The sequence below is a fragment of the Shimia sp. genome (assembly GCF_049116215.1).
GTDB lineage: Bacteria > Pseudomonadota > Alphaproteobacteria > Rhodobacterales > Rhodobacteraceae > Shimia.
In genome coordinates, this window is record NZ_JAGDZB010000005.1 from 221815 (window position 1) to 278184 (window position 56370).

Below are 56370 nucleotides of genomic sequence, written 5' to 3' on the forward strand. Positions count from 1 at the left end.
CGCCATTGGGCATCCAGGACAGCCGCTCCGCGTTGAGCAGGTTTTCCGTGGCGGTGGTTTTGGGCAGGAGCAGCACAAGGATATCGGCGCGGGACAAGGCGGTTTTGAGACCGTCATCGCCATGATGGCAGGTGACGCCGGAAATGTCTTTGGCGCGGCGGCTCCAGCCTGCGACGTCAAAGCCAAGGTCGCTCAGGGCTTCGGCGCAGGCGCTGCCCAATTCGCCAAGGCCCATGATGGTCACGCGGCGGTCCTGCGCCAGCGGTGGAACATGGGGAGTCCAGTCTCCGTTTTGACCAAGAATATTGCGGTCCATGCCAAGGTGGTAGCGCATCACATGGCCCACAACCCATTCTTTCATGCCCTGGGTCATGCCGGGATCGACCATCCGGCAGAGTGGCATTTTCAGGGTTTTGTTGCCTACAATGCTTTCCACGCCGGCCCAGAGGTTTAGCACCGCTTTGCAGCGGGTGTATGGCGTGAAATCCTGCACTGTACTGTTGGGGGCGTAGACGATGTAGTCGACGTCTTCGGGGACGAAGTCTGTCTGCAGGTTGGCGTTCAGACCGGCGTTTTTGAGTGCATCTTTCAGCGGGGTTTCATATTCCACCCAGCGCTCTGGCTTGGCGGCAAAGAGGACGTTGATCATGTGGCAAACACTCCGGACATGTCGGCAAAGCCTTTGATTTCGATGGGGTTCCCAAAGGGGTCGTTGAAGAACATGGTGCTTTGCTCTCCCGGTTCACCGGAAAAACGGGTGAAAGGTTTGAGCACAAATTCCAGACCCGCTTCGGTGAGGCGTTGTGCAAGCGCGTCCCAGTCTGCTTTGGGCAGGATCACACCAAGGTGCGGCATCGGCACCATATGCTCGCCGACCTTGCCGGTGGCAGCGGTGGCGAAGGGCTCGCCGATGTGCAGCGAGAGCTGGTGACCAAAGAAATTGTAGTCCACCCAGGTGTCGGTGCTGCGGCCTTCGGTGCAGCCCAGAAGATCGCCGTAAAAGGCGCGGGCCTGGTCGAGATCGCGGACGTTGTAGGCGAGGTGAAAGATGGTCATGCGCGGCTCCTTTGCGGGGCAGAATAGGGTCTGTGTGCATAGGTAGAAGCGCAAAGTGAAGAAGGGTAGCTTGTTTTTTCATCTTCAGACATAAGAAAAGCTATGGATGTGAGATTTGTGGAAACTCTGCTGGCGGCGGTGGACGAGGGTACTTTGGCGGCGGCTGCGCGGCGTCAGGGTATTACGGCTGCGGCGGCGGCACAGCGGATTGCGGCGTTGGAGGCGGGCTTGAAGGTGCCGCTTCTGGTGCGCGATGGGCGGCATATGGCGGCGACGCCGGATTGTGAGGCGTTGCTGCCGGATTTGCGGCAGATGGTGGCTTTGAAGGCAGGGCTGGCTGGACGGTTGGCGCAGGAGCAGCTGGGAGGGCGTTTGCGGCTTGGTGCAGTGTCCACGGCGTTGAGTGATTATGGCCCGACAGTTGTGCAACAGCTGGAGGCAGAGGCGCCTGCGGTGGAGCTGGCTTTGATCCCAGGGGCCAGTGAAGCGGTGTTTCGTCAGTTTGAAGCGGGCGGATTGGATGCGGCGCTGATTGTAGCGCCGCCGTTTGCGTTGCCCAAGACAATGCAGTTTGACGTCTTGGCCAAGCAGCCGATTGGCTTTGTTCGGTCCGTGGGAGACGGGCAAGGCAATGACGTGCCGTTTTTGGTGTATAGTCGGATGTCTTGGGGCGGCGCGGCTTGTTGGCGGGCGTTGACGTCACAGGTTTCAGCGCCTCAAGTGCGGTGTGAGATGGATGCGGTGGAGATCATTGCGCAGATGGTTGAGGACGGTCTGGGGCAGGCGGTCCTGCCGCGGTGGCAAGGTCTGGTGAAGCACCATCGGGACATGCAGTTTGTGGAAATCACAGGTGCCTTCCGAGAGGTTGGACTGCTCACCTGGCGTCGGGATGCGCGGCGGCCATTGGTGCGGCTGTTGCGTAAGACTGTGGGTGTGGAGAACTCCTAGACCACGTTTTAGACCTGCCGGGGGCGATGCACATGGGCGGATTGCACAAGCCCAAAACCGGCCATCAAAACCAACATGGCAGAGCCGCCGTAGCTGACCAGTGGAAGCGGCACGCCAACAACGGGCGCGAGGCCCATGACCATCGACATGTTCACGGCGAAGAACAGGAAGAATGCGCCTGAGATGCCGAGGATGACCAGAGAGGAGTAGCGGTCTTTGTTGGAGATGGCGGAGGCGATGCAGAACACCACGACGAGTGCATAGAGCGACAGTAGGGAGACCGCGCCAACATAGCCAAACTCTTCGGCCAAGGTGGTGAAGATGAAGTCGGTGTGTTTTTCCGGCAGGAAGTTCAGGCGACTCTGGGTGCCTTGCATAAAGCCGCGCCCGGTCCAGCCACCGGAGCCAAGGGCAATTTTGGACTGGGTGATGTGGTAGCCTGCGCCGAGTGGGTCGGACGATGGGTCGAGAAAGGTGTCGATGCGGCGATATTGGTAGTTTTTTAAGAGCTGCCAGTCGGTGCCGCGCGATTGGAAGACGGCCACGACCAGACCCACAAACATGCTGCCCACAGCGGCGAAGTAGCCCCAATGCACACCTGCAAGGAACATCACGATGGCACCGCCGGTGAGCAGCAAAATTGAGGTGCCGAGGTCTGGCTGGCGCAAGACCAGCATGGTGGGGATGATGATCAGAAAGACAGGGATAAGCACCCAGAGCGGCTTGCTGGTTTTTTCTGTCGGCAGCCAGTCGTAATAGGCCGCCAAGCACATCACCAGGGTGATTTTCATCAGCTCAGAAGGTTGCAGGCGCATAAATCCAAGGTCGATCCAGCGTTGGGCGCCCATGCCGACGCTGCCCATGACCTCTACCAGCACCAGCAGAACCAGCGTGACAAGATAGGCAAAGCCCGAGATCGACCGCCAGAACCAGATCGGGACCATGGCGACAAAGAACATGACAAACACCCCAAGGGCGTAGCGTTTCATTTGCGGTTCCGCCCAGGGTGAGAAGGATCCACCAGCCACAGAATAGAGCATCAAGAAGCCCACGCCGGCCACGGCGGTGATCAATAGCAGCAGCGCCCAGTTGAGGTGCAGCACTTTGCGCAGCCCTGACGGCACATGTTTGACGTTGTACTCGAGATAACTCATCTGCGCCTCATGCCCGGTTGCGGCGCGTGATTTCGCGGCCTGGCACCAGTTTTTCCAGCTCTTCCTGCTGTTTTTCGATGCTGTTGCGGTCTTTGGTGGGGTAGGCCGACAGCGGCGGGGTGCCGCCGTAGAGCGCCTGAAGCGTGATGTCACGGCCAATGGGGGTGGCGGCCTTGGAGCCGCTGCCGTGTTCCACCACAACCGCCACAGCGATCTTTGGATTTTCAAAGGGCGCGTAGTTCACAAATAGGCCGTGGTCGCGGCGGTTCCACGGTAGGTCTTCGTTGCGGGTCACGCCGCGGGCGCGCTCGGCGGCAGTGATGTTGCGGACCTGAGAGGTGCCGGTTTTGCCCGCCATGCGGTACTCATCTTCGATGATGCGTTTGCTGTAGGCGGTGCCTCGACGGTGGTTGGAGACCGCATACATGCCGCGTTGCACCTCCGCGAGATGGGTAGGGCTGATGTCCAGGCGGGGGGCTTCAGCGATCGGCTGTTCCACGCCGTTGATGGATTTCACCAAGCGAGGCGGCACGGCTTTGCCAGTGGCCAGCCGCGCGGTCATAACCGCCAATTGCAGAGGCGAGGCGAGCACAAAGCCTTGGCCAATGGAAGCGTTGGCGGTGTCGCCGACCACCCAGTCTTCGCCGCGCACCGAAGACTTCCAGTCGCGTGATGGATTTAAGCCGCGCGCCACGCCGGAGAGTGGCAGGTTGAACTTCTCGCCAATGCCAAATTTGGCCGCGACTTCGGACATTTTGTCGATGCCAACCCGCAGCGCGATGTCGTAGAAATAGACGTCACAGCTTTCGCGGATGGCTTGTGCCAGGTTCATTTGGCCGTGGCCGCCGCGTTTCCAGCAGTGGAAGCGGCGATTGGAGATTTCCATGTGGCCGGGGCAATAGACCGTGTCGTCGTAGCCGACGATGCCCTCTTCGAGCGCCGCCAATGCGGTGATCATTTTGAAGGTGGACCCCGGGGGGTAGGTGCCCTGCACCGATTTGGCCGCGAGGGGGCGGTGGTCGTTGCTGGTCAAATCGCCATAGTCCGCAACCGAGATGCCTTCGACAAAAAGGTTGGGGTCGAACGTTGGGGCGGAGGCGACCGCCAGTAGGTCGCCGGTTTCGCAATCCATTACGACGGCGGCGGCGCTTTCTTCGCCCAAACGGGCTTGAGCATAAGATTGCAGCCCTTGGTCGATGGTCAGCTGAATGTCGTCGCCCTGTTCACCTTCGCGGCGGTCCAACTCGCGCATGATGCGGCCCACGGCGTTGACCTCGACACGTTTGGTGCCGGCCACGCCGCGCAGGTCATCTTCCATGCGGCCTTCAAGGCCCACTTTGCCAATCTGGAAGCGGGGAATGCGCAGCAGTTGGTCGGGGTTGTCGATTTTCGAGAGGTCGTAGTCGGAGACGGGACCGACATAACCCAGCACATGCGCCATGTCGCCACGCAGAGGATAATAGCGCGACAGGCCCACCTCAGGTGTGATGCCGGGCAGGGCGGGGGTGTTCACCGCCACGCGCGAAAGCTCGTCCCAGCTGACACGGTCGGCGATGGTGACGGGCAGGAAGGGGGGGGAGCGGCGCATCTCGGTGACGGCGCGGTCGAGCTCGTTGGGGTCCAGTTCCACCAAGGTTGCCAGTTTGTCGATCACGGCGTCGACGTCACCTGCGTCTTCGGGCACCAAAGTGACACGGTAAGACGGTTCGTTGCGGGCCAGCACAATGCCGTTGCGGTCAAAGATTTCGCCACGTGCAGGGGGGATCAGCCGGATGTTGATGCGGTTTTCTTCGGCCAGCAGGCGATATTGGTCCGCTTGGTCCAATTGCAGATGGCGCATGCGGAAGCCAAGGCCGGTCATAAAGGTCAGCATGGTGCCGCCGAGCAAGAGCGCACGGCGGGAGAGGCGACCGTGGACCTCGGTGACTTCGGTGGGGGTTTTGGCGCGCATCAGTTGGCCCCCAAGGCGTCGTGGGCCGTGGCGCGACGCACGCCAAACAGCAGGTGAGACAGAAAGACCACGCCGGGGTAGATGGCGATATTCATGATGGTTTGCATGAGCATCAAACCTAGCGACGGCAAGGGAAGCAGGAAAATGGTGCCAATCAGACGGTATCCCACGGTGATGGCCAGCATGATTACGGCGGCGGTGAGCCATTCGGTGGCAAACGTTGCGTCGCGCAGGCGGGTCGCGCGGCCGCGTTGGATTTCGCAGGCAAACACCATGATCGCGGCGGCTAGTCCCGGGGGACGCAACAGCAGGAAGTCGGCCAGCAGAAAGACGCCAGCAACCAGAAGCGGCGGGGTGTAGTCCGGTTGGCGCACAGCCCATGCCAGTGCCAGAACCACCATGAACTCCGGTCCAGCCCAACGGCGTGGTGTGGTTTCCAAAGGCAGAAGCTGTGCAAAGATCAAGAGCAGGCACAAAAGTGCAAAGACAAACCGCATCAACCACTTGTTGGATAGTGCTGCGTCAGCCATCGGTGGTCTCCGAGAAGGCTTCGGGGCTGTCCGGAGCGATCACAGTGCCTGGGCTGTCGAGGCGTTCTTGGCCATGATGGCGCAACACGCGCAGGAATTCGAGGCGCTCATAATCTGCAGCCAAACGGACACGCAGGCGGCCTGAGGGGTCCACGGCGACTTGGCCTATCAGCAGACCACCGGGAAAGACGCCGCCATCACCGGAGGTTACAACCCGGTCGCCGGGGCGCACGAGGTCTGGCGTCTCAAGGAAGTCCACGTGGGGCGCTACAGAGTTGTCGCCGACGATCAGAGCGGATTGGCCCGACGGCTGGATGCGGGCGGGAATGCGACTGGAGCTGTCGGTGAGCAGCATCACACGTGCGCTGGATTGGCCAACACCGGAAATACGGCCCACTAGCCCGATGCCGTCCATCGCAGCCCAGCCGTCAATGATGCCATCGCGCGCACCGATGTTGAGCAGCACGGATTGACGGAAAGGCGAGCCGCTGTCGGCCAAAACAACGCCGGTGACATAGGTCAGGCGTGGGTCCAGGCGCACATTGTTGAGGTCCAGCAGGCGGGCGTTTTCCTGTTCCAGCTGCAGCGCAGCTTCTTTCCAGGCTTTCATGTCCTGCAATTCACGACGTAGGTCGCGGTTCTGTTCCACAATGCGGGTGTAGCTTTGGAAGTTGCGCAGCATATTGACCGCGCCGGTGACGGGCGCCATCGCCCAGTCGAAGTTTGGCACCACAGTATCAGTGATTTGAGCGCGGAAGCGTTCGACGCGCGGGCTGTCGATACGCCAGATCAGAAAGACGCCCAGAAGCAGCAGGATCAGCACACCCAGAAGCAGCCGCCGCAGCGGTGCCGAGAAATCTTCGCTCTGGGTGCGATCTTTGGCCAAGGTGCCTCCGGATCAGAGATGGTGGGCGTTATGCTACACCGCCGAAAGGCTGACGCCAAACCGGCGCTGAGAGGCCGGGTTAGCTGTCGTAGTCAATCGCGTGGCGCAGTTGCTTTTCATACTCCAGCGCTTTGCCGGTTCCCATGGCCACACAGTTCAAGCTTTCGTCAGCAATCGAGACGGCGAGGCCGGTTTGCTCGCGCAGGGCCAAATCCAGTTCACCCAGCAGCGCGCCGCCGCCGGTGAGCATGACGCCGCGATCCACAATATCTGCCGCCAGATCCGGTGGAGTGGCTTCAAGTGCAGTCATTACTGCCTCGCAGATTTGCTGCACCGGTTCCGCCAGAGCTTCGGCAACTTGCGCCTGGGAGATTTCGGTTTCTTTTGGCACGCCGTTGAGAAGGTCACGGCCACGGATCATCATGGATGTACCTCGGCCGTCATCCGGCATACGGGCGGTGCCGATGGAGGTTTTGATGCGTTCTGCGGTCGCTTCCCCAACCAGCAGGTTTTGCTGGCGGCGCAGGTAGTTGATGACCGCTTCGTCCATGCGGTCACCGCCGACACGCACGGACCGTGCATAAACGATGTCGCCCAGCGACAGAACGGCCACCTCAGTGGTGCCGCCGCCAATGTCGACAACCATGTTGCCGGTTGGGTCGGTGATTGGCATGCCTGCGCCAATGGCGGCCGCAATCGGCTCGGCCACGAGGCCAGCGCGACGGGCGCCAGCAGAAAGCACAGATTGGCGAATCGCGCGTTTTTCAACCGGGGTGGCGCCATGAGGCACGCAGACAATGATCTTGGGCTTGGAAAAGGTGGAGCGTTTGTGCACCTTGCGGATGAAGTGTTTGATCATCTCTTCGGCGGTGTCAAAATCGGCAATCACACCGTCGCGCATGGGGCGGATGGCCTCGATGCTGCCAGGGGTACGGCCCAGCATCAGCTTGGCGTCTTCGCCCACGGCGAGCACTTTTTTCACGCCGTCTTTGACGTGATAGGCCACCACAGAAGGTTCGCTGAGAATAACACCTTTACCTTTTACGTAGACCAGCGTGTTCGCGGTCCCTAGGTCGATAGCCATGTCGGATGTAAACAGGCTGCCCAAATTTCCCAGCATAAGATTTCGTTCCCCCAAAAATTCTCAAAGTCCGCGACTCTCTCGAGTCCAAGCGGCCTTCTTATAGGAACTCGAAGGCTGTTGTGAAAGACCCGCAATAAAACAAAGGCGACATTCCGCCGCGTGGGGTGGCCAAAGCTTGGCCACCCGCAAAAATGTGCACTTTTAGAAGGCAAATTTTAACATACCGACAACCCCTTCGTCGTTGCCATCACGCCCATGGTAACGCATGTCAAAAGAGATGGTGTCGTTGAAGGCGTATTCTGCACCAACGTCCCAGTAATATTCGCTGGTTGCACCATCATCGGCACCGTAGCGTGCAGATGTTTTCCAGCGGTCGCCGATGTCATAGCCAACCTGCGCGTAGCGATTGTAGTTTTTGTTGGACCAATCGTAGGCAGCGTAGCCTTTGACATACATGGCATTGTCAAAGGTATAGGTCAGACCCACGGCGGCTTCGCTGCTGTCATAGCCGGAGTCGTCATAAGATTTGCGTACCAGACCAAGGTCATAGGCAAAGTTGGTGCCGACATTGGAGCGGTACCCTGTGTAGAGATCGTATTGCCATTTGTCGGCGGTGCCGAGGTCGACGTTGGAGCCCCATGCCCCAAAGTAGAACCCATTGTTTTCTACTTCGACCCAAGGCTGGATCGCAAAGCCGTCTGATTTGGAGACACCGGAGTCGATGTAGTCTGAGGTCATGTCCGCACCATATGACCAGCTCCAGCCCTGGGCGGCGGCGCCACTGGCAAAGGCAAAAGGAGCACAAAGCGCTGCGGCGCAAATAGGTGTGCGATAGTTCATGGGTCTTTCCTCTCATGCGTGAGTGGTGTTTTTATTTTTGCGAGACTTGTCTGTCTCGGGACGCATGTGGCAGCGGCTCACAGGGGTTTGAAGAGGGGCGCAAAAAGCCGCTCAGACTTGGGCAGGAAGTCGCAAAATCTTGTGGTTGTGATGCGCCGAAATCTGCCGTCTGGGCTTTGGCGCGCAGGCAGGCTATTGAAAGCGCATGCTGAGTTACCAACACATCTACCACGCCGGCAATCTGGCCGATGTTCAGAAACACGCGCTTTTGGCGGTGATGCTGGAATACATGGGACAGAAGTCCAAACCAATGAGCTATTTGGAGACCCATGCGGCGCGTGGCGTCTATCAGCTGGATGATGCCGCGGCGGTGAAAACCGGTGAGGCGGAAGCTGGTATCGCCAAGGTGGCGCAGTGGTTCGCGTCAGATCACCCCTACAAACGCGCGCTAACTGCTGTGCAGGCGCGGCATGGTGAGGTTGCGTATCCGGGCTCGCCCGCCATTGCGCAGGCGTTGTTGCGAACCGAAGACAGCATGCAGCTTTGTGAGTTGCATCCGCAAGAAGCAACCGCGCTGCGGCAAGCCATGCGGGGCAGCGGCGCCAAGGTGCATCAAAAAGACGGGTTTGAGACCGTTATGGGGATTTGTCCCCCCACACCACGGCGGGGCGTGCTGTTGATTGATCCAAGTTATGAGATCAAGAGCGACTACAGCACTTTGCCGGGGTGGATCGCCAATGTGCACCGCAAATGGAATGTCGGTGTGATTGCGCTTTGGTATCCGATCCTGCGCGACGGCACGCATAAAACAATGGTGCAAGCCTTGGAGGCAAAAGGTTTCCCCAAGGTCCTGCGGCATGAGGTGGAATTCCCCCCTGCAAAAGAAGGCCATCGTATGATAGGGTCCGGCATGTTCATCATAAACGCGCCTTATGGACTGCAAGCGGAGGCGCAGGACCTGACGACGAGGTTTGCCAGCCTCTGACCTCCGTTGACCCTGTGTCCCACGGCCAAATTTCGCATTCTCTAGGGTTGTGTTTCACATTGTGAAATCCACAAATTGTGGAGTGATTTCAATTGACAGTAGAGTGAAGGTTGCGCACATTTTTGGCGTGGCACCTGACGGTTTTTGTTTGCCAAGATTATTAGCCAAGATTTCTTTCAGGTGTGCTTATTTAAGGGAGTTTTGTTATGGGTCTGAACCCAAAGAAGGCTGTCGTGCGCCTTTCAGCGGTGGCCGCTGTAATGACGACAGTTGCGACCGCACTGACGGCGCAGGAAAAACCCAACATTCTTGTGATCTGGGGCGATGATATCGGGCAATCCAATATCTCAGCCTACACCATGGGAATGATGGGTTATCAAACGCCAAACATCGACCGTGTGGCCGAAGAGGGCATGATTTTCACCGACTATTACGGTGAGCAATCCTGTACCGCGGGCCGCTCGTCATTCATCACCGGCCAATCGGTGTTCCGCACAGGTCTGTCCAAAGTGGGCATGCCGGGCGCGCCTGAGGGCATGCAGGTGGAAGATCCAACCATTGCAGGTCTTTTGAAAGCGGAAGGCTATGTCACCGGCCAGTTCGGGAAAAACCACCTGGGTGACCGCGATGAGATGCTGCCAACCAACCATGGTTTTGATGAGTTCTTTGGCAACCTCTACCACTTGAACGCGGAAGAAGAGCCAGAGAACGAGGACTATCCTCAGGATCCGGAATTCCGCGAGCGGTTTGGTCCACGTGGTGTGATCAAGTCGTCGGCAGATGGCACAATCGAAGATACCGGCCCACTGACCAAAAAGCGCATGGAGACCGTGGATGAGGAAACCGTTGCGGCGGCAATTGACTTCATCAAGCGCTCCAACGAGCAGGGTCAGCCGTTCTTTGTTTGGTGGAGCGGCACGCGGATGCACTTCCGCACCCACGTCAAAGACGAGATGCGCCTGAAAGCGGATGAGATCGCTGGCAAACATATGGATGAGTACCAGGCAGGCATGATCGAGCATGACATGCATGTTGGGCAGCTTCTGGATGTTCTGGACGAGCTAGGTATCTCAGACAACACCATCGTGCACTACTCCACCGACAACGGCCCGCATATGAACAGCTGGCCGGATGCGGCGATGACACCCTTCCGCGGTGAGAAAAACACCAACTGGGAAGGCGGCTGGCGTGTGCCGTCCATGGTGCGTTGGCCGGGCAACATTGAAGCCGGGTCGATCTCCAATGAGATCATGCACCACATGGATTGGCTGCCAACCTATCTGGCGGTTGCCGGGAATGCGGACATCAAGGAAAATCTGAAAGCCGGTGGTGTCCAGGCGATTGGTCGTGAATACAAAGTGCATCTGGATGGCTACAACTTCCTGCCTTACTTGAAGGGTGAGTCTGAAGAGGCGCCGCGTCGGGAGATTTTCTACTTCTCCGATGACGGTGATCTGACCGCGTTGCGTTACAACGACTGGAAGGTGATCTTCCTGGAGCACCGCTATCCGCAGACCCTGCGGGCCTGGGCGGAGCCTTGGACAGAACTGCGTATCCCGCTGTTGTTCAACCTGCGTCGTGACCCTTATGAGCGCTCCAACATCACCTCCAACACCTATTGGGATTGGTATCTGGACCGCGTCTACCTGCTGTTGCCAGCGGCTGGCTATGTGGGTGAGTTCCTTGCAACATTTGAGGAATTCCCGCCACGTCAGAAGCCGGGCAGCTTCACCATTGGCGATGCCAAGGACAAGATCTTCAGCCAGATCGGCTCCAAGTAAGATCCTGTCAGAGAAAACCCCTTCCGGCCTACAGTGGTCGGGAGGGATATATTTGATCTGGGGTGTTCCCCGATGCATTTTGGATGGTCCTATGACTTTGTTGACTTCGTTTAAAACAACTTGTTTGTCTTTGGCTCTGGTAGGCGTTGCCGGGGTTGGTTTGGCCGATCCGTTGCCGTCTTGGCAGGGGGCATCCAAAGACCGGATCATTGCGTTTGTTGAGGCGGTATCTGAGGTTGGTGGGGCGGACTATGTGACGCCTGCAGACCGGATTGCGGTGTTTGACAACGATGGCACGCTTTGGGCCGAGCAGCCGATGTACTTCCAACTGTTTTTTGCGCTTGATCGCGTGGCTAAGATTGGCGCGGATGACCCATCGAAGCTGACCAGCGATGTATTGAAAGCGGCGGCTGCGGGCGACATGGATGGTGTTTTGGCTGGTGGCAAAGAGGGGCTGATCGAGATTTTGGCGCTGTCCCATGCCAACCAGAGCCTAGATGATTTTTCTGCAGATGTGGCGGCGTGGGTGTCGGAGGCAAAGCATCCGACCACGGGGCTGGGCTATGATGAGATGACCTACCAGCCGATGGTCGAGCTGTTGCGCTATCTGCGGGATGAAGAGTTTAAAACCTATATCGTGTCCGGTGGGGGGATCGATTTCATGCGGGTGTTTGCGGAGGATGTTTATGGCATCCCGCCGGAGCAGACTATTGGATCGTCACTGACGTCTACCTATGAGGTGGTCGACGATGTGCCGACGATCATCAAGAATGACACGTTATTCTTCAATGATGACAAGGCGGGAAAGCCTGTGGCCATCAATCACCACATCGGCAAACGGCCGATTATGGCTGTGGGCAACTCGGACGGCGACTTTGAGATGCTGGAATACACTACGGCGGGCGAGGGCGCGCGTTTGGGGGTGTATATCCATCACACCGATGGCGAGCGAGAATGGGCTTATGATCGGGAAGGGCACATTGGGGTGCTCAATCGTGGATTGGATGAGGCCGAGGATCGCGGCTGGGTTCTGGTGGACATGAAGAACGAGTGGACGCGGATTTTCACTGGCGAGGCGGAGTGATGGCGGCACTGGACGAGATCAATGCGCTGCGCGACCGTATGGGCGAGAGCATCATTGGCCAACGCGATGTGATTGACCGCTTGCTGATTGGGCTTTTGGCCAATGGCAACCTGCTGCTTGAAGGGCTGCCGGGCTTGGCGAAAACACGTGCAGTTAAGGCTTTGGCGAAGAACCTTGAGTGTGACTATTCACGTATTCAGTTCACGCCAGACTTATTGCCTGCGGATGTGACTGGCACAGAGATGTATGTGCAAGGCGCGGCGGATGGGGAACAATTCCGGTTCCAGCCGGGGCCGATTTTTGCCAACGTCGTGCTGGCGGATGAGATCAACCGGGCCCCAGCCAAAGTGCAGGCGGCCTTGTTGGAGGCGATGGAAGAGCGGCAGGTGACGGTGGCCGGGACCACGCACCAGATGGAGCCGCTGTTCATGGTGCTGGCGACACAGAACCCGGTGGAGCAGGAGGGGACTTATCCGCTGCCAGAGGCGCAGATGGACCGGTTTCTGATGCATGTGAACATCCTTTATCCGCCGCTTGAGGACGAGATCGAAGTGATCCGGTTGGTGCGCGGCGAAGAACAGGCGCAATTGCAGGAGCAGGCAGCGGAGAAGGCGGCAAAAGCGCCGCGTGAGCCGATTTCGCAAGACGTGGTGTTCCAAGCGCGGCGCGAGATCGCCGGTCTGCATTGTGCCGAAGCGATGGAGGTCTATATGGCCACGATTGTGCAAGCCACGCGCACGCCTGAGGATTTTGGCGAGAACCTGGCCAAGTGGATTGAACTGGGGGGCAGCCCGCGGGCGTCATTGGCGCTGGATCGGTGCGCGCGGGCGCATGCCTGGATGAAGGGGCGCGACTATGTCGATCCGGAGGACATTCAGGCGATTGCGCCGGATGTGCTGCGCCATCGGTTGGCGCTGAGCTATGAGGCGCAGGGCAGCGGCGTGTCTGCGGATGACGTTGTGGCCGAGCTGCTGACCTTAGTGGCGGTGCCGTAAGCGGAGGACGCCATGCGAAACCGTGCAGCTTTGTCTCGTGCCGGGGTGGCCCCGGATCGGTCTCCGTCTGAGGTCGTTGATGACCCGCGCATTCGCGTGAGCTTGCAAGGGCTGCGGTCTTTGGAGGCGGCGGCGCTGGCAATTTCCTTTTTGCCAAAACAGCCTGCGCGGTCGGCGTTGCAGGGGCGGCATCGGTCGCGCATTCGCGGGCGCGGTCTGGATTTTGAAGAGTTGCGGGATTACTTGCCGGGGGATGATGTGCGCGCGATTGACTGGAAGGTCACGGCGCGGGCGGGATCACCCTATGTGCGGGTTTACACCGAGGAGCGGGATCGTCCGACATTGATTGTGGTCGATCAGCGCATGTCAATGTTTTACGGCACGGTGCACAATACCAAAGCGGTGACGGCGGCGGAATGCGCGGCGATTGTGGCGCATCGGGTGGCCAAACAGGGTGACCGCGTGGGCGGTGTGGTGTTTGGGGATAGTGACATAGACGAGCTGCGTCCGGGACGAGGACGGGCGGCGGTGACGCGGTTTTTGACCTCTTTGGAGGCGGCCAATCATCGGCTCACAGCGGATGCGCCGAAAGTGACCCCGATGCCGTTTAACGATGTGCTGGCAGCGGTGGCACGGCTCGCGACGCGGGATCATCTGGTGAACCTGATCAGTGATTTTGATGCCTGTGACGACGAGACCGAGCGACGGCTTGGCGCAATTGCGCTGCACAACGATGTGGTGCTTGGATTGGTGGGTGACCCCAGCGCAGACGTGGTGCCAGAAACTGGCGAGGTGACGGCCTCGGATGGGCAGAAACAGACCCTTTTGGATTTTAGGGCGGAAGAAGTCCGTGCGGGCTTGGCGCGAGTGACCGGATCACGGCGGGATCAGGTGGCCGAGTGGCAAAAGCGGATGCGCTTGTCGGTGCTTCCGTTGACCACGGCTGAGGATACGCTCACGCAGGTGGTGCGGTTGTTGGGGGGGCGGGTGCGATGAGCGAAGAAGCCACCGCAGCCGTGGACAACGACAGCCTTGTCGGGCTGATCAATCAGCTTGCCGAAGTGCCGGACCCGGCACCGGTGTCGATGGTGCCGCAAACGGCCGGTTGGTTGGTGGTGGCAGGGATTGTCGTGGCTGTTGCTGCGTGGCGCGGCTGGCGGATGTGGCAGCGCTATCGAGCCAATGCCTATCGGCGCGCTGCGTCGAAGGCTTTGGAGCGGGCCGCAGACGATCCGGCGGCTGTTTCGGGCATTTTGAAGCGCGCGGCAATGGTGGCCTACGGGCGGCGGCGTGTGGCTGGGTTGAGCGGTCAGGCCTGGGTGGCGTTTTTGGCAGAGACTGGCGAGGGGCAGTTTCAGGATACGGCCTTGGTGAGTGCCGCCTATCAGAGCGGTCCGGCAGAGGCTGATCCGCAGTTGCTGGCGGCGGCACGCGCGTGGGTTACATCGCATAAGCCACCGGAGGTCGCGGATGTTTGAGCTGAGCCATCCTTGGCTGCTGTTGCTGCTGCCTTTGCCGCTGATTTGGCGGCGGGTGGTGCCACCGTTTCGCCAACGCCAAGATGCGCTGCGGGTGCCGTTTTTTGACCAGATCGCTGAGGCCGCTGGGCTGACCGTGCAGGACGGCGCGGCGATTGTTGCGCACAAGCTGCGGGCGCTGATTGGCGGCGGGATCATGTGGGTGCTGCTGGTGTTGGCCTTGGCAGGACCTGTGCGGCTGGGACCACCGCAGGAGATCACCAAGGCGACACGGGATGTGATCCTGGCAATTGATATTTCCGGCAGCATGGATACGCGCGATTTTCCTGGTGAGGACGGCAAGCCGGTGCAGCGTCTGGCGGCGGTGCAAGAGGTGGTTGAGGCTTTTCTGGCGGATCGGTCTGGCGACCGTGTGGCGCTGATTGTGTTTGGCACACGGGCCTATGTGCAAGCGCCGTTGACCGAAGATCTGGATACGGTGCGGGCGTTGTTGGCGCAAACCGAGGTGGGCATGGCGGGGCCACACACGGCGCTGGGTGACTCGATTGGCTTGGCGATCAACACGTTTGAGGCCAGCGAGATTGAGGAACGGCTGTTGATCTTGCTGTCTGATGGCAATGACACGGCGAGCCGGATGAGCCCGGTGAATGCCGCCGAGATTGCGCGGGACAAAGGCGTGCGCATGTTTGCGATCGGCGTCGGGGACCCGGAGGCCAGCGGTGAGGACCGGCTGGACATGGACTTGCTGAGCAACTTGGCGCAACGCACTGGGGGGGATGCGTTTTTTGCCGCCGATGAAGCAGCGTTGGACAGCATCTACGATGAGATTGATGCGCTGAACCCGCAGGAGGTCGACACATTGATTTGGCGACCGCAACAGGACTTGGCGCATTGGCCGTTGATGGCAGCGCTGGCGATTGGGTTGATCTTGTTGATGTCGCTTTGGTTGCGGGATCACGGGAGGGCGCGGGCATGACAGTGGACCTGTCGCTGTTCCTTGAGGCGTTTCATTTTTTGCGGCCTTGGTTACTTTTGTTGGCCTTGCCGGTGGCGGTGACCTGGTGGCGGTTGCGCCAGCGGCGGGGCGCAACGGGTGGCAACGATGGCTGGCTTGCACCGCATCTGGCAGAGGCGTTGACCGTTTCTGGGAGTCCTGCAGGGCGGGTTCAGCCGATTGATGTAATCTCATTGGTGCTTTTAATGTTGGTGGCGGCTGTGGCTGGTCCAAGCTGGACCCGTGCACCGACGCCCTTTGCGGCCCAGACCGCACCGCTGGTGGTGGTGATGCAGGTCACGTCATCGATGGAACAAACCGACGTGGCGCCGGAACGGCTGGCGCGGGCGCGGCAGAAGACTATGGATTTGCTTGCCTTGCGCAGCGGCGCGCGCACGGCGTTGGTGGCCTTCGCGGGGACCGCACATGTTGTGGTGCCGATGAGCGAGGACCCCGGGGTGATGCAGCCTTATCTGGAAGGGCTGACAACGGCGGTGATGCCGATTGAAGGACAGGACATTCAGGCTGGATTTACCAAGGCGCAGGCGTTGTTGGCGCGGGAAGGCGCGCCGGGCGGTGTTGTTTTTGTGGTTGATGAGCTATCCACCAGTGCAGCGGCGGAATTGAAGGAGGCTTGGGGTAAGGCTGGGGCTGATGAGGAGGGGACTGCGGCTTCTACCACCGTTGCCTCGATGAGTTTTTTGTTCATGCTGCCAGAGGGCACGGACCTGCCACAGGTGCCGGACGGCGCGTCGGCAACGCGGGTGACTCCGGACAATGGGGATGTGGCGGAGGTCGAGCGCACGCTGGCCTCGGCCTATCGGCGGGCGCAGTTGGAAGATGAGGCGCAGCCGTGGGAGGATCGCGGCGCGTGGTTGGCCTGGCCGGCGTTGGTGCTGTTGCTGCTGTGGTTTCGCCGTGGGATGGCGGTGCGTTGGGCGGGGCAGGCAGCTTTGGTGTTTTTGCTTTTGCAGCCGGGGCAGGCGCAAGCAGAGGGGTGGCGCGATTGGTTTTTGACGCCGGATCAGCAGGGATGGCGGGCCTTTGAACAAAAGGACTACGCGGAGGCTGCGGAGGCGTTTGAAGACCCGCATTTGCGCGGCGTGGCGCTCTATCGCAGTGGTCAGTATGAGACGGCAGCGCAGGAGATGGCGCGGCTGGACACGGCGGAGGCGGCGTTTTTGCAGGCCATGGCACATCTGAAGTCGCGCGGCTATCGCGATGGTGTCCGGGCGTTTGAGCGGGCTTTGGAGATTGATCCCGAACACAAGGCTGCGCAGCAGAACCTGCCGATTTCCAAAGCCATTGTGGCGTATGTCGAGACCACGCGGGAGCAATCGGACACAGGTGAGGACACCGGTATTGGCGCCGATGATGTGGTGTTTGACAATGAAAGCGGGCGCGGGGAAGACACGCAAATCGAGGTGCCGCAGGACGATGCACCGGCGCATTTGTCTACCGAGCAGTGGATGCGCACGGTGGACACACGCACGGAGGATTTTCTGAAACAGCGGTTCAGGCTGGAAGCGGCACGGGGGGAGCAGCCATGAGGTGGTGTGTTGTCTTTTTCCTGTGGCTGGCGAGTGTTACGGCGGTGTGGGCGCAGGATGTGGAGCCCAAGCTTGAGGTGACGTTTGAGGAAAGCGAGACCGTGCCCGGGCAGCCGCTGACGCTGCGGCTGACGGTGTTGGTGCCAACTTTCATGCCGGATCCGCCGGTGTGGCCGGATTTTGAGACGCCGAACCTGATGGTGCGGCTGCCGTCCAAGGCGAGCTCGCCGACCAGCAAGAGCATTGGCGGGGAGACATGGTCCGGGATTTCGCGACGCTATCAAATCACTCCGGTGGTGCCGGGCACGTTTGAGATACCGGCAGGGGATGTGAAAGTGCGGTATCGCGCGCTTGAGGGCAGTGATGTGCTGGAAGCAACATTGCCGGTGCCTGCGCAGACGGTAACAGGAGTTGTGCCGGAGGGCGCGGAAGGGATGGACCCGTTTATTGCGGCGGAGACGCTGACCCTGACACAGACCGTTGAGGGAGACACTACGGGGCTGGGCGCCGGTGCGAGCTTTACGCGCGTGCTTGAGGTGAAGATCGAAGGTGTGTCGCCGATGTTCTTGTCGCCAGTGATGCCGGAGGAGGGATTTGCGGGGCTGCGCGCGTATCCAGAAAGTCCGGTGGCCGAAGAGACCGAAAACCGTGGTGTGGTGAGTGGCTCGCGTGTGGAGAAGACGGTTTATGTTGTGGAAGGCGGCGTGGAAGGCGCGCTGCCTGAGGTGCGTTTGCAGTGGTTCAATCTGAAGACTGGCAAAGTGGAAGAGGCCACGGCGGCGGCGATTGACGTGCAGGCGGATGCACCGGTTTTGGCGCCCAATGCTCAGCCGCTGAATGTTGACAAGATCGTGCGGTGGGGCGCGGCTTTGGTGGCTTTATTACTGGTTGTATGGGCTTTTGTGCGCTGGGGCTTGCCGCTTCTGCACCAGTCTTGGGACGGAGCGCAGGCGCGGCGGCTGCAGAGTGCAGAATATGCCTACAGCCTGCTGAAACAGGCGACGCAGAAACGGGATTTGAGTGCGGCCAAACCGGCCTATTTACGCTGGTCGCAGAAGGTGCCGCTTGCCCGACACGAGACCGAGATAGATATTGAAGACGCGTTTTTGCAGATTGGCGCGGCGCGGTTTGGCAACGGCAGTGCAACCGAGGAAGCGCAGGCTTGGAGGCATCTCAAAACACTCTGCCATAGAAAACACCGCGAAACCCGCTATCGTCGCGACACGAAGACTCCGGATTTGCCACCGCTTAATCCGGTCTCCACGCATCAGAACTGAAAGACAGCTGTATGACATTCAAGATTTTTTTCGGCATGGCCCTAGCGTGCTTGATGCTGGGTTCCGCCGGAGATGCGCAGACGCCGCATGGTGCAGGTGTGCCGGATTATGTGGGGTCAGATGCCTGTCGGGACTGTCATACAGAGGCCTATGACGCGTGGAAAACCTCGCACCATGGCGAAGCTTGGCGGATGCCGGGGGAAGACAGTTTTGTCGGGGCTTTTGAGGGGGAAAGCTTTGAGCATGACGGCATGCGCGCGACGTTTGACAGAGATGGCGATGCCTATGTGGTGACAGTGCGCGAAAAGGATGGCGTGGCAGCGACTTATGAGATGCATTCTGTGGGTGGGGTGCATCCGCTTGAACATCCGATCCTGTCGACTGGCAAGGGGCGGCTGCAGAGTTTCGACGTTGTCTGGGATGTGGAGCAGCAGCGGTGGTACCACCTTTATCCAGATCAGGATTTGCCGCCTGAAGATGCGTTTCACTGGACCGGTGTTTACAAGAACTGGAACAGTCGCTGTGCCGAGTGTCATGCGACCGGGTTTGAGAAGAATTACGATTTTCAGACCAAACGTTACGCCAGCCAGCAGGTTGAGATCGGCGTTGGCTGTGAGGCCTGCCATGGGCCGGGGGCGGCGCATTTGACCATTGTCGAGGGGGCAAAGCCGGAGAGCTTTTCTGTGGCGCTGGACGATTGGGGCTTTACGTCGACGATGTCAGAGCCTGCGACGGCGATGGAACAATGCGCGGGCTGTCACGCCAGACGCGAGGGCTTTGGAAACGGCAATCCGCTGCCCGGAGAGGCCTTTGCCGACAACTACAACCTCGCGATGCTGCGGCCCGGTTTGTATCACGCGGATGGGCAGATCTTGGATGAGGTTTATGTTTACGGGTCGTTCCTGCAGTCCAAGATGTCCCAGAAAGGGGTGACCTGCGCCAATTGCCATGAGCCGCATTCGGCGGAGGTCGTGGCGGAAGGCAACGCGGTGTGCACGCAATGCCACTCGCCAGCAGGCAATCCTGAGTTTGAGAGCTTGCGGCAAGCGGACTACGAGGATGTGGCGCATACCAACCACCCTGACGGCACCGAGGCGGCGCAATGTGTGAGCTGCCATATGGTGGACAAAGTCTACATGGGCACTGATCCGCGCCGCGATCACAGCTTTCGCGTGCCGCGTCCCGATTTGAGCGACGCGCTGGACAGTCCCAATGCCTGTACCACCTGTCATGACGACCAAAGCAATGAGTGGGCCGCAGACAAAGTGCGCGCGTGGTTCCCTGATGGGCGATGGCAGGAACCGCATTACGGCGAGGTCCTGGCGAAGGGGCGCGCCAATCCCCGCGGTGCCGCGGGGGAGTTGATTGGGCTGGCGCAGGATGAGGCGCAGCCAAACTTAGTGCGGGCGACGGCGTTGTGGCTGTTGGGGCCGGGGGCGACGTCTTTGAATTTGGAAGAGCTGGCCGCGTTTTTGCAAAATGAGGACCCGCAAATTCGTGTTGGCGCTTTGAATGCCTTGCGCGCGCGGGCGGTGGTGGCCACGGCGCCGTATTTGCTGAAAGGGCTGAACGACGACGTGCGGGCAGTGCGTCTGGCGGCGGCGCGCGCGATCATGAGCCAGCGGCCAGATCGCTTGCCGGACAGCCTGCGGGCGGCGTTGGGGCAAGCTTACCGCGAGTTTGGCAACGTGATGCAGAACCAGATGGATTTTGCCGAGGCGCATCTGCAAGTTGCGGGCTACTCGATGGTGTCGGGCAATCTACCGTCGGCCATTGCAGCTTTGTCTGAGGCGGTGCGGCTCAACCCGCAGAACCCGCAAGCGTGGAGCAGTCTGATCCGCATGACGGCGCAGGTCGAAGGGCGGCGGGCTGCGCAAAAGCGCATGCGGCAGGCGCTGGCCTACAATCCGGATGATCCGGATTTGCGGCAGTTGGCGGAGCAATTCTGAGCCCGTCTGCGGCATCTGCGCACAAACCGCGAAAAACACGGAGTTTTTCTAAGGTATTTTGGGTAGACGCCGGTTGTTTTAGGATAGGCGGATGCTTATCAGTCTGGGGCAACGAACAGGAGGGCGCCGATGAACGACGGCAGTATTCTGGCTTTTATCGCCATTTTACCATTTCTTGGCGCTTTGGTGCCGGGGATTATGATCCGTGCCGGGCGCAACGCCTGCGCATCCTTCACCGCCGTCCCAACACTCTTGGCGTTGGTGTTGCTGGGCACGCAGGTGCCAGCGGTGATGCGCGGCGAAGTTGTCAGCACCACAATTGATTGGCTGCCGCAGCTGGGACTATCGGCGAGCTTTTTTCTGGACGGATTGGGGCTCTTGTTTGCAGGCATGATCCTTGGGGTTGGTCTGCTGATCATCCTGTACGCACGGTTTTACCTTTCTGGCGATGACCCGATGGGGCAGTTCTACACCTACCTGCTGCTGTTTCAGGGCGCGATGCTGGGCATTGTTTTGTCCGACAACATCCTGCTTTTGCTGATTTTCTGGGAGCTGACCAGCCTGTCGTCTTTCCTGTTGATTGGCTATTGGAAGCATCTGCCGGAAGGTCGTCAAGGCGCGCGGATGGCGCTGACCGTGACCGGCGCGGGTGGATTGGCGATGATTGGCGGGATGCTGATCCTTGGCAACATCGTCGGCAGCTACAACCTGACCGACATTCTGGCGCAAGGTGAACTGATCAAGGCCAGCGAGTGGTATATGCCCGCTCTGATCCTGATCCTGGTTGGCGCATTCACGAAATCGGCGCAGTTCCCGTTCCACTTCTGGCTGCCACATGCGATGGCCGCGCCGACCCCTGTTTCTGCCTATCTGCACTCCGCCACCATGGTGAAAGCGGGCGTGTTCCTGATGGCGCGGATGTGGCCTGTTCTGGCTGGCACCGACCCTTGGTTTTATATCGTGGCGACCACCGGCTTGATCACGATGGTGCTCGGCGCGGTGATTGCGCTGTTCAAAGATGATCTCAAAGGCTTGTTGGCGTTTTCGACCGTGAGCCATTTGGGCCTGCTGACCATGTTGTTGGGCTTTGGCACCAAAGCGGCGGCGATTGCGGCGGTGTTCCACATCATCAACCACCTGACCTTTAAAGCGGCGTTGTTTATGACCGCCGGGATTGTAGACCACGAGGCGCACACGCGCGACGTCAAACGGCTGGGTGGCTTGGCGAAACTGATGCCGATCACGGCGATCATCGGGACGATCACAGCGCTGTCGATGGCGGGCACCATTCCGCTGAATGGCTTTATCTCCAAAGAGATGATGCTTGAAGAAGCGGCCCATACGGTTTGGTACAACAACCCATGGATTGTGCCGGTTCTAGCAACTTTGGGCGCCTGTTTCTCCGTGGCCTATTCCTTCCGGTTTATCTTCCACGTGTTTGGTGGACCGGTGCGCGACGATTATCCGTCCACGCCACATGATCCGCCGTTTGGGCTCTATGCCGCGCCTGCGTTGTTGACTGTTCTGGTGGTGGTCATTGGCGCTATGCCGTTTTTGGCGGAACCGCTGGTGACAGTTGCTGCGAACGCGGTGACCGGCTTGGACACACATCCGCATTTGAAGCTGTGGCACGGGGTGACACCGGCGCTGTGGATGTCTGTGATTGCCTTTGTGGTGGGTGGCGTTCTCTTGGCTGTGCACGGCAAGCTGGACGCGATTTGGCTGCGGGCACGTCGGCCTGAAGCGAAAGCGATCTTTGATGCGATCATGGACAGCTGCGTGGCCTTGGCCAAAGCCTTTGCCCGTGGCACCCATAATGGCGTGATGAGCCGCTATCTGGCGCTTTTGGTTGTCGCCGCTGTTGGGGTGGGCGCGCATGCCTATTTCACCGGTGGTATCAGCGCACCAACGCGGGAGATCTTGCCGGTGCCGCCATTGGTCTGGGTAGGCTGGTTGTCGTTGCTGGTGGCCACATGGCTGGTGGTGAGCCAGCACCGCAATCGCTTCCGTTCCTTGGTATTTATCTCGATCATCGGACTCGTGATTTCGGGTGGGTTCGTCTATCTCTCCGCGCCGGACCTCGCGCTGACGCAGATTTCGGTTGAGACTGTGACCATCATGCTGTTGCTTTTGGCGCTCTACTTCCTGCCAAAGGACACGCCAGCGGAAAGCAGCAACGGCAAGCGACTGCGCGATGCGGTGGTGGCGATTGCGGGCGGTGGCGCTGTGGCGGCTTTGGCGATGGCCTTCCTGACGCGTGATGTGGACAGCATTTCGGCCTATCACCTCGCCAATTCCTACAAAGGCGGCGGCGGCACCAATGTGGTGAACGTGATCCTCGTGGATTTCCGGGGCTATGATACCTATGGCGAGATCATCGTGCTTGGCATTGCAGGTCTGACGATCTTTGCGCTGATGGACGCGCTGTTGCGGGGGCCCGCGGCGAAACGTTTGCGGGATCGGGCGTTTTCGCCGGATCGCTCACGCGACCGTCACCCGCTGATGATGGTAGTGGCGACCCGGGCCATGCTGCCAATGGCGGTGATGGTCGGCCTCTACATCTTCCTGCGCGGTCACAACCAACCGGGCGGCGGTTTTGTCGCTGGGCTGGTGATCTCCATTGCCTTGCTGATGCAGTACATGGCCTCGGGCTTTGCCTGGGCGCAGTTGCGGCAGCGGATCGAGTACCACTCGATGATTGGCTGGGGCGTCATCATCGCCGGGTTGACCGGTGTGGGTGCGTGGTTGGCGGGCAAACCGTTCCTGACCAGCGCCTACGGCTATCTGCATTTCCCACCCATCGAAGAGTTTGAGTGGGCCACGGCGATGGCGTTTGACTTGGGCGTGTTCCTGGCGGTGTTGGGCGCGGTGATGCTGATGCTTTACAGCCTGTCGCGGATTGCACGGTTTGCCGGGGAAACCATCAACGTGACCCCTATGGATCACGACCCGTCCGAGGCGCCAGAGGATGGCGCGGACGAGCAAGAACAGAAGGAGGGCCAATGACATGGAGATGATTGTTGCCAGTGCCATTGGCGTGCTGACGGCGGGGGGGATTTACCTGATCCTGCGCCTGCGGGCCTTTCCTGTGATCCTCGGGATGGCGTTGCTGTCTTATGCGGTGAACGTGTTCCTGTTTGCCACCGGACGTCTGGCGGTGAACGCGCCACCGATCCTGAACAAATATGCCGATGTCAGCTATTCTGACCCGCTGCCGCAAGCACTGGTGCTGACCGCGATTGTGATCAGCTTTGGCATGACCGCGGTCTTGGTGATGATCGCGCTGGGCGCCTATCTTGAGGCGGACAGTGATGAGATCAACATGACTGACGAAGATGATGCGCAAGACACAGAGGGGCAGGGCGTATGAACCACTGGATAATTGCTCCTGTTGTGCTGCCAGCGCTGCTGGCGCCGGTCATTGCCTATGTGATGCGGCACGACATCAAGTTGGCGCGCTATGCGTCGGTGGCGGGCACGGTGATGCTCGCGGCTATTTCGCTTGGTCTTCTGGCGATTGTCGCGGATGGCGAAACACACGTTTACTACCTTGGCGACTGGCCTGCGCCGTTTGGCATTGTGTTGGTGCTGGACCGCTTGTCGGCGATGATGGTGCTGTTGACGTCGATCCTGGCGCTGATTGTGCTGTGGCATGCGATTGCCACTGAGTGGGACAATCGTGGGCGGCATTTCCATGCACTGTTCCAGTTCCAGCTGATGGGCGTCTGTGGTGCCTTTCTGACCGGTGACGCGTTCAACTTGTTTGTGTTCTTCGAAGTTCTGCTGATCGCGTCTTATGGCCTTATGATCCACGGCGGCGGCAAGGTGCGGTTGAAGGCCGGTTTGCAGTACGTGGTGATGAACCTCGCAGGCTCCACGCTGTTCCTGTTTGCGCTGGGCGCGCTTTATGCGTCGACCGGCACGCTCAACCTTGCGGACCTGGCCGTGAAAGTGCGTGAGCTTCCGGTGGAAGAAGCGGCCATTCTGCGGGTGTCTGCAGTGTTGTTGTTGATGGTGTTTGCCATCAAGGCGGCGTTGTTTCCGGTGCAGTTCTGGCTGCCCGCGACCTATGCCAATGCGCCCGCACCTGTGGCGGCCTTGTTTGCGATCATGACCAAAGTGGGCGCCTACGCGATCATCCGCTTTTACACGCTGGTGTTTGGGCCGGATGTGGCCGCAGTGGACGGGCTGATTGGCAGCTGGGTGATGCCCGCTGCGGTGATCACCTTGGCGGTCGGCGCCATTGGCGTGTTGGGCGCGCGGCGGTTGATGCCGATGCTGTCCTTTGCGGTGGTTGGCTCTATGGGCACGTTGCTGCTGGCCGTGGCGGCGTTTACGCCTGAAGCGATTGGCGCTGGGCTCTATTACCTTCTGCACTCCACCTTTGCGGCGGCGGCGCTGTTCCTGCTGGCGGATCTGGTGGTCACGCGACGCGGCAGCGATGCTTTGTCTGCGCAACCACCAATCTATCAGAATGGCTTGTTTGCGGCGTTCTTCTTTGTCGGGGCCATTGGCGTGACGGGGATGCCGCCGCTCAGCGGCTTCTTGGGCAAGCTGTTGGTGCTGGACGGGGTGCGCGACATGCCGTGGATGGCCACCGCCTGGGCAGCGATCCTGATTGGTTCGTTGGTGACCATCGTGGGCTTTGCACGGGCCGGCAGCGTGGTGTTCTGGAAAGCCACAGCCTTGGCCGATCCTGAGGCGGAAGAGCCGGAAGACGCGACGCCCATTGGTGTGAATGCACTGGCCGGCGTGAGCTTGTCTCTGGCAGCCTTGGTGCTGTTGGCGGTGTTTGCTGGGCCGGTCATGGGCTATCTGGAGCAAACCTCAGCCCAGTTGTTTGACGTGTCGGCCTATGTCGACGCGGTGCTTGGGCAGAATGGGGAGGATCTGAAATGAGACGGAAACTTCTACCGCACCCGATTTTGAGCCTGACATTGTTGGTTATCTGGCTGATGCTGGTCAACAAGGTCACGGTTGGCAACGTGTTGTTAGGTGCGATTTTTGGCGTGGTTGTGCCCATTCTGACGGCCCCCTATTGGCCTGGACGTCCGCGCATCCAGAACTACTTCAAAGTGGTGGAATACGTGCTGGTGGTGTTATGGGATATTGTCGTCGCGAACTTCCACGTCGCTGCGATTATCCTGTTCAAACGCAGTAAGGACATTCACTCCAAATGGGTGACTGTTCCGCTGGATGTGACCTCGCCAGAGGCGATCACTATCCTCGCAGGGACCATCACCATGACGCCGGGCACGGTGTCTGCGATGTTGTCGGCAGACGGCAGCAGCGTGCTTGTGCATTGTTTGGATTGTGATGATCCTGAGGCTGTGCGCGATGAGATCAAAATCCGCTACGAGCGCCGGTTGAAGGAGATTTTCTCATGATCACGATGGCTCTCTATTTTGGCTTTGCCTGCTTTGGGCTTGGCATGTTGATGTGTGTCTGGCGCATTGCCAGAGGCCCGACTGCGGCGGACCGGATTTTGGCGCTCGACACGCTTGTGATCAATGTCATTGCGTTGTTGATCTTATACGGCGTGCACAAGGGCACTGCGATCTACTACGAAGCCTCCATGCTGGTGGCGATGGTGGGATTTGTGTCAACTGTCGCCTACTGCCGCTTTGTGCTGCGCGGCGATATCATCGAGTAAGGGAGAGACAAATGTTTGCAGAAATCCTCGTGTCCTTCTTCATCGTTTTGGCTGGCGTCTTTGGGTTGGTTGGCAGCTTCGGCATGCTCAAATTAAACGACACCATGCAGCGCCTTCATGCCCCGACCAAGGCGACCACGCTTGGGGTTGGCGGTGTGTTGATCGCGTCGATGCTGTACTTCCTGTTGGTGAAGGGGACCCTGTCATTTCATGAGCTGTTGATCACCATCTTCCTGTTCCTGACCGCACCGGTGAGTGCGCATTTTGTCGCCAAGACTTACATTCAGGCCAAGATGAAGCCGGAAGAACTGCCAGGCTCCGATGGGGAGTTTGGCTGGGCGATCTATGATGATCCGCCAGCCTATTACGACAACGACTGATCGTTTCGATCCTTTGAAGAACTTGGAAAGCGCGCCCTTCGTCGGCGCGTTTTTGCTTTTTCTACCAGATGCTTGGCATTTGTGGTTAACGCATGCTTGCTGCTTGGGGCGGGCCATGTTTCTATGGCGTGAATTGTCATGTGATCACCGCCGTTACATTTGGCCCTGATCTCCAAGCCATTGGGATAAGACACCATGAAGTTTCCGATTTTCACCCCTCTCTCAGCCGCCATGCTCTCGGTCAGTTTATTGGCGACCAGCGCAGTGTCGCAGGATGCCCCCGCTCCCAAAGTCGCGATAGCCGCAGCCTACACTGATGAGCTGGTGGATGAGGTGATTTTCATCGGTAAAGGTGAGGCCGTCGATAAGGTGGATCTCGTGGCGCGCGTGAGTGGCTTTGTTGAAAAAATCCACGGTCTGGATGGCGATGAGGTTACCGCCGGTGACTTGTTGTTTGAGATCGAGCCTGAGGTGTATCAGGCGGCAGTGGATGCGCGCAAAGCGGATCTTGCGCAAGCGGAAGCCAACCTGCGACTGACCGAAGTGGAGTTGGTGCGGAAGTCGGAGCTGTTTGAGCGGGACGTGGGCACCGAGGCGGATCGTGATGTGGCCGTGGCCAACAACGAAGTGGCCAAAGCGCAGGTGGAAATTGCCAAAGCGGCCATTGCGCAGGCGCAGTTGGACCTGGACTACACCAAAATTCACGCGCCGTTTGATGGACGTATTGGTCGGTCCAACGTGAGCGTTGGCGAATTGGTTGGGCCAACCACGACATATCTGATCAACATTGTGCGCACTGCGCCGATCTTTGTGGAGTTTTCGCTGACTGAGAAGCAGTTGGTCGAAGTGATGGAGCACCATGAAGCAGAGCTTCAGGAGCTTTCAGACAAAGAGAAAGCACCAAAGGTCTTTGCGATTTTGCCCAACGGGGACGAGTTGGAAGAGGTCGGGCAGGTGGTCTTTGTCGACAACCGGATCAACCCGTCCACAGGCACGATCACCTTGCGGGCTGAGTTTGAAAATGCACGTCGGTTGCTGCTGGACGGCGCCTTCCTGAACATCCGCATTGCCAGCGCAGCCCCAAGCCAGGTGCTGATGATCCCGCAGGCGGCGGTGCAGCGCGATCAGCGCGGCGACTTTGTGCTTGTGGTTGGTCAGCAGCAAACGGTTGAGCAGCGCTATGTGACGCTGGGCCGTCAGGTTGAGGCCGCTGTGGTTGTTGAAGACGGGATGCGCGAAGGCGAATCCGTGATTGTCGAAGGCCTGCAACGCGTGCGTCCCGGTGTGACCGTGGATGCGGTGCTGGCCGGCCAGCCGACAGAGGAGCAGTAACCCGTGTTTTCAGCGATCTTCATCCGGCGCCCGAAGACGGCGTTTGTGATTTCCCTGGTGCTCTCCATCATGGGGTTCATCGGGTATAACGCACTCCCTGTGGAGCAGTTTCCGGACATCACACCGCCTGTGGTGACGGTGTCCACCAACTATACCGGTGCCAACTCTGAAACGGTGGAAAACACTGTGGCCGCGCCCATTGAGGCGCAGGTGAACGGTGTGGATGACATGATCTATATGTCATCTGACAGCACTGACACTGGCTCCTACAACCTGTCTGTAACCTTTGAAGTGGGCACAGACCCGGATATTGCCTCGGTGAACGTGCAGAACCGCGTTGCGCAGGCGACGTCGTCGCTGCCAACCGAGGTGACCAACAGCGGGGTGGTGACGCAGAAATCCTCCACCAACATGCTGATGATCGTGACGTTGGTGTCGCCCAACAGCACCTATGACGAGGTGTTTCTGTCCAACTACGCCTCGATCAACCTGCGCGACGCACTGGCGCGTGTGAAGGGCGTGGGTAAAGCGGACGTAATGACCAACTTTGAATACTCCATGCGGATGTGGATGGATCCGGACCGTATGGCAGGGCTGGGGCTCACACCAGGCGATCTGGTGGCGGCCATTCGAGAGCAGAACCTTGAGGTCTCCGCCGGTCAGATCGGTACGCCGCCGATCCCCACTGGGCAACAGTTTCAATACACCATTAAATCCAAAGGCCGCCTGACCACGGTGAAGGAGTTTGAAGAGATTGTACTGCGTACCGGCGAGGCGGGCAGCATTGTGCGTATGAAAGATGTGGCGCGGGTCGAGTTAGGCGCGAACTACTACAACGCCTCTGGTCGGGCAGACGGCAGTCCGGCGACGGTTCTGGCCATCTATCAGGCGCCGGGCGAAAACGCCTTGGCGGTTGCGGAGGCTGTAAAAGCCGAAGTGGAACGTCTCTCCGCCGCCTTCCCGGACGATGTCGAATACGCCGTTCCCTATGACAGTACACTGTTTGTGGAGCAGTCATTGAGCGACGTGGTGTCCACCCTGATCCTGACCTTCATTCTTGTGATCTCGGTGGTGTTTATTTTCCTTGGCAATGTGCGGGCAACCGCCATTCCTGCGGTCGCCATCCCGGTCTCCTTGATCGGGACATTTGCGTTCTTGCTGTTGTTTGGCATGTCGCTGAACACCATCTCGCTGTTTGCCTTGGTGTTGGCCATCGGGATTGTTGTGGATGACGCTATCGTGGTGGTGGAGAACGTCGAGCGTATCATTGCGGAAGAGGGGCTGTCTGCTGCTGACGCAACCCGCAAGGCGATGGGGCAGATCACCGGTCCGGTGATTGCCACCACCTTGGTTTTGTTGGCGGTGTTTGTGCCGGTGACCTTTATGCCGGGTATCACCGGGCGTCTCTACACGCAGTTTGCCGTGACCATTTCCACCGCTGTGGTGATTTCGTCGATCAACGCGTTGACGTTGTCTCCGGCTCTGTGCTCGCTGATCCTGAAAGCGCGTGATCCTGGTGGTCCTAAAGGGCTGATGGCGGTGTTTGAGAAAGGTGTCGACGGGGCAAGGGGTGCCTATGTGGGCGTGGTGCGTCGGTTTGTGCGTATCCCTATCATGGCGATTGTAGTGCTGGTGGCGATGTTTGCTGGTTCTGGCACGTTGATGAAGACCATTCCCGCTGGCTTTATTCCTTTGGAAGACAACGGCACGTTGTTTGTGGATGTACAGCTGCCGGATGCGGCGTCGTTGGAACGGACTGAGGCTGTCACAGCGCGCTTGAATGAGCAGTTGATGGAACTGCCCGGTGTGGCCGGCTCTGTGCTGGTGAACGGCTTTAGTTTGCTCAATGGGTCGGGATCAAACGGGGCAATGATCATTCTGAACCTTGAACCCTGGGACGATCGGCAGACGGATGAGTTGAGCGCGGATGGGATTTTGGCGAAGGTTTACGGTGTCGCCAATCAGGAAATCTCTGCCAGCGTGATTGCCTTTAACCCGCCGCCAATTTCCGGTCTTGGCATGAGTGCCGGTGTGGAAATGAAGGTACAGCAGACCGGTGGTGGCACGGCGCAAGACCTCTCGGCCGCGATTGGCTCGTTGGTCTATGCCGCCAACCAACGTCCGGAGATGGCGCAGAGCTACTCGACCTTCCGCGCCAACGTGCCAAAAGTCTATGTGGATCTGGATCGCGAGAAGGCCAAGTCGCTGAACGTGTCGATCTCGGATGTGTTCACCACGTTACAAGGCTACATGGGCTCGATCTATGTGAACGATTTCAACCTGTTTGGGCGGGTCTATCGCGTGATGATCCAGGCGGATGGCGAGTTCCGTTCCCAAGTTGAGGACATCAACGCGCTGTATGTGCGTTCTCAAACCGGTGAAATGGTGCCCATGGGCACATTGGTAACTGTACGTAATGAGTTGGGGCCGGTGGCTTTGAACCGCTACAACATGTTCCGCGCCGCCACGGTGACAGGTGTGCCAAAAGAGGGCTTGTCGACCGGGGATGCGATCCGCGTTCTGGAAGAAGAGGCGGCGAATGCGCTGCCGCCGGGTTACAGCTTTGAATGGACTGGGACAGCGCAGCAACAGCAGTCCGGAAGCGGGTTGGTGGTGATTATTCTGATTATGGCGGTGGTCTTCGCCTATCTGTTCCTTGTGGCGCAGTATGAAAGTTGGACCATGCCAGTTGGCATTCTGCTCTCGGTGTCGGTGGCGCTGTTTGGCGCATTGGCCGCGGTGGCTGTGTCTGGGGGGGACGTGAACCTCTACACCCAGATCGGGATGATCATGCTGATTGGTCTGGCTTCCAAAAACGCCATTCTCATCGTGGAATTTGCGATGGAGCGACGGGCCGCGGGGCTGAGCATCAAAGAGGCAGCTGTTGAGGCTGCCAGCCAGCGTTTCCGCGCGGTGATGATGACAGCGCTGTCCTTCCTGCTGGGCGTGGTGCCGCTGTTGGTGGCCAATGGCGCTGGTGCGGCGAGCCAGAAAGCTATCGGCGTGGCCGTGTTTGGCGGTATGTTGGCGGCGACCGTTATTGGTGTGATCATTGTGCCGATCCTCTATGTGCTGCTGCAGGGCATGCGGGAATGGGTCAAGGGCGCCAACAAGAAGGCAGAGCCGTCCGAAGCGGCGTAAGGTGCTGAGAAGGAAAGAGAAGGGCTGGAGGCAACTCCGGCCCTTTTTGTTTGGTTCAAAGCTCAGTAGCCTTCAGCAATGATACGGTTGCTTTTGTTTTTTGTGCTCACGGTGTCCGCTTTGACTGCATTGGCAGAGGAGCGACCGCAGGGACTTATGTGGAACCGCTCGGGCTTGCCCGCGACCCTGCCGTTGCTGATCAAGACCAACGCTGGTGCGGACTATTTCCTGAATTTACGGGATGTTGAGCGCGACAAGGTGGTGCTGGCCGCGTACGTGCGGGGTGGGGAGTTCTTTCAGGTTTTGGTGCCACCTGGACGGTATGAGCTGGTGTTTGCCTCTGGCGAAGAGTGGCAGGGCGAGACGAGGCTGTTTGGGGTGAACACACATGTGTTCAAACTGAATAAGCCGTTGCAGTTTCGCGCGACGATGAGCCAGCGGAAGGGGCACTTAATTGACCTGACCAAGGCCAGCGGCACAACCATCAGCGATCTGGCAAAGTGTCAGAGATTGGCGCTGGATCCAGAGAGTTTGCGCAACCGAAAAGGGCAGTTTGACCCATTGCTGCGCGATCCAAGCTTGGCACCTGAGGCATGGCCAAAGATGCCCGCGCCGCGTTACGATGTGGAGACGTGGACGTGTCTCTGAGCGCATGAAAAAGGCCGGGGCAAGCTCCGGCCTTTTGTGGTTTTATGTGTCTTTACAGCTGGATACGGAAGCGGGCGAAACCGTCTGGGCCTTCGCCTGCGGCCTCGATGGACACACCTTCCACGCTGTCGCTGTAGTCCGCCGCCTTGGGGCCGGTGTCAAACAGCACCGAGGTGCCTGGCAGCGGTGCGAAGGTCCAGTTGGCGTCAGCGCGAGGGCTGATGGTGCCTTTTTCCACGATATAGCGCACAATCACGTCACGGTTGGTGTCCGGACCTTCAAACACGATGGTTTCCCCCATGGCGCCGGGGAACTTGCCGCCGCCACCTGCGCGGTAGTTGTTGGTGGCGATGATGAAATAGCGCAAAGGATCAATTGGCAAACCCATGTATGTCAGGTTCACAATCCGATTGGCGTCTGGGTTGATCAGATTGCCTTTGGGATCGTATTTTGACGGTTGGGATAGATCGATTTCATAGGTAACACCGTCCATCACATCAAAGTTGTACGATGGGAAGTCTGGGTTCAGCAGCACTTGATCAGCCTTACCTGCTTCAACTTGGTTGAAGATGCCTGCGGAGCGTTCCAGCCAGTCTTTGACCTCCTGACCACTCACGCGCACGGCGCGGACGGTGTTGGGGTAGAGGTAGAGGTCGGAGACGTTTTTGATCGCCACGTCGCCTTTGGCCACGTCGGTGTAATACTCCGGACCACCACGGCCACCGGCTTTGAAAGGGGCGGCTGCGGAGAGGATGGGCAGGCCTTCGTGTTCGGTGCCTTTCATCATCTGCTCAATGTACCAAAGCTGCGCGATGGAGACGATCTGAACAGATGGGTCATCGGCCACCAGCGCGAAGTAGCTGTGCAGGGGCGCGTCGGTTTTGCCCACAGCGCGGCGGACGTAGGCGAGGGTCTCGTCATGCTCTTTCTGAACGCTGGCCAGAACGTCTGGCTGGTCTCCGACCAAGGCGGTGATCGAGCGGTCCTCGTTGCGCTTGGAGATTGGGCGCGCTTCGGTGCTGTGAGAGACAATTTTCCATTCGTTTCCAGAGCGTTCCAGCATCAGGTCGATGAGACCCATGTGCGAGCCCCAGAAGCCGCCCATGGCGGCTGGCTTGCCCATGATGGTGCCGTTTGCCACGTCCACGCCAGCCATGCCGTCATAGGCCGAGGAGGGGAACACGCGGTGGTGGTGTCCGGTGAGGACGGCATCGATGCCCTCAACGGCTGCGAGCGGCACGGAGGCGTTTTCCATGCCGTCAGAATGATCTGCCGCGCCGATGCCCGAGTGGCTGAGCGCGATGATGATGTCGGCGCCTTCTTCTTTCATCTGCGGAACAAAAGCTTTGGCGGTTTCGACGATATCACGCGCCTGTACGTTGCCTTCGAGGTGGCGGCGATCCCAGTTCATGACTTGTGGAGGGGTAAAGCCAATCACACCAACCTTAATCATGTGTTTCTCACCCGAACCATCGGTGAGTTCACGTTCCAGAATGGAATAGGGTTTGAACAGGGTTTTGTCTTCGCGCGCCGTCGCACCTTGCTCCAGAGAGATGTTGGAGAGCACGGTTTCAAAGTCTGCGCCAGCCATGGATTTCATCAAGAAATCAATGCCGTAGTTGAATTCGTGGTTGCCAATAGTAGCAGCATCATAACCCACGGCGTTCATAGCGGTGATGATCGGGTGCATGTCGCCTTCTTTCATGCCGCGCTCGTAGGCGATGTAGTCGCCCATTGGGTTGCCCTGCAGGAAATCCCCGTTGTCGATCAGCATCGAGTTGGTGGCCTCATCACGGATGTTTTTGATCAGAGAGGCGGTGCGGGCGAGGCCAACGGTGTCGCGTGGTTTGTCGGCGTAATAGTCATATGGGAAGACGTGCACGTGCAGGTCTGTGGTTTCCATGATCCGCAGATGTGCTTGATTTGTCGCGGCATTTGCCGAGAACGGGTGTAGGGCGATGAAGCCTGCGGTGGAGGCCAAGAAGTGGCGACGTGATAAGGTGAATTGAGACATATTGGGCTCCCTAAGTTTTATAAAATACGCCGCCTCGTGCGACCCAAACGAATCGAACTGACGATCTTTCTTGCTATGTGATTGCACAGTGTAACGCTGGTTTTACCGTTTGGACAAACTTTTGCGTCTTGCACTTGAATGCCCAGGACGGGGGAGGGAGGAGACGCGATTGTCACGTAAACAGAGCCGGCGGCGGCTGCCTTCAGAAAGAACGGTTTGGGAATGCGCTGTTTGGGCTGGTCATTTGCCGGCGCGTTGCTAGGCTGAAAGTGTAAAGCAAGGCGTGATTCCGTGCCTTGCAATTGGGGGAAGATGGCGATGAAACATGTGCCCAAAGAGACCACCGATGAAGATCTGATTCAGCAATACTTGGACAAGGGCGGTAAGGTCAGCAAAGGCAAAACCAAGCCGATGGCCTATGACATGGGGATCAGCAAGAACACCTGGGGCAACAAATTGTCCAAAGAAGAAAAGATCGCGAAGAAGATAAAATAGGCCGCCTGAGAGGCGGCTTTTTTGTTGGGGGCTTGCGCGGTTAGGGCGCCGGGCTGGCGATCCACCAGGTGTTGCCGCTGGGATCGATGATCCCCGCCATGTGCTCACCATGGGGGCGCAGGTTGGGCTGCATAATCGCGGTGGCGCCAAGCTCCAATGCAAGGGCATAGGTCTTCGCGGCATCGGCGACCTGGATGTGCATTTGGGAGGCGTTGGCGGGGTAAGTCTCTGTGGCCTGATTGAGCATCAGGACGGAGGTGCCAATACGCAGGCGGGCGTGTTGGATCACGCCGCTGTCGTAGCGGTCTTCTTTGATAGTCTCAGCGTCAAAGACGGCTTGCGCGAAATGGATAAACACTTCGGCGTCCGGCACCGTGAAATAGGGCGTCACGGTGCCAAGAGCTGTTGTGTCGGAGGTGTCGCTCACGAGTTCCCGCTGCCGGTGAACCGCGCGGCGTCGGCAGCGGCGCGGCGGATGGCGTTGGATTTGTGCACGGTCTCCATGTATTCCGCTTCCGGGTCGCTGTCATAGACAACGCCGCCACCGGCCTGAATGTAGAGTTTTTGGTCTTTCACAATCGCTGTGCGGAGCGCGATACAGATGTCCATGTCGCCACCGGAGCTGAAGTAGCCCACGCCACCGCCGTAGATGCCGCGTTTCTCTGGCTCTAGCTCGTCGATGATTTCCATCGCGCGCACTTTCGGCGCACCTGAAACGGTGCCCGCAGGCATACCCGCAAAGAAGGCATCCAGCGCGTCTTTGTCTTCCGCCAATTCGCCGACCACGTTGGAGACGATGTGCATCACGTGGCTGTAGCGCTCGATGATGAATTTCTCGGTGGGGCGCACGGTGCCGATCCTGGAGACACGGCCAGTATCATTGCGGCCCAGATCCAAAAGCATGAGGTGCTCGGCGAGCTCTTTCTTATCCGCCAAGAGATCCTCTTCGAGCGCCTTGTCCTCTTCAGGCGTGGCGCCACGGGGGCGGGTGCCTGCGATGGGACGGATGGTGACTTCGTTGCCAAAGACCCGCACGAGGATTTCCGGACTTGCACCAACAACCTGAAACCCACCGAAGTTGAAGTAGAACATGAACGGTGATGGGTTGGTGCGGCGCAGGGAGCGGTAGAGCGCAAAGGGTGGCTGCGGGAAGTCCTGCGTCCAGCGTTGGGCAGGCACCACTTGGAAGATGTCGCCGGCCTTGATGTATTCCTTGGCCTTCTCCACTGCGGCCAGGTAGCCCTCTTTGGTGAAGTTGGAGACCGGTGCAGACACTTCGTGCGCCTCACCCAGATCACGCGCGGCCTGTGGCATGGCGCGTTCGAGATCGCGCACAGCGTCCATCACCCGTTCGGCTGCCTGCGCATAGGCGGCGCGGGCGGATTGGCCGTCGCTGAACCACGCGGGGGAGACCACGGTGACTTCGCCTTTCACACCATCCAGCACGGCCACCACAGAAGGGCGCAACATGCAGGCGTCGGGCAGGCCAAGCGGGTCCGGGTTGATGTTGGGCAGATGCTCTACCAGCCGGATCATGTCATAGCCGAGGTAGCCAAACAGACCGGCGGAGGCCTGTGGCAGGTCTTCGGGCAAGTCAATTTTGCTTTCGGCAATCAGGGCGCGCAGGTTGGCGAGCGGGTCGCCATCTTGCGCGGTGAAGCCATCGGGATCAAACCGCGCGGTGCGGTTGATGCGGCTTTCTGTGCCGTGGGTTTGCCAGATCAGATCGGGCTTCATGCCAATGATGGAATACCGTCCACGCACTTCGCCACCGGTCACAGACTCCAGCATAAAGGCGTCTTTGTGGGCGCCGGTGAGCTTGAGCATGAGCGACACCGGGGTGTCGAGGTCGGCGGCGAGCCGCGTGTACACTACCTGATTTTCACCGGCCTCATAGGCTTTGGCAAAATCTTCAAACGAGGGAGTCAGGTCCACCTTGGCGGCCTTTCTTTACTGGAAGTTCACGTGCACCGCGTTCAGTGCCTGTTGATTGATCTGTGTCGGATACATGCCTTGCAGCGCCTGCGCGTAGGCGGCAAAGACGTCCTGAGAGATGCCACTGGAAAGCTGTGCAGTGATTGCGGCCTTCAGAGATGTGATCTCCGGGTCATCGGTCGCGGGCTCGGTGATGGCATTCAGGCGCACCACAATCAGGCCTTCCGGGCTGTCCAGAGTGCGCAGTTCGCCCACTTCCATCTCAAAGATTTCGGAGAGGAATTCGGCAGGGGTGCCGGGCACAAATGCGGCGCGGTCCATCTCGACCTCTTCGTTGGCGGTGAATCCAAAGGAGGTGAAGCTGGTGCCGTCGTTCAGGCGGGGCTTCAGGGTTTCGATCAGACCTTTGAGGGATTCAGTGTTGCGTTCGGCGGTGATGGCGGCAGCGGCGTCCTCAGCCACATCTTCCAAAGGTGCTGGCTGGCTTGGGGTTTCGCCTTCCAGACGCAGGGCAAAGATGCCGCCGTCCTCTAGCACTTCGATCTGCGGGAAGTCGTCTATGGTCACAGCGGAAGCGACGGCGCGGAAGCCCTCATAGCCGGCGAGATCATCCTCAGATGCAGGGTGCCAATTGAGAATGCCCAATTCCATATCGGTTTCTTCAACCAGCTCTTCTAGCGTGGCGCCACCGGCAAGCAGGTCGTCGATGTTGCCGATTTGGGTGTCGATCAGACGGCGGGAGCGCTCTGCGGCAAGTTCTTCACGCAGCAGGTCTTTGGCTTCGTCAAAGGTGGTGGTCTGTGCGCCCAGGATGCCGTTCACGCGGAACAGGGCTGGGCCGAGGTTGGATGGGGCTGGACCCGCGATACCGTTGGCAGGTGCCAGGAAGACAGCTTCGCCCGCTGCGCCAAGATCCGCTTTGGTCACGTCGCCCAGATCCACATCGGAGAGGGTCAGGCCGCGGCCTTCGACCAGGCTGGTGAAGGTGGCGGTGCCGGCGGAGATCTGCTCCATCGCGGCTTGCGCGGCAGCGTCATCAGCAAAGGCCAGACGTTCGACCAGACGGCGCTCAGGACGGTTAAACTCGCTGTCACGCTCATCATAGAGTTTCTGCAGGGCGGCTTCGTCCACTTCGACCTGATCGATGATCATTTCAGGCGACAGCCACGCGTAGGTGATCTGGCGGGTGGCGGGCAGCATGAAGCGGTCTTGGTTGTCGTTGTAGAAGGTTTCGATTTCCGCTTCGGTTGGGGCGGCAACAGCGGTGGTCAGGTTGTCCGCGGTCAGTTGGGACCAGGTGAAGTCACGCTCTTCGGCAACAAATTTGATCACGGTGTCGGCGTAGACGTCGGGCATCACCAGGCCGGACACCACGGCGCCTTGCAACAAGGAGCGCACGGTGTCTTCGCGCACGCTGTCCTCAAATTCGGATTCGTTCATACCGGCCTGATCGATGGCGAAAGCGTAAGCGTCGCGGTCAAAGGAGCCGTCGAGACCTTGGAAGGATGGAATATTCATCAATTCCTGACGCAGGTTTTCGTCGCCAATCGAGATGCCGAGGCGTTTGTTTTCTGCGTCCAAAGAGCGGGTGGTGGAGAGGCGGGAGAGCACCATGCGGTCAATGCCAAAGGCTTGGGCCTGGGCAAAGGGCAGGGACTGACCGGTCTGGGCCTCAAGCGCGCGCAGCTCTTCTTGCAGGGCGCGGGCGTAATCGTCGACCGAAATGTCTTCGTCACCGACGGTCCCAACGGAGCGCACGGTGCCGGTGAGGCTGGTTGCGCCAAAACCGCCTAAGCCCAGAATGAGCAGGCCCATGAGAATCCAGACCGCTGTTTTGGAGGTTTTGCTCTGCGCCATGTCCGATGTCCGCCCTGTAATCGTTCAAGTTTCTTCTGCGAAGGTCTACGCGGTTGGGGCAGGGGGGGCAAGCATGATTGGCCTGTCCCGCCTGTGTTGTGTGTGCGTCAGGCTTTGACTGTGGCGAGACGGGCAAAAAGGTCACCGATTCCGGCGCGGTCGACGTTGGCAAAGGCGATGCGCAGGGTGTCTTTGCCCGCCTGATCGCCCTCCGGCGTGAACATGGTGCCGGGCAGGGTCAGGATGCCGTGGCTTTGCACCAGTTGCTGCGCCAGTTGGTCCGACGGCAGGTCAAACGGATGCTTCATGTAAGCGAAGTAAGCGCCTGCGCCCTGTAGCTCCCAGCCTTGGTCGGTGAGCTGTCGCAGGTTGTCGGTGATCGCGGCGCGGCGGTCGAGGATTTCGGCGCGTTCGCCAGCGAGCCATTGGCTGAGGTTTTGCATGCCCCAGAGCGCGGCGTGCTGTCCGAGCTGGTTGGGGCAAATGGTGACCGTGTCGAGGAATTTCTCGGCTTCAGCCAATAGCTCCACGCTGCCCACCATGGCGCCCACGCGATGGCCGGTGAGGCGGTAGGCTTTGGAGAAGGAATAGAGCTGCACCAGCGTGTCCTGCCAGTCCGGGTCGCCAAAGAGGTCGTGCGGCGCGCCGGTGCGGCTGTCAAAGTCGCGGTAGGTTTCATCCACGATCAGGCGTATGCCGCGAGACTTGGCAAGCGCGTACATGGCGCGCACAAGCTCTGCCGGGTATTCGACGCCGCCGGGGTTGTTAGGCGTGACCAGGACAATGGCGCGGGTGCGCTCTGTGATCAGGGCGGCGGCGTGTTCCGGGTCTGGCAGGAGGTGGGCGTCGGTGGGCAAGGGCACGGCGGTGACGCCCTGCATGTCGAGCCACATTTTGTGATTGAAGTACCAAGGGGTTGGCAGAATGACTTCGTCGCCTTCTCCGGCGATGGCGGTAAGAGTGGCGCAGAAGGCCTGGTTGCAGCCAGAGGTGATGGCGACTTGGGTGGGAGCGATCTCGCCCGCGTAGGCGGCGGACCATTGCGCGGCGACTTCGGCGCGCAACTCAGGTAACCCCAGCACAGGGCCGTAGAGGTGGGCTTCGGGCTTGTTGAGTGCTGTGTCTGCGATGTGTTGCAGCAATGGCTCCGGTGGGGCGGCGACCGGGGCGGCTTGACTGACGTTGATCAGCGGGCGCTCCGGCGGAAAGGTCACGCCTTCAAGCCAACGGCGGGCTTCCATCACGGGTGGGGCAAAGGTGGCGGCGGTGCGGGTGAGGGTCATTGGTCAGTCTCTCAGGCAAAAGCGGGCAAAAGAAAACCGCAGCGAGGGGCCTCGCTGCGGTCCGAAGAATGCGGTTTGTGATGTGGGGCAAGCCCACCAACCGGTGCGATCAATCGGTGCCGCGATAAGGCTCGACGTATTGCAACGCCATGTCCCACGGGAAGAAGATCCAGGTGTCCTGGCTCACGCCGGTGATGAAGGTGTCGACCATCGGCTCGCCGGCAGGTTTGGCGTAGACGGTGGCGAAATGCGCTTTGGGGTAGAGCTGACGCACCAATTCGAGAGTTTTACCGGAATCCACCAGATCGTCCACGATCAGGATGCCTTCGCCGTCGCCCATCAGCTCGGCATCAGGGCTTTTGAGAACCTGCGCCTCACGCTGTTTGTCCTGCGCGCCGCCACCGGAGTAGTAAGATTTCACGGAAATTGTGTCGACGGTGCGGATGTCGAGTTCACGGCTGACGATCATCGCCGGCGCCATGCCGCCACGGGTGATGGCCACAACAGCTTTCCATGCGCCGTCATCAGGGCCTTTGCCGTCCAGACGCCAAGCCAGCGCGCGGCTGTCGCGGTGGATTTGATCCCAGCTGATGTGGAAGCCTTTTTCGTGTGGCAGACGCTCGCTCATGTGGACTCACCCCTTTGTCGCAGATTTCAGCCGTTCTAGCAGAACGCAAAGGCGGCGCAAACTGTTTGCGTGCCTACCAAGCGGTGACTTGGTATTTGTTGTCATCCACTGAGATCAATGGCGGGCGGCCGGTTTTGTCAAAAGCGTGGTAGGCGGGGGCAAGTTGCTGCCAGAAGTCTTCCCAACGGTGGCCGGAGGCCGCCGCCATACGTTGAGGGGTGGGGCGGAAGGGGAAGGCGTGCACGGGCACGGCAGCCAAACCGTTGTTCAGGGCGGCCTCGACGGCGACGTAGATTTCCTCGATCGCGGGATCGGTCATCGCGTAACACCCAACGGAGACGCAGTCGCCATGCACCATCAGGAAGCTGCCGGTGCGGTTGTGGCTGCGGTCAAAGCGATTGGGAAAGCCGAGATTGAAGGACATGTGGTAGCTGCTGTTTGGGTTTAAGGCGGATTTGGTGACCGTGTAGAACCCCTCAGGCGATTGGCGGTCGCCTTCCTTGAGTTTGGGACCAAGGCCGCCAGAATGGTTGCAGATCGGGTAGGTTTTGAACAGGGCGTAGGTGTCACTTGGGGTTTGCACCCAGAGCTCTAGCTCGCGTTCTTCCTTGAATATGCGGATGTAGATAGGGGCGCCTAGGGCGGCGTTGTGGATGGCAAAGCCTGTGCTCAGCATAGGTGTTTGACGGGCGCGCACCACGGCGATGTCATCGCGCGGCCAGATGGCCTCTTTGATTGGCGGCGGTATGTAATGAGGGCGGTAGAGTGCGAATATCCCCAAGGCGCTCGCGATGCAGAGCAAAAAGAAGAGAGCCTTGAGGAGTGTGCGCATGACCTGAGCGCGGCCTAGGTGGCCGCGATCTTGACACCCAGAGCCGCCAGAAGGCCGCCAAGGACGCGGTCAATCAGGTGCTTCAGGCCGATGTAGATTTTGCGGGTGCGGTCCAGCGAGAACAGCCGCGCCACGGAGGTGTTCCAGAGGAACTCGCCAAGGAAGATGCAGGCCAACAGCAGGGCCAGCGCCAATGGCGTTGCGTCGGTTGGCACGGTGCCGACAAAAACCGCGCCAAAGAACACGGCGGGCTTTGGGTTGGCCAGCTGGGTCCAGATGCCGAGGCGCAGGGCGGACAAAGGTGTCATCGCGGCCACTTCGGCTGCGTTGTCTTCCAATGGCTCATCGGCGGAGCGCCACATTTTGACGGCCGTCCAGATCAGGAAGGCCGCGCCGCCGATTTTCAGAACAGTCAGCAGGAAAGGCGCGTATTCAAACAGCAGGGCAAGGCCAAAGAGGGCGGAAGCAGCCCAGAAGACCGCACCAAGGCCGATGCCCACAGACAGGGCTGCGCCGGTTTTCAGGCCTTGTTGAAGGCCTACGCGCGCAGCCATGAGCACGGCAGGGCCGGGGCTGACGGCTGCCATCAGGCAGAGAGAGACGGCAGCGATAAAGGCGGCGAGGCTCATTTGCGGCCCACCACGGCGTCAATGTCCGGCGCGTCGACGGCTTTCATGCCGACGATGTGATAGCCTGCGTCAACGTGCAGGTTTTCGCCTGTGACGCCGCTGCTGAGATCAGACAGCAGGTAGAGCGCGGAGTTGCCCACGTCCTCGAGGCTGACATTGCGGCGCAGAGGGGAGTTCAGCTCGTTCCATTTCATAATGTAGCGGAAGTCACCAATGCCCGAGGCTGCGAGGGTCTTGATTGGACCTGCGGAAATTGCGTTGACACGAATGCCGTCTTTTCCAAGGTCTTCGGCCAGGTATTTCACCGAGGCTTCCAGCGCGGCTTTGGCCACGCCCATGACGTTATAATGTGGCATCACCTGCTCGGCACCGTAGTAGGTGAGCGTCAGGGCGGAGCCGCCATCTGTCATCAGCTTCTCCGCGCGCTGCATCACAGCGGTGAAAGAGTAGACCGAGACATCCATGGTCATCAGGAAGTTGTCTTTTGAAGTGTCGACATAGCGCCCGCGCAGCTCGTTTTTGTCCGAGAAGCCAATGGCGTGCACGATGAAGTCGATTTTGCCCCATTTGGCTTCGATCTCGGCAAAGGCGGCATCAATGGAGGCTGCGTCAGAGACATCACAGTCGATCAGCGTGTCGACGTTTAGCTGTTCCGCCAGCGGGACCACGCGTTTCTTAAAAGCGTCGCCCATATAAGAGAAGGCCAGCTCGGCGCCGGCGTCGGCGCAGGCTTTGGCGATGCCCCAGGCAATAGACTTGTCGTTGGCAAGCCCCATAATTAGGCCGCGTTTGCCTGCCATGAGTTGATTTGACATCCGGTGAACTCCGTCCCACTTGGTTATGCGTGACGTTTAGGCGATTGACCCTGTCGCATCAAGGTCTTCGCCAGCGCGCAATATGCCTAGCCTGAGAGGCTGGATGGTACATTTGGAGGCAGTGATGAGCGAGAGATCAGGGATTTTTGCGGGCGAGAACCCGTTTGAAATTACACGGGCGTGGTTGGCAGAGGCCGAGAAGAGCGAGCCAAATGATGCCAATGCCATCGCCCTGTCGACGGTGGACGCAGAGGGCATGCCAAATTCCCGCATGGTGCTCTTGAAGGACATCGAGGATGCGGCGTTTGTGTTCTATACAAATTACGGCAGTGCCAAAGCGCAGGAACTGGATGGCGCAGGCAAGGCGTCTTTTGTGCTGCACTGGAAATCTTTGCGCCGCCAAATTCGGGTCAGAGGACACGTTATGCGGGAGGACGGTCCGCAGGCGGATGCATATTTTGAGTCGCGCAGTTTGAAGAGCAAGCTGGGTGCCTGGGCGTCGGAACAGTCTCAACCCCTAAGTTCGCGCACAGAATTAATGGCAAAAGTGGCAAAAATAACAGCCGCGCACGGAACCCATCCCAAGCGCCCGCCGTTCTGGGGTGGATACCGGCTTATTCCTGCCGAAATTGAATTTTGGGCGGATGGGGCGTTTCGGCTACACGACCGCTTCCGCTGGACCCGCGAAACCCCTGAAAAACCGTGGGAAATTCAGCGTCTTAACCCTTAATTAGTTAAAAATTATCGTGGCAAGCGCATGAAATGCATGGAAATTTTGCGCTTGCCGAAGTCGTCTTGATGCAGCACAGTCACGCAGATCATGGGGATGATACAAACTAAGGTTGAGGCATTGAGTACTCTAGAAAATGACGTCACGCAGGTGATGGGCGTGGTGAAATGGTTCGATCCGGTCAAGGGATTCGGATTTATTGTTTCAGACGACGGTGGGCCGGATATTTTGTTGCACGCAAATGTGTTGCGCAACTTCGGTCAAAGCTCGGTTGCGGACGGGTCCGTAATTGACGTGTCCGTGCAAGTGACACAGCGGGGTGCACAGGCCGTCGAAGTGTTCAAAATCGAAGCACCGGAAACAGAAGTGCCTGTGGCGCTGTCTGATTTTGAAGGCATGGACCTGGATGACATTCGCGCCACGCCGCTGGAGCCAGCGCGGGTGAAGTGGTTCGACAAAGGCAAGGGCTTTGGCTTTGCCAATGTGTTTGGCCGCCCGGAAGATATTTTCCTGCACATCGAAGTTCTGCGCCGCTCAGGTCTGTCGGACCTGCAGCCCGGTGAAGCCTTGGCGCTGCGTGTGATCGACGGTAAACGTGGTCGCATGGCAACCGAGGTATTGGCGTGGGAAAACGCAGTTTTGGAAAACGACTAACACTCTCTGGCGCGGGTCGCAGGATCGGCGCCGGATTTTTTGGGCTGGTGGCAGGGTTCATGATCTCCTTGCCCGCCCAAGCAAATGACGCCTGCCGCGCAGACAGCTTGCTGATACGAGGCGACTTTGGTCAGGCGCGATTCTCCGTAGAAGTGGCAGACACAGAGGCCGAGCGGGCGCAGGGATTGATGAATCGGTCCCATATGCCGAGCAGTGCGGGCATGCTGTTTGTCTATGAAACCACGCGGTCTGCATCTTTTTGGATGCGCAACACGTTGATTCCCCTCGATATGCTGTTTGCGGACGAGCACGGGGTGATCCAACACATCCACAGCAACGCCATTCCACTGGACGAAACACCGATTTTTGGCGGGGATGATGTCCGCTATGTTCTTGAAATTAATGGTGGATTGTCCGAGGCGATGGGCATCTCTGTGGGCAGTGAAATGCGTCACCAAAGTTTTTTGCAAGAAATTGCAAACTGGCGTTGTTAGGGGGTTTTCATTCCCGAACAGTGGGGGTAAACCCTGCCTCACAAGTCGGGGCGTAGCGCAGCCTGGTAGCGCACCTGTTTTGGGTACAGGGGGTCGCAAGTTCGAATCTTGCCGTCCCGACCATTTTCCTCCCAGAGGAAAAGAAAAAAGACGTAGCCTTCGGGCTGCGTCTTTTTCTTTTGGCAACAGTGCGCTGCATCGAATTTTCGACCAATGCTCCTTGCGCTTTTCCAGCCTGTTGTTGAGATGGACGACCAATTCGGCGGTTCCTTGACAGGTCTCATAAGCTGCCCCTAGGTGGGCCCATGAAAATTGTGAAGTTTGTTGTTGGGGTGTTTGGCGCGCTTGTGTGTCTCGTGGTGTATCTGTGGTTGCGGCCGCCATCTGTGGTTCTTTACAGCTACGAGGATCTAGTTGGGGTGACCTGCGCGACGCTCAGTCAGCGGCATGAGGAGGTGATCACCTCACATCATGATGCGGCTTTGGACTATTTCCATCGCAAAGGCGAATTTCCGTTGGGACTTGGTTTGCCTCCAGAGGAGCACCTGCCGTTTGCCCTCTTATTGCAGCGTTATGTGCAGGATGAGGCGTTGCAGGGATTTGATGTGTCCCAGCCTTTCCGTCCAACGGCGTCGCCGCTTCACGCGCAGTTTGATGCGGAGGTGTCGCGTGTGTGTGCGTTGTATCCAGAGATACTAGCTTGGGATGCCGGACATGAGGCGGCGCGGCGTCTTAAGCTGCGGTAGGGGGGGGCGGGCCGAGCACCACTAAAAAGTTGTGTTGGTTTGCGTTTTTTGGAGCATTAATGGGAGTGTTTTCCGAGATGCGGGTAAGAGTCGTTTGGGGGGCTTTGGTCCTCTGTTTGTTAGGGTCAGCTGGTGTCGCTGGTTGCCCACAGGGGCAGGAGGCTTTTGCGTCGTGTGAGATTGCCGGACGAAACACCGAAGTGTTTGTGTGTTTTGATGAAAACCAGGCGACCTATCGCTATGGCGCGGTGGGGCAATCGCCGGATTTGGAGCTTTCTGTTCCCATTCGGAAGGTTGATTTTGGGCCTTGGTCTGGCGTCGGAAAGTCCATTGTGGAAAGCATTGTCTTCTACAATCTAGGGCATAGCTATGCGGTTTATGCGGGGTTCGATCGTCCGTTCTCCGAAGGGGAAATGCAACGCGAGGAACGTCATTTTGGCGGGCTTGAGGTGACACGGGATGACGAGCTGCTGGCCGAACTTGAATGTGTGCCGAAGAGCGTCAGCTATGGGTTTGGAGGCGGAATTTACGATGCCAAAACAACCGCTGGGCAGCGGTGGGATGAGGTATCGCGCTCATGGGGGGATGCAGATCGTTCTGCCTCTAGGCAAAAGCTTCTACAAGAGGAAGTTCAAAACGGTTTGGTGGAGGAGTGCCTCCCACAATCGGAGTTTGTGCTTGGAGGGGTTGCAATGGGAGACCCGCTCACCAAGCTGGGTAAGCTTGGATCGCCGGAGCCTGTGGAAATGGGGGCAGAGGCTGGACAGGCGATTGATCGCATTTTTGCGAGAGGGCTTCAGATTGACCTGTTTCAGAACAAGGTCATTGGTCTAGTGGGCTTGTCGCCCAGTTGGGAAACGCCTTCCGGGTTCGCGGTTGGGGTCGCGCGAGCCGACGTAATCAAGATATTTGGCGCTGTTCCCGGTGGCGAGGTGGCTTCTGCTGCTCGCTTTGGTGTGTTGGGCTGCGATCGTGATACCATAGAGAACCGGAAGTGGTTTTTGGGTATGACTTTCGGACCAGATGGGCGCCTGCAGGCTATTGGAATGACCCACCTGGCTCCGTAGTTGCGCGGATATGTTGGACAAAAAAAGGCGCCCATTGGGCGCCTTTCTCATCTCGGAACTGTCGCTCGTTTAAAGCAGGGCCAGATCTACGGCGCTTTCGCGGCCGTCACGGCCAGCCTGCAGCTCGTAGCTGACTTTCTGGTTGTCGGCCAGACCGGTCAGACCGGAGCGCTCAACTGCAGAAATGTGTACAAATACGTCGTTGCCGCCTTCGTCAGGTGCAATGAAGCCGAAGCCTTTGGTGGTGTTGAACCATTTAACGGTGCCCGTAGCCATCGTTGTTCTCCATGTTTTGTGTCGCCCGCAACATGCGGCAACCCGGCGGGTATCTTGATCGAAAGCTGAGCCGGTTAGGAGCAGGGGGTCGAAAATAGAAACTGCGCGTCTACCATCTGATAAAAACTCAGGCAGAAAACAAGAGTTTTTTGCGCAATAAGTGTTTCAATGTGGCGGATTTCGCAAAAACGTCATGCCGTAAAGCGTCTCGGGCGGAATGCTGCGTCTTCTCGGGTTTGCCTGCGCAAAATTGCGCCAAAGTCTTTGATGTGGTGAAGATTTGTGCAGCTGTCGTTTTGTTGGGCAGAGGCTGTTTGCATCTCATCTTTTGACCATGTGGTAAATTTTTTTATTGATTGGTCAAAAAACCTGTGTAAGCCTACGGGGGTAGCCAACAAGGTGTATGGGGAGGTCTTATGTCCAACACACCGTTTAGCGACGGCATCCAAGCAGCGCGTTTAGACGCTGCGGAACTGTCCGAAAACTTTGGGGATTTGCATCCTCGTTTTGATGATCATGAGGCCTTGGTGGCGTCGGATCGTTGTTACTTCTGTCACGATGCGCCCTGCATGACGGCCTGTCCGACAGACATTGATATTCCACTGTTCATTCGTCAGATTGCCACCGGCACGCCGGAAGCGGCGGCCAAGACGATTTTTGATCAGAACATTCTGGGCGGCATGTGCGCCCGTGTGTGCCCAACCGAGACGCTGTGTGAGCAGGTCTGTGTGCGCGAAACGGCAGAAGGCAATCCGGTCGAGATTGGCCGGTTGCAGCGCTATGCCACCGACAAGCTGGTGGATGCGGGCCTTCACCCTTTTGGCCGAGCCGACAGCACCGGCAAGAAAGTCGCTGTGGTGGGCGCGGGGCCAGCGGGTCTGTCCGCGGCACACCGTTTGGCCATGCATGGGCATGATGTCACGGTTTATGATGCGCGCGCAAAAGCGGGTGGTCTGAACGAGTTCGGCATTGCGGCCTATAAATCGGTTGAGAGCTTTGCGGAGCGCGAGGTGGATTGGCTGCTGAAGATTGGCGGCATCACCGTTGAGACCGGCAAGAAGCTGGGTGACGGGCTGTCTCTGGACGGTCTGAAGGCTGACTTTGACGCGGTGTTCCTTGGCATTGGTCTGGGCGGCGTGAATGCGCTGGGCGTGGATGGCGAAGACAGAGACGGTGTCGATGACGCGGTGGATTTCATTGCGGAGCTGCGTCAGGCAGATGACCTTGGCAAAATGGCGATTGGCCGCGATGTCGTGGTGATCGGTGGCGGGATGACCGCTGTGGATGCGGCTGTTCAAGCGAAGCTGTTGGGTGCGCTGAACGTGAGCCTTGTGTATCGCCGTGGCAAAGACCGGATGAACGCGTCCGAGTTTGAACAGGATCTTGCGGCGTCCAAAGGCGTGCGGATCATCACCAATGCCTCGCCCAAAGCGGTGATTGGCAACGGCGCGGTGCGCGAGATCGAGTTTGAGTACACCGACAATGATCTGAATTCGACCGGTCAAACCGTGCGTTTACAAGCGGATCAGGTGTTCAAAGCCATTGGTCAGACACTGGAAGGCGAGGGCCTGCCAGAGCTGGAGTGGGGCAAGATCAAAGTGGATGACAACGGGCGCACGTCCGTGGATGGCATCTGGGCTGGTGGCGACTGTGCCACGGGCGGCGATGATCTGACCGTGACTGCGGTGGCTGAGGGTCGTGACGCGGCCGAAGACATTCACGCCAAACTGTCGGCGTAAGGGGAGATAAGCATATGGCCAATCTCGAAAGTGACTTTGTAGGGATCAAATCCCCCAACCCGTTCTGGCTCGCCTCGGCGCCGCCAACGGACAAGGAATACAACGTGCGCCGCGCCTTTGAAGCGGGCTGGGGCGGCGTTGTGTGGAAAACTCTAGGTGCGGAAGGTCCTCCTGTCGTCAATGTGAACGGCCCGCGTTACGGGGCGATCCATGGTGCAGACCGCCGGTTGCTGGGTTTGAACAACATCGAGCTGATCACCGACCGTCCGCTGGAAGTGAACCTTGAAGAAATGACGCGGGTGAAGCGGGATTATCCGGATCACGCGCTGATCGCCTCGGTGATGGTGCCGTGTGAGGAAGACGAGTGGAAACGCATTCTTCCCATGATCGCGGAAACCGGCTGTGATGGGTTTGAGCTGAACTTTGGCTGCCCACATGGCATGGCCGAGCGCGGTATGGGCTCTGCTGTGGGGCAGGTTCCAGACTACATCGAAATGGTCGCGCGCTGGTGTAAAGAAGCCACGGACCTGCCGGTGATTGTGAAGCTGACGCCAAACATCACCAACATCCTGCATCCTGCGGAAGCGGCGTTGCGCGGTGGGGCGGATGCGGTGAGCTTGATCAACACCATCAACTCGATCACCAATGTGAACCTCGATGCGATGAGCCCGGAGCCAATGATTGATGGCAAAGGCACCCACGGCGGCTATTGCGGTCCAGCGGTGAAGCCAATTGCGCTGAACATGGTGGCGGAAATTGCGCGTAACCCTGAGACGGCGAAACTGCCGATTTCCGGCATCGGTGGTGTGACCACATGGCGGGATGCGGCGGAGTTCATGGCGCTGGGCGCGGGCAACGTACAGGTTTGTACGGCGGCGATGACCTATGGCTTTAAGATTGTGCAGGAGATGATCTCTGGTCTGTCCCAGTGGATGGATGAGAAGGGCTACACCTCCACCGCCGATTTTGTCGGCATGGCGACGCCAAATGTCACCGACTGGCAGTATCTGAACCTGAACCACGTCACCAAAGCGGTGATCAATCAGGATGATTGTATCAGCTGTGGCCGCTGTTACGCGGCTTGTGAGGATACCTCTCACCAGGCGATTGAGATGTCTGAGGACCGTGTGTTCACCGTGAAAGACGATGAATGCGTGGCCTGTAATCTTTGCGTCAACGTGTGTCCGGTGGAGAATTGTATCACCATGCGCACGCTGGAGCCGGGTGAAATGGATGAGCGCACCAACACGCCAGTGGAGGCCGATTACGGCAACTGGACCGCGCATCCAAACAACCCGATGTCCACGGCGGCGGAGTAATTTTCCCAAGGGGCGTTTGGCCCACATAACAGGAAATCTTCCCTTCCTGAAACTGACCGTCGCGGTATCCCCCGCGACGGTTTTTTTGTTTGAGTGGCTTAGCCCAAGGGGGCTGGCGCAACGATTTCGGAAACGCCGCCGGTTTTCACATCATAGAGCATGGCCGAAACCACCAGATAGTTGGGCACAGCTTTGGCTTCGCGCAGGGTTTCAAGGTCGTCTTTCAGGCTTTGATCATGGTCGTGAATGGCCAGTGGGGTCACGTCGATACCGGCCTGAGATTGGATCGCAGCCCGCAAGTTGGGATCGGCGTAGCGTTCGGCGCCGCATTGGGTGTGCTGCAGCAAAACCACCTCAAACGGCGTGTCTTTTCCGCCATTGATCTGGTTGATCAGCACCGACAGGGCACTGATTTCCTCAATCACTGCAGGCGTGACGCGACCGCCGGTGTTGCGGATCACAACCGCATCGCCAAGATCCAACCCCAACACATGCGCCGGGTCTACGCGGGCGTCGATACAGGCGATGATCATGGTGTTGAGTTTTGGAAAAACCGGCATGTCGCCGTCGGAAAAGCGGGCCGCAAAATTAGCGTTGCGGTCGAGAAGGGTCACGGTGTTGGACATAATTGCTCCTTGGTTTCAATAGGTCATCGGATGGTCTTGGTCCGATGGGGGGAATGTGGTAGTGTGCTTTAAAATTTAAAGTTGTCACTTTAAAAAATAAAGTAACGCTTTCGTGAGGTGAGGAATGGCAAAGGCGCGGTCGTATAAATTGCTCTGTCCCATAGCGCGGGCGTTGGACCGGATTGGGGATCGCTGGACGTTGTTGATCTTGCGGGATTTGCACGCGGGGCCGATGCGGTTTGGCGAGCTGCAGAAAGGCTTGCCGGGGATTGCGGCAAACCTGTTGACCGACCGGCTCAATAAGTTGGTGGCGGATGGTCTGGTGTCAAAAGAGGAGAGCTATGCGCTGACGCCTTTGGGGGGGCGGACGCTGGATGTTTTGTTTAACCTGGCGGTGTTTGGTGCGGCGTTTGAACCTGAGGGCGAGGTGGTCAAGCCGGGCAATTTGCGCACGGTTGTGACCACGTTGTTGGCGGCAGCGCGGCAGGCGGCGCTTGGCGATATGACGCTGCGCGTTGGGCTGGTTGTGGACGGTGAGATGATGCAGCTGGATGTGGCGGTTGGGCAGGTCAGCGCCAGCTATGGTGCCCATGAGACGCCAGATGTAGTGTTGACCACCGGATATGAAGATTTGTTGGCTGTGTCTGAAGGTGAGCTGCCAATGGAGACCTTCATTGGTGCGCGGGCGGAGATGCAGGTTCTCACGCCTGGAGCCGACGGCGCGTTTGCCCAGATGATGGGGGCTGTGATGGGGGTTCTTCAGGGCGCGGATTAAGGCGTCAGAAGTTTGCGGAACATCTGATCGAGGAAGGTGTCGGCGCCGTCAAGCGCGTCGGTTTCGTTGTCGCTGAGCACCTGTACCTGTGCGTCAAAGTCGGCATAGTGCTGCGTGGTTGACCAGATCGAAAACATCAAATGGCGTGGGTCTACGTTGGCCAATTTGCCTTGGGCGATCCATGTGCGAATGAGCGCGGTTTTTTTGTCGACCAACGGCTTTAGATCGCTGACCAGATGCGGCTCCATACGCGGCGCGCCTTGCAAGATTTCATTGGCAAAGAGCCGGCTTTCGCGCGGGAATTCGCGGCTCATTTCCAGTTTGCGGTGCACGTAGCCGAGGATTTCTTCAAGTGGTTCGCCGTCCGGGTCCATATGGTCCAGCGGGTCGAGCCAGGTTTCCATCAGCTGGTTCAGCAGAGTGACATGGATGTCTTCCTTGCCGCCAAAATAGTAAAGGATGTTGGGCTTGGAGAGACCAGCCTCTTCGGCGATCAGATCCAGCGTGGCACCGCGGTAGCCGTGGCGGGAAAACACCTCTAGAGCGGCGTCCAGAATGCGCTTGCGGTTGCGTTGCTGAATGCGACTGGGTTTGCGCGTCGATGCCTCGGCCATAGGTAACGTTCCGTATTTCTTTGCCTTTTAGGCTAATGCAGCCAAAGGCGTGGGTCTACAGGGATTTAGGATAGGAAAGCCTTACCCGATGGCGCCAATCCCGCGCAGGATGATGGTTTTGATATTGGATTTGGCCGTTTCCCACTGTTTGTCGTTGAGGGGGCTGCCGCCGTTGAGCGTGTCGATCTGGTGGCCAAAGTCAGCGTAATGCTGGGTGGTGGCCCAAAGCATGTATAGGAGATGGCGCGGATCAATCGGTGCCATGCGGCCCTCGGCGATCCAGCGTTCGATCACCTCGATTCGCCCGTTGGTCCAATCGGTGAGCGTGGTCTCCAGATAATCCTGAATCACCGGCGCGCCGTGCATAACCTCGCTGGCCCAGACTTTGGAGCCGTCCGCATGGCGGCGGGAGATCTCCATTTTGGCGTCGATATAGGCGCCAATGCCTTCTTCCGGGCCATCCGCCTGATCAAAGATATCCGCCGCCTGAAGCCAGATTTGGAAGATTTTTTGCACCACCTGCCGATAAAGCAACTCCTTGGTAGGAAAGTAATAATGCAGGTTGGCTTTGGGCAGGCCTGCGACGTCGGCGATGAGCTGCATAGTGGCGCCGCCAAAGCCAGCCTCGGCAAAGACTTTTTCTGCTGCTGACAAAATAAGCGCCTCAGCTTCCTGACGGCGCATTTTTTTGCTGGTCGCTTTGGGGGATGCCGCTGTGGTCTCTGCCATCAAAAATGCCCTGATAAAAAATCTTGACCGGTTGGTCAGGGTGTGGTCGTCTGATTTTGACCATACGGTCAGGAAGGCCGTGAGATCAAGAGCCCCACCAGCAAGGGCAGCCCAATTGGGCGCAAGCCCGGGCCAGACATTAGGGAGTAGATGCTATGGGTGCACCGGGTGAGAACCTTAAGGTGAACGCGGATCGGCTGTGGGACAGCCTGATGGAGATGGCCAAGATTGGCCCCGGTATCGCCGGTGGCAACAATCGCCAGACTTTGACGGATGAAGATGCGGAAGGCCGCGCGCTGTTCCAATCGTGGTGTGAGGCCGCGGGCATGACCATGGGCGTGGACACGATGGGCAATATGTTTGCGACCCGTCCCGGCGAAGACCCAGAGGCGCTGCCGGTCTATATGGGCAGCCACCTGGATACGCAGCCAACCGGCGGCAAGTACGACGGTGTTTTGGGCGTGCTTGGCGGTCTGGAAGTTGTGCGCTCGATGAATGATCTGGGCATTAAGACCAAGCACCCAATCGTGGTCACTAACTGGACCAACGAAGAGGGCACACGTTATGCGCCGGCGATGTTGGCATCCGGTGTGTTCACCGGGCGACACACGCAGGATTGGGCCTATGATCGCGTCGATGCGGAAGGCAAGACGTTTGGCGATGAGCTGAAGCGGATTGGCTGGGTTGGCGACGAAGAGGTTGGCGCCCGCAAGATGCATGCGATGTTTGAGTTGCACATCGAGCAGGGGCCTATTCTGGAAGCGGAAGGCAAGGACATCGGGGTTGTGACCCATGGTCAGGGCCTGCGCTGGATAGAATGTACGGTGACCGGCAAAGAGAGCCACACCGGCTCTACGCCGATGCCAATGCGCAAGAACGCTGGGCGGGGCTTGGCGCGGATCACCGAGTTGGTGCATGAGATTGCCATGAAGCATCAGCCCAACGCGGTGGGCGCGATTGGCCATGTGGACGTCTATCCAAACTCGCGCAACATCATTCCGGGCAAGGTGGTGTTCACCATCGATTTCCGCAGCCACCTGCAAGACGTGATTGACGCAATGCTGGCGAAGTTTGCCGAGAAGGCCCCACAGCTGTGCGAAGAGATTGAGGTCGGTTTGGACTGGGAGATTGTGGGTCAGTTTGATCCGCCCGCCTTTGACGAGGCCTGTGTCGGCGCTGTGCGCGAAGCGGCGGAACGTCTGGGCTATAGCCACATGGATATTGTCTCCGGCGCGGGGCATGACGCTTGCTGGATCAATGATGTGGCGCCGACCGCGATGATCATGTGCCCCTGTGTGGACGGGTTGTCGCACAATGAGGCGGAAGATATCAGCAAAGAGTGGGCCAGTGCGGGCACGGATGTGATGCTGCACGCGGTGCTCGAGACAGCGGAAGTTGTGGAATAAAAAATTGTACCGGGGGCACTGCCCCCGGACACAGACATAGGTGGGGGCCAGCCCCCACACCCCGTGAAATTTTGGACCAAATGAAGCCGAAGTCGGGGCAACCTGCGCATAAGTGCAGAGACATCAGGGAGCGAAGATATGGCGACAAAAGTCATTAAGAACGGCACCGTTGTGACCGCAGATTTGTCTTACGAGGCGGATGTGCTGATTGAGAACGGTCAGATCATTGAGATTGGCAAAGGCCTCAAGGGCGACGAGACACTGGACGCAACCGGCTGTTACGTGATGCCGGGCGGGATTGACCCGCATGTGCACTTGGAAATGCCGTTTATGGGCACCTATTCCAGCGATGATTTTGAGAGCGGCACGCGCGCAGGGCTTGCGGGCGGCACCACGATGGTGGTGGATTTCTGTCTGCCGAACCAAGGCGAGAGCCTGCTGGATGCGATCAAGCGGTGGGACAATAAATCGACCCGTGCGAACTGTGACTACTCCTTCCACATGGCAGTGACCTGGTGGGGCGAGCAGGTTTTCAACGATATGAAAACCGTGATCGAGCAGCGCGGGATCAACACGTTTAAGCACTTCCTCGCCTATAAAGGCGCGTTGATGGTGAATGACGACGAGCTGTTTGCCTCGTTCAACCGTCTCAGCGAACTGGGCGGGATTGCCATGGTACATGCCGAGAACGGCGATGTGGTTGCGGAGATGACCGCAAAGCTGCTGACCGAGGGCAACACCGGGCCGGAGGCGCATGCGTACTCGCGGCCGTCGCAGGTTGAAGGGGAAGCTACCAACCGGGCGATCATGATTGCCGACATGGCGGGCGTGCCGCTTTATGTGGTGCACACCTCCTGTGAAGAGGCGCATGAGGCCATTCGCCGGGCACGTATGCAGGGCAAGCGCGTGTGGGGGGAACCGTTGATCCAGCACCTGACGCTGGATGAGAGCGAGTATTTCAACCCGGATTGGGACCACGCCGCGCGGCGTGTGATGTCGCCTCCGTTCCGTAATCAGAAGCATCAGGACAGCCTATGGGCCGGTCTGCAATCTGGCTCTTTGAGCGTGGTGGCAACGGATCACTGTGCCTTTACCACGGAGCAAAAACGCTTTGGTCTCAAAGATTTCAGTCAAATTCCTAATGGGACTGGCGGGCTTGAGGATCGGATGCCGATGTTGTGGACTCAAGGCGTGGCGACAGGACGTTTGACGCCAAATGAATTTGTCGCTGTGACCTCGACCAACATTGCCAAGATCCTGAACTGCTACCCCAAAAAGGGCGCGGTTCTGGTGGGCGCGGATGCAGACCTTGTGGTGTGGGATCCGGAGAAGTCCAAGACCATTTCCGCAAGCAGCCAGCAGTCATCCATCGACTACAACGTGTTTGAAGGCCATGAGGTCAAAGGCCTGCCACGCTTCACTTTGACCCGTGGACAAGTGGCGGTGCATGACGGTGAGATCCGCACGCAGGAAGGCCACGGCAAGTTTGTTGAGCGCGAAGCCAATACCACAGTGAACAAAGCGCTCAGCACCTGGAAAGAGCTGACCTCGCCACAGCCGGTGAAGCGTTCCGGTATTCCGGCAACCGGCGTTTAAGACGGACAGAATGGTGGCACCCGGGATCAACTTGGGGCCACCCAAAAACAAACTCCGCGCAGGGCGGTGAAACGAGAGCCAAGATGAACGACACAGTCATTTCAGCCAAGAACCTGAGCCTGACGTTTGAAACAAACGACGGGCCGGTTCATGCGCTCAAGGACATCAACCTTGATATCAACAAAGGAGATTTTGTCTCCTTCATCGGGCCGTCAGGCTGTGGCAAGACCACATTCCTGCGCTGTATGGCCGATCTGGAGCAGCCCACGGCGGGGGAGATCACCGTCAATGGGGTGAGCCCAACAGAAGCGCGCAAGTCCCGTGCTTATGGTTATGTGTTCCAGCACGCGGGGCTCTATCCTTGGCGCACCATTGGCGGCAACATTCGCCTGCCGTTAGAGATCATGGGCGTTGATAAGGCGGCGCAGGACAAATCCGTGCAAGAGGTGCTGGAGCTGGTGCATCTGGAAGGGTTTGAGAACAAATTTCCTTGGCAGCTGTCCGGCGGGATGCAGCAGCGTGCGTCGATTGCACGGGCGTTGGCGTTTCAGGCCGATATTCTGTTGATGGATGAGCCGTTTGGCGCGCTTGATGAGATTGTGCGGGACCACCTGAATGAGCAGCTTTTGGAGCTATGGGCGCGGACCAACAAGACCATTGGCTTTGTGACGCACTCGATCCCGGAAGCGGTGTATCTGAGCACGAAGATTGTGGTGATGAGCCCGCGTCCGGGGCGGATTCACGATGTGATTGAAAGCACCTTGCCCAAGGAGCGGCCGCTGGACATTCGCGACAGCCCTGAGTTCATCGAAATAGCGCATCGGGTGCGCGATGGCCTGCGTGCGGGGCATGGCGATGATTGAGGCGACCGTGAGACGGGCAGAGGCGGCGGATGTGCCAGCGATGGCGCAGTTCGTTTGTGACTGGGAGGCGGCCACGGAATGGATGCCGTCACTTTATGGGCCGGATGAGATTGTCGGGTTTATTCGCGAGGCGATGCCGGAGCGCGAGATCTGGGTCGCGGGGGAGCCGATTGAGGGCTACCTGTCGTTTGACCCAAGCTTGTCGCGTGTTGGTGGCTTGTACTGCAAGACCACAGGAGCTGGTGTGGGCAAGACTTTGATGGATCGCGCCAAGGCGGGGCGGGACTTTGTCTGGCTGACCACGCATGAGCGAAATGAGCGGGCGCAAAAGTTCTACAAACGTGAAGGGTTTGAAGAGGTTAGCCGTCATGAGGCCGAGCCGCCTAACACGTTGCGCGAAGTGCGGATGGAGTGGCGGGTATGAAGAACCTCGGACCAATTCTAACCGTTGTCACTGCAATTTTCATTTTGTGGTATGCAGGGGCTGTCGCGCTCAATGCATCCTGGGCTTACGACAAAGCCAAACGCGCCAATGTGGAGATCACTTTCTCC

At 58.7% G+C, this 56370-nt stretch carries 55 protein-coding genes and 1 tRNA gene (2 of these 56 cut by a window edge); 35 read left to right on the forward strand and 21 right to left on the reverse strand.

Going from position 1 to position 56370, the window contains the following annotated elements:
- Positions 1–649, reverse strand: the 5' portion of a protein-coding gene (locus tag JXR15_RS15830; protein ID WP_422054168.1) for a 2-hydroxyacid dehydrogenase. It extends 281 nt beyond the left edge of the window; the window shows 649 of its 930 coding nt (coding positions 1–649); the start codon lies at positions 647–649; its stop codon lies beyond the left edge, outside the window.
- Positions 646–1056, reverse strand: coding sequence for a VOC family protein (locus JXR15_RS15835; RefSeq protein WP_422054169.1), 411 nt, complete (start codon positions 1054–1056; stop codon positions 646–648). The genes JXR15_RS15830 and JXR15_RS15835 overlap by 4 nt, the downstream gene beginning before the upstream one ends.
- A gap of 102 nt (positions 1057–1158) precedes the next feature.
- On the opposite strand from JXR15_RS15835, the gene JXR15_RS15840 reads away from it, so the two are divergent.
- Positions 1159–2004, forward strand: coding sequence for a LysR family transcriptional regulator (locus JXR15_RS15840; RefSeq protein WP_422054170.1), 846 nt, complete (start codon positions 1159–1161; stop codon positions 2002–2004).
- An 8-nt stretch (positions 2005–2012) separates the two neighbouring features.
- Here JXR15_RS15840 and rodA read toward each other — a convergent pair whose 3' ends face one another.
- The 6 genes from rodA to JXR15_RS15870 all read right to left on the reverse strand — a co-directional run bounded on the left by rodA (position 2013) and on the right by JXR15_RS15870 (position 8449).
- The gene (gene rodA / locus JXR15_RS15845) at positions 2013–3158 is read right to left on the reverse strand and encodes a rod shape-determining protein RodA (protein ID WP_422054171.1); all 1146 of its coding nucleotides are present in this window, start codon (positions 3156–3158) and stop codon (positions 2013–2015) included.
- A 7-nt stretch (positions 3159–3165) separates the two neighbouring features.
- Positions 3166–5109 (reverse strand): penicillin-binding protein 2, encoded by a 1944-nt coding sequence (mrdA, locus tag JXR15_RS15850; protein ID WP_422054172.1) that lies wholly within the window; start codon positions 5107–5109, stop codon positions 3166–3168.
- Positions 5109–5639, reverse strand: a complete 531-nt coding sequence (locus JXR15_RS15855; RefSeq protein WP_422054173.1) for a rod shape-determining protein MreD — start codon at positions 5637–5639, stop codon at positions 5109–5111. The genes mrdA and JXR15_RS15855 overlap by 1 nt, the downstream gene beginning before the upstream one ends.
- Complete coding sequence (mreC, locus tag JXR15_RS15860; protein WP_422054174.1) at positions 5632–6525, reverse strand: rod shape-determining protein MreC; 894 nt, start codon at positions 6523–6525, stop codon at positions 5632–5634. Before mreC ends, JXR15_RS15855 begins: the two co-directional genes overlap by 8 nt.
- Positions 6526–6604: 79 nt before the next feature.
- On the reverse strand, positions 6605–7645 hold the full coding sequence (locus tag JXR15_RS15865) for a rod shape-determining protein (RefSeq protein ID WP_299418891.1): 1041 nt from the start codon (positions 7643–7645) through the stop codon (positions 6605–6607).
- A 165-nt stretch (positions 7646–7810) separates the two neighbouring features.
- Positions 7811–8449, reverse strand: a complete 639-nt coding sequence (locus tag JXR15_RS15870; protein WP_422054175.1) for a TorF family putative porin — start codon at positions 8447–8449, stop codon at positions 7811–7813.
- A gap of 205 nt (positions 8450–8654) precedes the next feature.
- On the opposite strand from JXR15_RS15870, the gene JXR15_RS15875 reads away from it, so the two are divergent.
- The 19 genes from JXR15_RS15875 (at position 8655) to JXR15_RS15965 (ending at position 31696) form a co-directional block, all read left to right on the forward strand.
- Positions 8655–9434 carry a 23S rRNA (adenine(2030)-N(6))-methyltransferase RlmJ gene (locus JXR15_RS15875; RefSeq protein WP_422054176.1) on the forward strand — a complete coding sequence of 260 codons (780 nt, stop codon included), beginning with the start codon at positions 8655–8657 and terminating at the stop codon, positions 9432–9434.
- Between the two features lie 260 nt (positions 9435–9694).
- The gene (locus JXR15_RS15880) at positions 9695–11215 is read left to right on the forward strand and encodes an arylsulfatase (RefSeq protein WP_422054292.1); all 1521 of its coding nucleotides are present in this window, start codon (positions 9695–9697) and stop codon (positions 11213–11215) included.
- Positions 11216–11306: 91 nt separating this feature from the next.
- Positions 11307–12299, forward strand: coding sequence for an HAD family hydrolase (locus tag JXR15_RS15885; RefSeq protein WP_422054177.1), 993 nt, complete (start codon positions 11307–11309; stop codon positions 12297–12299).
- Positions 12299–13294 carry an AAA family ATPase gene (locus tag JXR15_RS15890; protein ID WP_422054178.1) on the forward strand — a complete coding sequence of 332 codons (996 nt, stop codon included), beginning with the start codon at positions 12299–12301 and terminating at the stop codon, positions 13292–13294. The genes JXR15_RS15885 and JXR15_RS15890 overlap by 1 nt, the downstream gene beginning before the upstream one ends.
- A gap of 12 nt (positions 13295–13306) precedes the next feature.
- A complete protein-coding gene (locus tag JXR15_RS15895; protein WP_422054179.1) occupies positions 13307–14290 on the forward strand; it encodes a DUF58 domain-containing protein in 984 nt (327 codons plus the stop codon).
- Positions 14287–14772, forward strand: coding sequence for a DUF4381 domain-containing protein (locus tag JXR15_RS15900; protein WP_422054180.1), 486 nt, complete (start codon positions 14287–14289; stop codon positions 14770–14772). Before JXR15_RS15895 ends, JXR15_RS15900 begins: the two co-directional genes overlap by 4 nt.
- Positions 14765–15748 carry a VWA domain-containing protein gene (locus tag JXR15_RS15905; protein WP_422054181.1) on the forward strand — a complete coding sequence of 328 codons (984 nt, stop codon included), beginning with the start codon at positions 14765–14767 and terminating at the stop codon, positions 15746–15748. Before JXR15_RS15900 ends, JXR15_RS15905 begins: the two co-directional genes overlap by 8 nt.
- Positions 15745–17316, forward strand: coding sequence for a VWA domain-containing protein (locus JXR15_RS15910; protein WP_422054182.1), 1572 nt, complete (start codon positions 15745–15747; stop codon positions 17314–17316). The genes JXR15_RS15905 and JXR15_RS15910 overlap by 4 nt, the downstream gene beginning before the upstream one ends.
- Positions 17313–18593, forward strand: coding sequence for a hypothetical protein (locus JXR15_RS15915; RefSeq protein ID WP_422054183.1), 1281 nt, complete (start codon positions 17313–17315; stop codon positions 18591–18593). The genes JXR15_RS15910 and JXR15_RS15915 overlap by 4 nt, the downstream gene beginning before the upstream one ends.
- Positions 18594–18604: 11 nt before the next feature.
- Positions 18605–20542 carry a multiheme c-type cytochrome gene (locus JXR15_RS15920; protein ID WP_422054184.1) on the forward strand — a complete coding sequence of 646 codons (1938 nt, stop codon included), beginning with the start codon at positions 18605–18607 and terminating at the stop codon, positions 20540–20542.
- A gap of 129 nt (positions 20543–20671) precedes the next feature.
- Positions 20672–23548: a monovalent cation/H+ antiporter subunit A gene (locus JXR15_RS15925; protein WP_422054185.1), complete on the forward strand. Its 2877-nt coding sequence runs from the start codon at positions 20672–20674 to the stop codon at positions 23546–23548.
- A gap of 1 nt (position 23549) precedes the next feature.
- A complete protein-coding gene (locus JXR15_RS15930) occupies positions 23550–23912 on the forward strand; it encodes a Na+/H+ antiporter subunit C (RefSeq protein ID WP_299418916.1) in 363 nt (120 codons plus the stop codon).
- On the forward strand, positions 23909–25441 hold the full coding sequence (locus JXR15_RS15935; protein ID WP_422054186.1) for a monovalent cation/H+ antiporter subunit D: 1533 nt from the start codon (positions 23909–23911) through the stop codon (positions 25439–25441). The genes JXR15_RS15930 and JXR15_RS15935 overlap by 4 nt, the downstream gene beginning before the upstream one ends.
- Entirely contained in the window at positions 25438–25929 is a 492-nt protein-coding gene (locus tag JXR15_RS15940) for a Na+/H+ antiporter subunit E (RefSeq protein ID WP_422054187.1), read from the forward strand. The genes JXR15_RS15935 and JXR15_RS15940 overlap by 4 nt, the downstream gene beginning before the upstream one ends.
- A complete protein-coding gene (locus tag JXR15_RS15945) occupies positions 25926–26195 on the forward strand; it encodes a K+/H+ antiporter subunit F (RefSeq protein ID WP_422054188.1) in 270 nt (89 codons plus the stop codon). The genes JXR15_RS15940 and JXR15_RS15945 overlap by 4 nt, the downstream gene beginning before the upstream one ends.
- 11 nt (positions 26196–26206) lie before the next feature.
- Positions 26207–26575, forward strand: coding sequence for a Na+/H+ antiporter subunit G (locus JXR15_RS15950; protein WP_422054189.1), 369 nt, complete (start codon positions 26207–26209; stop codon positions 26573–26575).
- A gap of 195 nt (positions 26576–26770) precedes the next feature.
- On the forward strand, positions 26771–27907 hold the full coding sequence (locus JXR15_RS15955; protein WP_422054190.1) for an efflux RND transporter periplasmic adaptor subunit: 1137 nt from the start codon (positions 26771–26773) through the stop codon (positions 27905–27907).
- Positions 27908–27910: 3 nt separating this feature from the next.
- Complete coding sequence (locus JXR15_RS15960; protein ID WP_422054191.1) at positions 27911–31048, forward strand: efflux RND transporter permease subunit; 3138 nt, start codon at positions 27911–27913, stop codon at positions 31046–31048.
- Between the two features lie 78 nt (positions 31049–31126).
- Positions 31127–31696 carry a hypothetical protein gene (locus tag JXR15_RS15965; protein WP_422054192.1) on the forward strand — a complete coding sequence of 190 codons (570 nt, stop codon included), beginning with the start codon at positions 31127–31129 and terminating at the stop codon, positions 31694–31696.
- A gap of 52 nt (positions 31697–31748) precedes the next feature.
- Here the strand turns inward: JXR15_RS15965 and JXR15_RS15970 are convergent, their stop codons facing one another.
- Positions 31749–33710 (reverse strand): bifunctional 2',3'-cyclic-nucleotide 2'-phosphodiesterase/3'-nucleotidase, encoded by a 1962-nt coding sequence (locus JXR15_RS15970; protein ID WP_422054193.1) that lies wholly within the window; start codon positions 33708–33710, stop codon positions 31749–31751.
- Between the two features lie 318 nt (positions 33711–34028).
- On the opposite strand from JXR15_RS15970, the gene JXR15_RS15975 reads away from it, so the two are divergent.
- Positions 34029–34205: a hypothetical protein gene (locus JXR15_RS15975; RefSeq protein WP_283426951.1), complete on the forward strand. Its 177-nt coding sequence runs from the start codon at positions 34029–34031 to the stop codon at positions 34203–34205.
- A 40-nt stretch (positions 34206–34245) separates the two neighbouring features.
- Here the strand turns inward: JXR15_RS15975 and JXR15_RS15980 are convergent, their stop codons facing one another.
- The 8 genes from JXR15_RS15980 to fabI form a co-directional block, all read right to left on the reverse strand.
- Positions 34246–34632: a VOC family protein gene (locus JXR15_RS15980; protein ID WP_422054194.1), complete on the reverse strand. Its 387-nt coding sequence runs from the start codon at positions 34630–34632 to the stop codon at positions 34246–34248.
- Positions 34629–36140 carry an anthranilate synthase component I gene (gene trpE / locus JXR15_RS15985; RefSeq protein WP_422054195.1) on the reverse strand — a complete coding sequence of 504 codons (1512 nt, stop codon included), beginning with the start codon at positions 36138–36140 and terminating at the stop codon, positions 34629–34631. The genes JXR15_RS15980 and trpE overlap by 4 nt, the downstream gene beginning before the upstream one ends.
- Before the next feature lie 15 nt (positions 36141–36155).
- On the reverse strand, positions 36156–37997 hold the full coding sequence (locus JXR15_RS15990; protein WP_422054196.1) for a peptidyl-prolyl cis-trans isomerase: 1842 nt from the start codon (positions 37995–37997) through the stop codon (positions 36156–36158).
- Positions 37998–38104: 107 nt separating this feature from the next.
- Complete coding sequence (locus tag JXR15_RS15995; protein WP_422054197.1) at positions 38105–39280, reverse strand: aminotransferase; 1176 nt, start codon at positions 39278–39280, stop codon at positions 38105–38107.
- A gap of 109 nt (positions 39281–39389) precedes the next feature.
- Entirely contained in the window at positions 39390–39908 is a 519-nt protein-coding gene (gene gpt, locus JXR15_RS16000; protein ID WP_422054198.1) for a xanthine phosphoribosyltransferase, read from the reverse strand.
- Between the two features lie 73 nt (positions 39909–39981).
- Entirely contained in the window at positions 39982–40740 is a 759-nt protein-coding gene (locus tag JXR15_RS16005; protein WP_422054199.1) for a L,D-transpeptidase family protein, read from the reverse strand.
- 14 nt (positions 40741–40754) lie between these two features.
- A complete protein-coding gene (locus JXR15_RS16010) occupies positions 40755–41369 on the reverse strand; it encodes a LysE family translocator (RefSeq protein ID WP_422054200.1) in 615 nt (204 codons plus the stop codon).
- On the reverse strand, positions 41366–42184 hold the full coding sequence (gene fabI, locus JXR15_RS16015) for an enoyl-ACP reductase FabI (protein WP_422054201.1): 819 nt from the start codon (positions 42182–42184) through the stop codon (positions 41366–41368). The genes JXR15_RS16010 and fabI overlap by 4 nt, the downstream gene beginning before the upstream one ends.
- Before the next feature lie 124 nt (positions 42185–42308).
- Between fabI and pdxH the strand changes: the two genes are divergently transcribed.
- From pdxH to JXR15_RS16045, 6 genes are all read left to right on the forward strand, one after another.
- Positions 42309–42914 carry a pyridoxamine 5'-phosphate oxidase gene (pdxH, locus tag JXR15_RS16020; protein WP_422054202.1) on the forward strand — a complete coding sequence of 202 codons (606 nt, stop codon included), beginning with the start codon at positions 42309–42311 and terminating at the stop codon, positions 42912–42914.
- A 96-nt stretch (positions 42915–43010) separates the two neighbouring features.
- Positions 43011–43568 (forward strand): cold-shock protein, encoded by a 558-nt coding sequence (locus JXR15_RS16025; protein WP_422054203.1) that lies wholly within the window; start codon positions 43011–43013, stop codon positions 43566–43568.
- A 59-nt stretch (positions 43569–43627) separates the two neighbouring features.
- Positions 43628–44062: a DUF192 domain-containing protein gene (locus JXR15_RS16030; protein ID WP_422054204.1), complete on the forward strand. Its 435-nt coding sequence runs from the start codon at positions 43628–43630 to the stop codon at positions 44060–44062.
- 46 nt (positions 44063–44108) lie between these two features.
- A tRNA-Pro gene (locus tag JXR15_RS16035) sits at positions 44109–44185 on the forward strand.
- A gap of 182 nt (positions 44186–44367) precedes the next feature.
- Positions 44368–44808 (forward strand): hypothetical protein, encoded by a 441-nt coding sequence (locus JXR15_RS16040; protein WP_422054205.1) that lies wholly within the window; start codon positions 44368–44370, stop codon positions 44806–44808.
- A 116-nt stretch (positions 44809–44924) separates the two neighbouring features.
- Positions 44925–45875, forward strand: coding sequence for a hypothetical protein (locus JXR15_RS16045; RefSeq protein ID WP_422054206.1), 951 nt, complete (start codon positions 44925–44927; stop codon positions 45873–45875).
- Between the two features lie 69 nt (positions 45876–45944).
- Here JXR15_RS16045 and JXR15_RS16050 read toward each other — a convergent pair whose 3' ends face one another.
- Positions 45945–46151, reverse strand: coding sequence for a cold-shock protein (locus JXR15_RS16050; protein ID WP_299418967.1), 207 nt, complete (start codon positions 46149–46151; stop codon positions 45945–45947).
- A 416-nt stretch (positions 46152–46567) separates the two neighbouring features.
- Between JXR15_RS16050 and JXR15_RS16055 the strand changes: the two genes are divergently transcribed.
- Entirely contained in the window at positions 46568–47890 is a 1323-nt protein-coding gene (locus JXR15_RS16055) for an NAD(P)-dependent oxidoreductase (protein ID WP_422054208.1), read from the forward strand.
- A gap of 14 nt (positions 47891–47904) precedes the next feature.
- Complete coding sequence (gene preA, locus JXR15_RS16060) at positions 47905–49209, forward strand: NAD-dependent dihydropyrimidine dehydrogenase subunit PreA (protein WP_422054209.1); 1305 nt, start codon at positions 47905–47907, stop codon at positions 49207–49209.
- 98 nt (positions 49210–49307) lie between these two features.
- Here the strand turns inward: preA and JXR15_RS16065 are convergent, their stop codons facing one another.
- On the reverse strand, positions 49308–49835 hold the full coding sequence (locus JXR15_RS16065) for a carbonic anhydrase (RefSeq protein WP_422054211.1): 528 nt from the start codon (positions 49833–49835) through the stop codon (positions 49308–49310).
- 124 nt (positions 49836–49959) lie between these two features.
- On the opposite strand from JXR15_RS16065, the gene JXR15_RS16070 reads away from it, so the two are divergent.
- Positions 49960–50610: a winged helix-turn-helix transcriptional regulator gene (locus JXR15_RS16070; protein WP_422054212.1), complete on the forward strand. Its 651-nt coding sequence runs from the start codon at positions 49960–49962 to the stop codon at positions 50608–50610.
- Here the strand turns inward: JXR15_RS16070 and JXR15_RS16075 are convergent.
- Positions 50607–51224 carry a TetR family transcriptional regulator C-terminal domain-containing protein gene (locus tag JXR15_RS16075; protein ID WP_422054213.1) on the reverse strand — a complete coding sequence of 206 codons (618 nt, stop codon included), beginning with the start codon at positions 51222–51224 and terminating at the stop codon, positions 50607–50609. The two genes, JXR15_RS16070 and JXR15_RS16075, sit on opposite strands and share 4 nt — an antisense overlap.
- A gap of 81 nt (positions 51225–51305) precedes the next feature.
- Positions 51306–51953: a TetR/AcrR family transcriptional regulator gene (locus JXR15_RS16080; RefSeq protein ID WP_422054214.1), complete on the reverse strand. Its 648-nt coding sequence runs from the start codon at positions 51951–51953 to the stop codon at positions 51306–51308.
- Positions 51954–52108: 155 nt separating this feature from the next.
- Between JXR15_RS16080 and JXR15_RS16085 the strand changes: the two genes are divergently transcribed.
- From JXR15_RS16085 to JXR15_RS16105, 5 genes are all read left to right on the forward strand, one after another.
- Positions 52109–53359: a Zn-dependent hydrolase gene (locus tag JXR15_RS16085; protein ID WP_422054215.1), complete on the forward strand. Its 1251-nt coding sequence runs from the start codon at positions 52109–52111 to the stop codon at positions 53357–53359.
- A gap of 138 nt (positions 53360–53497) precedes the next feature.
- On the forward strand, positions 53498–54955 hold the full coding sequence (gene hydA / locus JXR15_RS16090; RefSeq protein WP_422054216.1) for a dihydropyrimidinase: 1458 nt from the start codon (positions 53498–53500) through the stop codon (positions 54953–54955).
- Positions 54956–55038: 83 nt separating this feature from the next.
- Entirely contained in the window at positions 55039–55818 is a 780-nt protein-coding gene (locus JXR15_RS16095) for an ABC transporter ATP-binding protein (protein WP_422054217.1), read from the forward strand.
- Positions 55811–56242, forward strand: coding sequence for a GNAT family N-acetyltransferase (locus tag JXR15_RS16100; RefSeq protein ID WP_422054218.1), 432 nt, complete (start codon positions 55811–55813; stop codon positions 56240–56242). The genes JXR15_RS16095 and JXR15_RS16100 overlap by 8 nt, the downstream gene beginning before the upstream one ends.
- On the forward strand, positions 56239–56370 hold the beginning of the coding sequence (locus JXR15_RS16105; RefSeq protein WP_422054219.1) for an ABC transporter permease. 741 nt of this gene lie beyond the right edge of the window; the window shows 132 of its 873 coding nt (coding positions 1–132); the start codon lies at positions 56239–56241; the stop codon falls past the right edge of the window. Before JXR15_RS16100 ends, JXR15_RS16105 begins: the two co-directional genes overlap by 4 nt.

Coding starts and splice junctions, on each gene's coding strand:
- JXR15_RS15835 (WP_422054169.1), bottom strand. CDS start 1,056: ATGACCATCTTTCACCTCGCCTACAACGTCCGCGATCTCGACCAGGCC.
- JXR15_RS15840 (WP_422054170.1), top strand. CDS start 1,159: ATGGATGTGAGATTTGTGGAAACTCTGCTGGCGGCGGTGGACGAGGGT.
- rodA (WP_422054171.1), bottom strand. CDS start 3,158: ATGAGTTATCTCGAGTACAACGTCAAACATGTGCCGTCAGGGCTGCGC.
- mrdA (WP_422054172.1), bottom strand. CDS start 5,109: ATGCGCGCCAAAACCCCCACCGAAGTCACCGAGGTCCACGGTCGCCTC.
- JXR15_RS15855 (WP_422054173.1), bottom strand. CDS start 5,639: ATGGCTGACGCAGCACTATCCAACAAGTGGTTGATGCGGTTTGTCTTT.
- JXR15_RS15865 (WP_299418891.1), bottom strand. CDS start 7,645: ATGCTGGGAAATTTGGGCAGCCTGTTTACATCCGACATGGCTATCGAC.
- JXR15_RS15870 (WP_422054175.1), bottom strand. CDS start 8,449: ATGAACTATCGCACACCTATTTGCGCCGCAGCGCTTTGTGCTCCTTTT.
- JXR15_RS15875 (WP_422054176.1), top strand. CDS start 8,655: ATGCTGAGTTACCAACACATCTACCACGCCGGCAATCTGGCCGATGTT.
- JXR15_RS15880 (WP_422054292.1), top strand. CDS start 9,695: ATGACGACAGTTGCGACCGCACTGACGGCGCAGGAAAAACCCAACATT.
- JXR15_RS15885 (WP_422054177.1), top strand. CDS start 11,307: ATGACTTTGTTGACTTCGTTTAAAACAACTTGTTTGTCTTTGGCTCTG.
- JXR15_RS15890 (WP_422054178.1), top strand. CDS start 12,299: ATGGCGGCACTGGACGAGATCAATGCGCTGCGCGACCGTATGGGCGAG.
- JXR15_RS15895 (WP_422054179.1), top strand. CDS start 13,307: ATGCGAAACCGTGCAGCTTTGTCTCGTGCCGGGGTGGCCCCGGATCGG.
- JXR15_RS15900 (WP_422054180.1), top strand. CDS start 14,287: ATGAGCGAAGAAGCCACCGCAGCCGTGGACAACGACAGCCTTGTCGGG.
- JXR15_RS15905 (WP_422054181.1), top strand. CDS start 14,765: ATGTTTGAGCTGAGCCATCCTTGGCTGCTGTTGCTGCTGCCTTTGCCG.
- JXR15_RS15910 (WP_422054182.1), top strand. CDS start 15,745: ATGACAGTGGACCTGTCGCTGTTCCTTGAGGCGTTTCATTTTTTGCGG.
- JXR15_RS15915 (WP_422054183.1), top strand. CDS start 17,313: ATGAGGTGGTGTGTTGTCTTTTTCCTGTGGCTGGCGAGTGTTACGGCG.
- JXR15_RS15920 (WP_422054184.1), top strand. CDS start 18,605: ATGACATTCAAGATTTTTTTCGGCATGGCCCTAGCGTGCTTGATGCTG.
- JXR15_RS15925 (WP_422054185.1), top strand. CDS start 20,672: ATGAACGACGGCAGTATTCTGGCTTTTATCGCCATTTTACCATTTCTT.
- JXR15_RS15930 (WP_299418916.1), top strand. CDS start 23,550: ATGGAGATGATTGTTGCCAGTGCCATTGGCGTGCTGACGGCGGGGGGG.
- JXR15_RS15935 (WP_422054186.1), top strand. CDS start 23,909: ATGAACCACTGGATAATTGCTCCTGTTGTGCTGCCAGCGCTGCTGGCG.
- JXR15_RS15940 (WP_422054187.1), top strand. CDS start 25,438: ATGAGACGGAAACTTCTACCGCACCCGATTTTGAGCCTGACATTGTTG.
- JXR15_RS15945 (WP_422054188.1), top strand. CDS start 25,926: ATGATCACGATGGCTCTCTATTTTGGCTTTGCCTGCTTTGGGCTTGGC.
- JXR15_RS15950 (WP_422054189.1), top strand. CDS start 26,207: ATGTTTGCAGAAATCCTCGTGTCCTTCTTCATCGTTTTGGCTGGCGTC.
- JXR15_RS15955 (WP_422054190.1), top strand. CDS start 26,771: ATGAAGTTTCCGATTTTCACCCCTCTCTCAGCCGCCATGCTCTCGGTC.
- JXR15_RS15965 (WP_422054192.1), top strand. CDS start 31,127: ATGATACGGTTGCTTTTGTTTTTTGTGCTCACGGTGTCCGCTTTGACT.
- JXR15_RS15970 (WP_422054193.1), bottom strand. CDS start 33,710: ATGTCTCAATTCACCTTATCACGTCGCCACTTCTTGGCCTCCACCGCA.
- JXR15_RS15975 (WP_283426951.1), top strand. CDS start 34,029: ATGAAACATGTGCCCAAAGAGACCACCGATGAAGATCTGATTCAGCAA.
- JXR15_RS15990 (WP_422054196.1), bottom strand. CDS start 37,997: ATGGCGCAGAGCAAAACCTCCAAAACAGCGGTCTGGATTCTCATGGGC.
- JXR15_RS15995 (WP_422054197.1), bottom strand. CDS start 39,280: ATGACCCTCACCCGCACCGCCGCCACCTTTGCCCCACCCGTGATGGAA.
- gpt (WP_422054198.1), bottom strand. CDS start 39,908: ATGAGCGAGCGTCTGCCACACGAAAAAGGCTTCCACATCAGCTGGGAT.
- JXR15_RS16005 (WP_422054199.1), bottom strand. CDS start 40,740: ATGCGCACACTCCTCAAGGCTCTCTTCTTTTTGCTCTGCATCGCGAGC.
- JXR15_RS16010 (WP_422054200.1), bottom strand. CDS start 41,369: ATGAGCCTCGCCGCCTTTATCGCTGCCGTCTCTCTCTGCCTGATGGCA.
- fabI (WP_422054201.1), bottom strand. CDS start 42,184: ATGTCAAATCAACTCATGGCAGGCAAACGCGGCCTAATTATGGGGCTT.
- pdxH (WP_422054202.1), top strand. CDS start 42,309: ATGAGCGAGAGATCAGGGATTTTTGCGGGCGAGAACCCGTTTGAAATT.
- JXR15_RS16025 (WP_422054203.1), top strand. CDS start 43,011: ATGATACAAACTAAGGTTGAGGCATTGAGTACTCTAGAAAATGACGTC.
- JXR15_RS16030 (WP_422054204.1), top strand. CDS start 43,628: ATGATCTCCTTGCCCGCCCAAGCAAATGACGCCTGCCGCGCAGACAGC.
- JXR15_RS16040 (WP_422054205.1), top strand. CDS start 44,368: ATGAAAATTGTGAAGTTTGTTGTTGGGGTGTTTGGCGCGCTTGTGTGT.
- JXR15_RS16050 (WP_299418967.1), bottom strand. CDS start 46,151: ATGGCTACGGGCACCGTTAAATGGTTCAACACCACCAAAGGCTTCGGC.
- JXR15_RS16055 (WP_422054208.1), top strand. CDS start 46,568: ATGTCCAACACACCGTTTAGCGACGGCATCCAAGCAGCGCGTTTAGAC.
- preA (WP_422054209.1), top strand. CDS start 47,905: ATGGCCAATCTCGAAAGTGACTTTGTAGGGATCAAATCCCCCAACCCG.
- JXR15_RS16065 (WP_422054211.1), bottom strand. CDS start 49,835: ATGTCCAACACCGTGACCCTTCTCGACCGCAACGCTAATTTTGCGGCC.
- JXR15_RS16070 (WP_422054212.1), top strand. CDS start 49,960: ATGGCAAAGGCGCGGTCGTATAAATTGCTCTGTCCCATAGCGCGGGCG.
- JXR15_RS16075 (WP_422054213.1), bottom strand. CDS start 51,224: ATGGCCGAGGCATCGACGCGCAAACCCAGTCGCATTCAGCAACGCAAC.
- JXR15_RS16080 (WP_422054214.1), bottom strand. CDS start 51,953: ATGGCAGAGACCACAGCGGCATCCCCCAAAGCGACCAGCAAAAAAATG.
- JXR15_RS16085 (WP_422054215.1), top strand. CDS start 52,109: ATGGGTGCACCGGGTGAGAACCTTAAGGTGAACGCGGATCGGCTGTGG.
- hydA (WP_422054216.1), top strand. CDS start 53,498: ATGGCGACAAAAGTCATTAAGAACGGCACCGTTGTGACCGCAGATTTG.
- JXR15_RS16095 (WP_422054217.1), top strand. CDS start 55,039: ATGAACGACACAGTCATTTCAGCCAAGAACCTGAGCCTGACGTTTGAA.
- JXR15_RS16100 (WP_422054218.1), top strand. CDS start 55,811: ATGATTGAGGCGACCGTGAGACGGGCAGAGGCGGCGGATGTGCCAGCG.